Source organism: Pseudomonas sp. BF-R-19 (genome assembly GCF_019956445.1).
Lineage (GTDB): Bacteria > Pseudomonadota > Gammaproteobacteria > Pseudomonadales > Pseudomonadaceae > Aquipseudomonas > Aquipseudomonas fluorescens_BH.
This window is the reverse complement of the sequence record NZ_JAHBDN010000058.1, coordinates 1-51,703: the sequence shown is the minus strand read 5'-3', so window position 1 is coordinate 51,703 and position 51,703 is coordinate 1. Positions and strand designations below refer to the sequence as shown.

48 protein-coding genes are annotated in these 51,703 nt (G+C 61.9%); 30 read left to right on the top strand and 18 right to left on the bottom strand.

The window, feature by feature from the left end; all coding sequences use genetic code 11:
• Positions 1-170 precede the first annotated feature (170 nt).
• Together KGB28_RS16125 and KGB28_RS16120 are read right to left on the bottom strand one after the other, a co-directional pair.
• Complete coding sequence (locus KGB28_RS16125; protein WP_008021538.1) at positions 171-551, bottom strand: RidA family protein; 381 nt, start codon at positions 549-551, stop codon at positions 171-173.
• 76 nt (positions 552-627) lie between these two features.
• Positions 628-1,422, bottom strand: coding sequence for an AraC family transcriptional regulator (locus tag KGB28_RS16120; protein WP_223446558.1), 795 nt, complete (start codon positions 1,420-1,422; stop codon positions 628-630).
• Between the two features lie 187 nt (positions 1,423-1,609).
• Here KGB28_RS16120 and KGB28_RS16115 point away from each other — a divergent pair, with 187 nt between their 5' ends.
• From KGB28_RS16115 to KGB28_RS16095, 5 genes are all read left to right on the top strand, one after another.
• Complete coding sequence (locus KGB28_RS16115; RefSeq protein WP_223446556.1) at positions 1,610-3,256, top strand: APC family permease; 1,647 nt, start codon at positions 1,610-1,612, stop codon at positions 3,254-3,256.
• Positions 3,257-3,301: 45 nt separating this feature from the next.
• Positions 3,302-4,228: a 4-hydroxyproline epimerase gene (locus tag KGB28_RS16110; RefSeq protein ID WP_223446554.1), complete on the top strand. Its 927-nt coding sequence runs from the start codon at positions 3,302-3,304 to the stop codon at positions 4,226-4,228.
• A 57-nt stretch (positions 4,229-4,285) separates the two neighbouring features.
• Complete coding sequence (locus KGB28_RS16105) at positions 4,286-5,233, top strand: dihydrodipicolinate synthase family protein (RefSeq protein ID WP_223446552.1); 948 nt, start codon at positions 4,286-4,288, stop codon at positions 5,231-5,233.
• Positions 5,234-5,340: 107 nt separating this feature from the next.
• Positions 5,341-6,918: an aldehyde dehydrogenase (NADP(+)) gene (locus KGB28_RS16100; RefSeq protein WP_223446550.1), complete on the top strand. Its 1,578-nt coding sequence runs from the start codon at positions 5,341-5,343 to the stop codon at positions 6,916-6,918.
• Between the two features lie 3 nt (positions 6,919-6,921).
• Positions 6,922-8,208 (top strand): NAD(P)/FAD-dependent oxidoreductase, encoded by a 1,287-nt coding sequence (locus KGB28_RS16095; protein WP_223446548.1) that lies wholly within the window; start codon positions 6,922-6,924, stop codon positions 8,206-8,208.
• A 24-nt stretch (positions 8,209-8,232) separates the two neighbouring features.
• Here KGB28_RS16095 and KGB28_RS16090 read toward each other — a convergent pair whose 3' ends face one another.
• The gene (locus tag KGB28_RS16090; RefSeq protein WP_223446546.1) at positions 8,233-8,856 is read right to left on the bottom strand and encodes an NIPSNAP family protein; all 624 of its coding nucleotides are present in this window, start codon (positions 8,854-8,856) and stop codon (positions 8,233-8,235) included.
• Positions 8,857-9,124: 268 nt separating this feature from the next.
• Between KGB28_RS16090 and psrA the strand changes: the two genes are divergently transcribed.
• From psrA to phnX, 4 genes are all read left to right on the top strand, one after another.
• Entirely contained in the window at positions 9,125-10,216 is a 1,092-nt protein-coding gene (psrA, locus tag KGB28_RS16085) for an iron-containing alcohol dehydrogenase PsrA (protein ID WP_223446544.1), read from the top strand.
• A gap of 130 nt (positions 10,217-10,346) precedes the next feature.
• Positions 10,347-11,642, top strand: a complete 1,296-nt coding sequence (locus tag KGB28_RS16080) for an MFS transporter (protein ID WP_223446542.1) — start codon at positions 10,347-10,349, stop codon at positions 11,640-11,642.
• Between the two features lie 54 nt (positions 11,643-11,696).
• Positions 11,697-12,569, top strand: coding sequence for a LysR substrate-binding domain-containing protein (locus KGB28_RS16075; protein ID WP_223446540.1), 873 nt, complete (start codon positions 11,697-11,699; stop codon positions 12,567-12,569).
• An 86-nt stretch (positions 12,570-12,655) separates the two neighbouring features.
• The gene (phnX, locus tag KGB28_RS16070; RefSeq protein WP_223446538.1) at positions 12,656-13,483 is read left to right on the top strand and encodes a phosphonoacetaldehyde hydrolase; all 828 of its coding nucleotides are present in this window, start codon (positions 12,656-12,658) and stop codon (positions 13,481-13,483) included.
• Positions 13,484-13,523: 40 nt separating this feature from the next.
• Here phnX and KGB28_RS16065 read toward each other — a convergent pair whose 3' ends face one another.
• Entirely contained in the window at positions 13,524-14,297 is a 774-nt protein-coding gene (locus tag KGB28_RS16065; protein WP_223446536.1) for an AraC family transcriptional regulator, read from the bottom strand.
• A 134-nt stretch (positions 14,298-14,431) separates the two neighbouring features.
• Here KGB28_RS16065 and KGB28_RS16060 point away from each other — a divergent pair, with 134 nt between their 5' ends.
• From KGB28_RS16060 to KGB28_RS16050, 3 genes are all read left to right on the top strand, one after another.
• Positions 14,432-15,661: an MFS transporter gene (locus tag KGB28_RS16060; protein WP_317853304.1), complete on the top strand. Its 1,230-nt coding sequence runs from the start codon at positions 14,432-14,434 to the stop codon at positions 15,659-15,661.
• Between the two features lie 23 nt (positions 15,662-15,684).
• Entirely contained in the window at positions 15,685-16,080 is a 396-nt protein-coding gene (locus tag KGB28_RS16055) for a VOC family protein (protein ID WP_223446535.1), read from the top strand.
• Between the two features lie 158 nt (positions 16,081-16,238).
• Positions 16,239-17,063: a response regulator transcription factor gene (locus KGB28_RS16050; RefSeq protein WP_223446533.1), complete on the top strand. Its 825-nt coding sequence runs from the start codon at positions 16,239-16,241 to the stop codon at positions 17,061-17,063.
• Positions 17,064-17,397: 334 nt separating this feature from the next.
• Here KGB28_RS16050 and KGB28_RS16045 read toward each other — a convergent pair whose 3' ends face one another.
• Entirely contained in the window at positions 17,398-17,748 is a 351-nt protein-coding gene (locus KGB28_RS16045) for a DUF6124 family protein (RefSeq protein ID WP_223446531.1), read from the bottom strand.
• Positions 17,749-18,307: 559 nt separating this feature from the next.
• Between KGB28_RS16045 and KGB28_RS16040 the strand changes: the two genes are divergently transcribed.
• The 6 genes from KGB28_RS16040 (at position 18,308) to KGB28_RS16015 (ending at position 25,549) form a co-directional block, all read left to right on the top strand.
• Positions 18,308-19,423 carry an ABC transporter ATP-binding protein gene (locus KGB28_RS16040; RefSeq protein WP_223446529.1) on the top strand — a complete coding sequence of 372 codons (1,116 nt, stop codon included), beginning with the start codon at positions 18,308-18,310 and terminating at the stop codon, positions 19,421-19,423.
• A 39-nt stretch (positions 19,424-19,462) separates the two neighbouring features.
• A complete protein-coding gene (locus KGB28_RS16035; RefSeq protein ID WP_223446527.1) occupies positions 19,463-20,605 on the top strand; it encodes a PotD/PotF family extracellular solute-binding protein in 1,143 nt (380 codons plus the stop codon).
• Positions 20,606-20,636: 31 nt separating this feature from the next.
• On the top strand, positions 20,637-21,554 hold the full coding sequence (locus tag KGB28_RS16030; RefSeq protein WP_223446525.1) for an ABC transporter permease: 918 nt from the start codon (positions 20,637-20,639) through the stop codon (positions 21,552-21,554).
• Position 21,555: 1 nt separating this feature from the next.
• The gene (locus KGB28_RS16025) at positions 21,556-22,383 is read left to right on the top strand and encodes an ABC transporter permease (protein ID WP_223446523.1); all 828 of its coding nucleotides are present in this window, start codon (positions 21,556-21,558) and stop codon (positions 22,381-22,383) included.
• A complete protein-coding gene (locus tag KGB28_RS16020) occupies positions 22,376-23,848 on the top strand; it encodes an aldehyde dehydrogenase family protein (protein WP_223446521.1) in 1,473 nt (490 codons plus the stop codon). Before KGB28_RS16025 ends, KGB28_RS16020 begins: the two co-directional genes overlap by 8 nt.
• A gap of 933 nt (positions 23,849-24,781) precedes the next feature.
• The gene (locus KGB28_RS16015; protein ID WP_223446519.1) at positions 24,782-25,549 is read left to right on the top strand and encodes a metallophosphoesterase; all 768 of its coding nucleotides are present in this window, start codon (positions 24,782-24,784) and stop codon (positions 25,547-25,549) included.
• A 13-nt stretch (positions 25,550-25,562) separates the two neighbouring features.
• Here KGB28_RS16015 and KGB28_RS16010 read toward each other — a convergent pair whose 3' ends face one another.
• Entirely contained in the window at positions 25,563-25,763 is a 201-nt protein-coding gene (locus KGB28_RS16010) for a YbdD/YjiX family protein (protein WP_223446517.1), read from the bottom strand.
• Positions 25,764-25,963: 200 nt separating this feature from the next.
• Here KGB28_RS16010 and ahr point away from each other — a divergent pair, with 200 nt between their 5' ends.
• A complete protein-coding gene (gene ahr / locus KGB28_RS16005; protein WP_223446515.1) occupies positions 25,964-26,995 on the top strand; it encodes an NADPH-dependent aldehyde reductase Ahr in 1,032 nt (343 codons plus the stop codon).
• A 54-nt stretch (positions 26,996-27,049) separates the two neighbouring features.
• Here the strand turns inward: ahr and KGB28_RS16000 are convergent, their stop codons facing one another.
• From KGB28_RS16000 to KGB28_RS15980, 5 genes are all read right to left on the bottom strand, one after another.
• A complete protein-coding gene (locus tag KGB28_RS16000) occupies positions 27,050-28,600 on the bottom strand; it encodes an ArnT family glycosyltransferase (RefSeq protein ID WP_223446513.1) in 1,551 nt (516 codons plus the stop codon).
• Positions 28,601-28,603: 3 nt separating this feature from the next.
• The gene (locus tag KGB28_RS15995) at positions 28,604-28,882 is read right to left on the bottom strand and encodes a lipid-A-disaccharide synthase N-terminal domain-containing protein (protein WP_223446511.1); all 279 of its coding nucleotides are present in this window, start codon (positions 28,880-28,882) and stop codon (positions 28,604-28,606) included.
• On the bottom strand, positions 28,879-29,619 hold the full coding sequence (locus KGB28_RS15990; RefSeq protein ID WP_223446509.1) for a glycosyltransferase family 2 protein: 741 nt from the start codon (positions 29,617-29,619) through the stop codon (positions 28,879-28,881). The genes KGB28_RS15995 and KGB28_RS15990 overlap by 4 nt, the downstream gene beginning before the upstream one ends.
• A gap of 48 nt (positions 29,620-29,667) precedes the next feature.
• Positions 29,668-30,645 carry an NAD-dependent epimerase gene (locus tag KGB28_RS15985; RefSeq protein ID WP_223446508.1) on the bottom strand — a complete coding sequence of 326 codons (978 nt, stop codon included), beginning with the start codon at positions 30,643-30,645 and terminating at the stop codon, positions 29,668-29,670.
• 198 nt (positions 30,646-30,843) lie between these two features.
• Complete coding sequence (locus tag KGB28_RS15980; protein ID WP_223446506.1) at positions 30,844-31,464, bottom strand: cell wall hydrolase; 621 nt, start codon at positions 31,462-31,464, stop codon at positions 30,844-30,846.
• A 142-nt stretch (positions 31,465-31,606) separates the two neighbouring features.
• On the opposite strand from KGB28_RS15980, the gene KGB28_RS15975 reads away from it, so the two are divergent.
• Complete coding sequence (locus tag KGB28_RS15975; RefSeq protein ID WP_223446503.1) at positions 31,607-32,458, top strand: CAP domain-containing protein; 852 nt, start codon at positions 31,607-31,609, stop codon at positions 32,456-32,458.
• Positions 32,459-33,327: 869 nt separating this feature from the next.
• Here KGB28_RS15975 and KGB28_RS15970 read toward each other — a convergent pair.
• The 4 genes from KGB28_RS15970 to KGB28_RS15955 form a co-directional block, all read right to left on the bottom strand.
• Positions 33,328-33,483 (bottom strand): DUF2474 domain-containing protein, encoded by a 156-nt coding sequence (locus KGB28_RS15970; RefSeq protein ID WP_223446501.1) that lies wholly within the window; start codon positions 33,481-33,483, stop codon positions 33,328-33,330.
• Positions 33,470-34,486, bottom strand: coding sequence for a cytochrome d ubiquinol oxidase subunit II (gene cydB, locus KGB28_RS15965; RefSeq protein WP_223446499.1), 1,017 nt, complete (start codon positions 34,484-34,486; stop codon positions 33,470-33,472). The genes KGB28_RS15970 and cydB overlap by 14 nt, the downstream gene beginning before the upstream one ends.
• Before the next feature lie 17 nt (positions 34,487-34,503).
• Positions 34,504-35,925, bottom strand: a complete 1,422-nt coding sequence (locus KGB28_RS15960) for a cytochrome ubiquinol oxidase subunit I (RefSeq protein ID WP_223446497.1) — start codon at positions 35,923-35,925, stop codon at positions 34,504-34,506.
• A 121-nt stretch (positions 35,926-36,046) separates the two neighbouring features.
• Entirely contained in the window at positions 36,047-38,371 is a 2,325-nt protein-coding gene (locus tag KGB28_RS15955) for an FdhF/YdeP family oxidoreductase (protein WP_223446495.1), read from the bottom strand.
• Positions 38,372-38,806: 435 nt separating this feature from the next.
• Here KGB28_RS15955 and moaA point away from each other — a divergent pair, with 435 nt between their 5' ends.
• The gene (moaA, locus tag KGB28_RS15950; protein ID WP_223446494.1) at positions 38,807-39,805 is read left to right on the top strand and encodes a GTP 3',8-cyclase MoaA; all 999 of its coding nucleotides are present in this window, start codon (positions 38,807-38,809) and stop codon (positions 39,803-39,805) included.
• Positions 39,806-39,810: 5 nt separating this feature from the next.
• On the top strand, positions 39,811-40,710 hold the full coding sequence (locus KGB28_RS15945) for a bestrophin family protein (RefSeq protein WP_223446492.1): 900 nt from the start codon (positions 39,811-39,813) through the stop codon (positions 40,708-40,710).
• Between the two features lie 585 nt (positions 40,711-41,295).
• Here KGB28_RS15945 and glp read toward each other — a convergent pair.
• Together glp and moaB are read right to left on the bottom strand one after the other, a co-directional pair.
• Positions 41,296-42,501 (bottom strand): gephyrin-like molybdotransferase Glp, encoded by a 1,206-nt coding sequence (gene glp, locus KGB28_RS15940; RefSeq protein WP_223446491.1) that lies wholly within the window; start codon positions 42,499-42,501, stop codon positions 41,296-41,298.
• On the bottom strand, positions 42,498-43,037 hold the full coding sequence (gene moaB / locus KGB28_RS15935; RefSeq protein ID WP_007976036.1) for a molybdenum cofactor biosynthesis protein B: 540 nt from the start codon (positions 43,035-43,037) through the stop codon (positions 42,498-42,500). Before moaB ends, glp begins: the two co-directional genes overlap by 4 nt.
• Before the next feature lie 287 nt (positions 43,038-43,324).
• Between moaB and KGB28_RS15930 the strand changes: the two genes are divergently transcribed.
• The 7 genes from KGB28_RS15930 to KGB28_RS15900 all read left to right on the top strand — a co-directional run bounded on the left by KGB28_RS15930 (position 43,325) and on the right by KGB28_RS15900 (position 49,642).
• The gene (locus KGB28_RS15930) at positions 43,325-44,215 is read left to right on the top strand and encodes a LysR family transcriptional regulator (protein WP_223446489.1); all 891 of its coding nucleotides are present in this window, start codon (positions 43,325-43,327) and stop codon (positions 44,213-44,215) included.
• A 146-nt stretch (positions 44,216-44,361) separates the two neighbouring features.
• A complete protein-coding gene (gene fdhD / locus KGB28_RS15925; protein ID WP_223446488.1) occupies positions 44,362-45,189 on the top strand; it encodes a formate dehydrogenase accessory sulfurtransferase FdhD in 828 nt (275 codons plus the stop codon).
• A gap of 43 nt (positions 45,190-45,232) precedes the next feature.
• Positions 45,233-45,739, top strand: coding sequence for a cyclic pyranopterin monophosphate synthase MoaC (gene moaC, locus KGB28_RS15920; protein WP_223446486.1), 507 nt, complete (start codon positions 45,233-45,235; stop codon positions 45,737-45,739).
• Positions 45,736-45,987, top strand: a complete 252-nt coding sequence (gene moaD / locus KGB28_RS15915; protein WP_046044028.1) for a molybdopterin converting factor subunit 1 — start codon at positions 45,736-45,738, stop codon at positions 45,985-45,987. Before moaC ends, moaD begins: the two co-directional genes overlap by 4 nt.
• Before the next feature lie 3 nt (positions 45,988-45,990).
• Positions 45,991-46,479: a molybdopterin synthase catalytic subunit MoaE gene (gene moaE / locus KGB28_RS15910; RefSeq protein ID WP_223446484.1), complete on the top strand. Its 489-nt coding sequence runs from the start codon at positions 45,991-45,993 to the stop codon at positions 46,477-46,479.
• Between the two features lie 42 nt (positions 46,480-46,521).
• A complete protein-coding gene (chrA, locus tag KGB28_RS15905) occupies positions 46,522-47,880 on the top strand; it encodes a chromate efflux transporter (RefSeq protein ID WP_223446482.1) in 1,359 nt (452 codons plus the stop codon).
• 478 nt (positions 47,881-48,358) lie between these two features.
• Positions 48,359-49,642, top strand: coding sequence for an NAD(P)/FAD-dependent oxidoreductase (locus KGB28_RS15900; RefSeq protein WP_223446480.1), 1,284 nt, complete (start codon positions 48,359-48,361; stop codon positions 49,640-49,642).
• A 176-nt stretch (positions 49,643-49,818) separates the two neighbouring features.
• Here KGB28_RS15900 and KGB28_RS15895 read toward each other — a convergent pair whose 3' ends face one another.
• A complete protein-coding gene (locus KGB28_RS15895; protein ID WP_223446477.1) occupies positions 49,819-50,601 on the bottom strand; it encodes a DeoR/GlpR family DNA-binding transcription regulator in 783 nt (260 codons plus the stop codon).
• Between the two features lie 426 nt (positions 50,602-51,027).
• Here KGB28_RS15895 and KGB28_RS15890 point away from each other — a divergent pair.
• On the top strand, positions 51,028-51,703 hold a 676-nt coding region (locus tag KGB28_RS15890), incomplete at its 3' end, for an Orn/Lys/Arg decarboxylase N-terminal domain-containing protein (protein ID WP_317853303.1).

Sequence of the window (51,703 nt, the reverse complement as noted above, 5' to 3'; positions counted from 1 at the left end):
GCTCCCACAAAGGGTTTTACGTCGTACGCAGAATTTGTGCACAACAACATTCAACTGTGGGAGCGGGCTTGCTCGCGAAAGCGCTGGGTCAGTCAATACCTGTGCAAGCTGACACTCCGTCTTCGCGGGCAAGCCCGCTCCCACAGGGTTGTGTGTATGCCTGGCTGAGATCAGGCCTTGGCCGCCATCGCGGTCACTTCCACGCGCATGCCTTCAACCGCCAACGAGGCAACCCCGACGGCAGCGCGCACCGGCCATGGTTTGGCGAAGTAGCGCTTGTAGACTTCGTTGAACGCGGCGCGGTCGGCCATGTCGGTGAGGTAGATGGTCAGGTGCATCACGCGGTCCATGGAACTGCCGGCACGCTCCAGTGCGACTTTCAGCGCTTGCAGAGTGCATTCGCTTTGCAGGGTGATGTCGCCCAGTTCCAGGCTGCCGTCGGCGCGGGTGGGGATCTGGGTGGAGACCAGCACGCCGCCGAAACCAACGACGTCGGAGGAAATCGAATCCGCATCGGGATCGGGGGTAAAGGTCAGGTCGTGGTTTGCCATGAGGACTCTCTTGCTTGAAGTGATGAGGCTGGCGCCTTTTGCGCGGCCAGTTTACAGGGCCATTGGCGGCGCGTCGCTAATCCAGCCCGGGCGGCTGCTCGTGACCGGTGGCCTGGCGGTACTGGCGCGGGGTGAAACCGGTCGATGCCTTGAACTGCCGGGTGAACGCACTGTGGTCGGTATAACCGCATTGCAGGGCGACCTCGGTGATCGGCAGATCCGTGAGGAGCAGTCGATGGGCGTGCTCCAGGCGCACCTTCTGGATCATTTGCCGTGGCGTCAAATGGAACACGCGCTTGCAGTAGCGTTCCAGTTGCGCCACGGAAATACCGGCGATGCGCGTCAACTCGCCCAGGGTAACGCGCTGGTTGAAATGCGCGCGAATGTGCTCGTCCACTGCCGCCAGGCGCTGGTACGCCGGGTGCGTGTCACTGGCCGATTGCAGGTCGACCGAAATACCCGCCAGACCGATGATTTCATTGCGGCGGTTATACAGTGGTCGCTTATGGGTCAGGCACCAGCCCGGTTCGCGGCTGCCGTACAAATGCAACTCCAGCTGGTCCTCCAGCACCAGACCCTGCTCCAGCACACGCCGGTCCTGCTCGGTGTAACCGGGCCCCAATTGTTCGGGAAACACCTCGGCGCTGGTTTTCCCCAGTAGCGGCTTGAGCTGCTTCAAACCACAGCGCTGCACCAGCGTGCGATTGGCCATGACATAGCGCGCCTGCACATCCTTGATGAAGATCGCCGCATTCGGAATGACGTCGAGCATGGGCAGTAAAAGCGCGACACCGGCCAGCAGTTGCTCGATGGATTCGGGGCGGTTCGAGTCGTCGCCCTGGCACAACAGCGCAAACGCATCCTCAGTCATCAACCGGTCTCTCGCAAAAATCAGACATTGCCCATTGTGCTGATTTCGTCATCGACACCCAAGCAAAACATCAATCGCGAGCAAGCCGCCAAGTTCACTCTATGGCCACCGCCCTCCTCGGCAAAACCGACCGGGGCGTCTTGAAGTGCACACCTGCCTATCCAATAACTCACAAGAAGGCGATGCCATGTCAGGCCAAGGCAAGTTCAAAAAACAACTTTCGTTGATAGACCTTACGTTTATCGGACTGGGGGCCATCTTCGGCTCCGGCTGGCTGTTCGCAGCCAGTCACGTCTCAGCCATCGCGGGGCCGGCGGGGATCTTTTCCTGGCTGCTCGGCGGTTTTGCGGTACTGCTGCTGGGCATCGTCTACTGTGAACTCGGCGCGGCGCTGCCCCGAGCCGGCGGTGTGATTCGCTACCCGGTTTACTCCCACGGCCCGCTGCTGGGCTACCTGATGGGCTTCATCACGCTGATCGCGTTTTCCAGCCTGGTGGCCATCGAGGTGGTCGCCGCGCGCCAGTATGCCGCTGCATGGTTTCCCGCATTGACCCAGGCCGGTTCCAGCAATCCAACAGCGCTTGGCTGGCTGGTGCAGTTCGGCCTGCTGTGCCTGTTCTTCATGCTCAACTACTACAGCGTGAAAACCTTCGCCAAGGCCAACAACCTGATCAGCCTGTTCAAGTTCATCGTGCCGTTGCTGGTGATCGGCGTGCTGTTCACCTTCTTCAAACCGCAGAACTTCCAGTCCCAGGGCTTCATGCCGTTCGGGCTGTCCGGTGTCGAGATGGCGGTGTCCGCCGGCGGCATCATCTTCGCCTACCTGGGGCTGACACCGATCATCTCGGTGGCCAGCGAAGTGAAGAATCCGCAACGCACCATCCCGATTGCACTGATCCTCTCCGTGCTGCTCTCCACTGCCATCTATGTGCTGTTGCAAGTGGCGTTCCTCGGCGGCGTGCCCACCGAAATGCTCGCCAACGGTTGGGCCGGCGTCGCCAAGGAACTGGCCCTGCCCTACCGCGACATCGCCCTGGCATTGGGTGTTGGCTGGCTGGCTTATCTGGTGGTGGCCGACGCGGTGATCTCCCCCAGCGGTTGCGGCAACATCTACATGAACGCCACCCCGCGGGTGATCTACGGCTGGGCGCAAACCGGCACCTTCTTCAAGGTCTTCACCCGTATCGATGAAAAGTCCGGCATCCCGCGTCCGGCGCTGTGGCTGACCTTTGCCCTGTCGGTGTTCTGGACCCTGCCCTTCCCTTCCTGGGAAGCCCTGATCAACGTGGTCTCCGCCGCGCTGGTATTGAGCTACGCCGTGGCCCCGGTGTCGGTGGCTGCCCTGCGCCGCAATGCGCCGGACATGCCGCGCCCGTTCAAGGTCAAGCGCATGGGTGTCCTGGGCCCTGTGTCGTTCATCATCGCCGCGCTGATCGTCTACTGGTCCGGCTGGAGCACCGTGTCCTGGCTGCTCGGCCTGCAGATCCTGATGTTCGTGGTGTACCTGCTGTGCGGACGTTTCGTGCCGACCCAACACCTGAGCCTGGCCCAGCAAGTGCGCTCTTCGGCATGGCTGATCGGCTTCTATGCCGTGACCATCGTGCTGTCCTGGCTCGGCAGCTTCGGCGGCATGGGCGTACTCACCCATCCTTTCGACACCGTGGTCGTGGCGGCCTGCGCGATGGGCATCTACTACTGGGGCGCGGCCACCGGCGTGCCGGCACATCTGGTTCGCCTGGAAGAAGAGGACGGAGAAAGCGAAGCCGATCCTGTTCACAGCGGCACGACCACAGGCCAGCGTCCGATCGGTGTGTCCGCCCAGACCTCTCGCTGAAATTCAGGCCGGCAAAGCCTGCGTGTTCCTCTAATGGAAAGGTTTATGAAAAAAGTACATGTCATTGATTCCCACACCGGCGGCGAACCGACTCGCCTGGTGATGTCGGGCCTGCCCCAGTTGTCCGGCCGGACCATGGCCGAGAAGCGCGATGTCCTGCGCGAGCAGCATGACCAATGGCGTCGCGCCTGCCTGCTGGAGCCCCGTGGCAACGATGTGCTGGTGGGTGCGCTGTACTGCGAGCCGGTGTCGCCGGATGCCACCTGCGGCGTGATTTTCTTCAACAACGCCGGCTACCTCGGTATGTGCGGTCACGGCACCATCGGCCTGGTCAACTCGCTGCATTACCTGGGGCACATCCAGCCCGGCGAGCACAAGATCGATACGCCGGTCGGCCCGGTCAGCGCCACATTGCATGAGGACGGCAACGTCACCCTGCGCAACGTGCCCGCCTACCGCTACCGCCAACAGGTGCCGGTCGAAGTGCCGGGGCATGGCCGCGTGTACGGCGACATCGCCTGGGGCGGCAACTGGTTTTTCCTGGTGTCCGATCACGGTCAGGCGTTGCACATGGACAACGTCGAGTTCCTCACCGAGTACACCTGGGCAATGCTCAAGGCCCTCGAGGCTCAGGGCATCCACGGTGAAGACGGCGCACTGATCGACCACATCGAACTGTTTGCCGACGACGATCACGCCGACAGCCGCAACTTCGTCATGTGCCCCGGCAAGGCCTACGACCGCTCGCCCTGCGGGACTGGCACCAGCGCAAAACTGGCATGCCTGGCAGCCGATGGAAAACTGGCCGCCGGTGAACGCTGGGTCCAGGCCAGCATCACCGCCAGCCAATTCGTCGGCAGCTATGAATGGGCAGGCGAACGCATCATCCCTTTCATCACCGGCCGCGCCTGCATGACCGCCGACAGCACCTTGCTGATCGACGAACAGGACCCCTTTGCGTGGGGCATTTGAGCCCCGCGCCTTTTCCCTAACCCGAGCTGAATGAACGCTTCCAGGAGTGACAACACAATGAGCGACAACATCTTCACTGGCTGCATCCCTGCACTGATGACCCCATGCACCGCCGAGCGCAAGCCGGACTTCGACGCACTGGTGGCCAAGGGTCGCGAGCTGATCGACATCGGCATGAGCGCGGTGGTGTATTGCGGCTCCATGGGTGACTGGCCGCTGCTGACCGAAGCCGAGCGTCAGGAAGGCGTGGCGCGCCTGGTGGCCGCCGGCGTTCCGACCATCGTCGGCACCGGTGCCGTCAACAGCCGCGAAGCGGTGTCCCATGCGGCACACGCGGCCAAAGTCGGCGCCCATGGCTTGATGGTGATTCCTCGCGTGCTGTCTCGCGGCGCTTCGGCCACCGCGCAAAAAGCCCACTTCGCCGCGATCCTCCAGGCCGCCCCAGGCCTGCCGGCGGTGATCTACAACAGCCCTTACTACGGCTTCGCTACCCGCGCCGACCTGTTCTTCGAACTGCGCCGCGAGTACCCGAACCTGATCGGCTTCAAGGAGTTCGGCGGTGCCGCCGACCTGCGCTACGCCGCTGAGCACATCACCTCCAAGGACGATGACGTGACCCTGATGGTCGGTGTCGACACCCAGGTGGTTCATGGCTTCGTCAACTGCAACGCCACCGGCGCCATCACCGGCATCGGCAACGCACTGCCGCGCGAAGTGTTGCGCCTGGTGGCCTTGAGCAAACAAGCAGCCAAGGGCGATGCCAAGGCGCGTCATCAGGCGCGGGAGCTGGAATCGGCACTGGCGGTGCTGTCGTCCTTCGATGAGGGCTGCGATCTGGTGCTCTATTACAAGCACCTGATGGTGCTCAATGGCGACAAGGAATACACCCTGCACTTCAACGAGACCGATGCGCTCAGCGATGCCCAGCGTCGTTATGCCGAGAACCAGTACGCGCTGTTCCGCCAGTGGTACGAGCAGTGGTCGGCCGAGCAGAACTTCGCCTGACATCCAGCCTGTACAGCGGCGTGCCAATGCGCGCCGCCTTTATTTTCGCCCACGGCGGTACGGCGTTTTTTTCACAAGCGCCGCCCCTCTTTTTTTCAGGAAAGACCATGACTCTGACAGGCAACATGTTGATCGGCCAGCAGGCCATCGCCGGTAACCGCGAAGCGATCCGCGGCATCGACCCCACTACTGATCTACCCCTTGAACCGGCCTATCACGGTGGCAGCGGCGAACACGTCGAACAGGCCTGCGCCCTGGCCTGGAGGGCCCTCGACAGCTACCGCGCGACATCCCTGGAGGCCCGCGCCGAATTCCTCGAAACCATCGCCAGCGAAATCGAAGCCCTCGGCGATGAATTGATCGACCGCGCCGTGGCCGAGACTGGCCTGCCGCGCCCGCGTATCCAGGGTGAACGGGGTCGCACTTGCCAGCAGCTGCGCACCTTTGCTCGCACCGTACGTGCAGGCGAATGGCTGGATGTACGGGTCGACTCCGCGCAACCGGAACGCCAGCCCCTGCCCCGCCCGGACCTGCGTCAGCGTCAGGTGCCGCTCGGCCCGGTGGCGGTGTTCGGTGCCAGCAACTTTCCCCTGGCCTTCTCCGTCGCCGGCGGCGACACCGCGTCGGCACTGGCCGCCGGTTGCCCGGTGATCGTCAAGGCCCATGGCGCGCACCCCGGCACCAGTGAACTGGTGGGCCGAGCCGTGGCCCGTGCGGTCAAACTTTGCGGGCTGCACGAAGGCGTGTTTTCGCTGTTGTACGGCTCCGGCCGCGAAGTGGGCATTGCCCTGGTCACCGATCCGCGTATCAAGGCCGTGGGTTTCACCGGCTCGCGCAGCGGCGGCATCGCCTTGTGCAACGCGGCCCAGGCGCGTCCCGAGCCGATCCCGGTGTATGCGGAAATGAGCTCGATCAATCCGGTCTTGCTGTTCCCGGCAGCCCTGCAATCGCGAGCCGAAGACCTGGCGCAAGGCTTCGTCGCTTCCCTCACCCAGGGCGCCGGCCAGTTCTGCACCAACCCGGGTCTGGTGATTGCCCGCCAAGGCCCAGCCCTTGAGCACTTCATCCAGACGGCTGCGCAACTGCTACAGCGCAGCCCGGCGCAGACCATGCTCACCCCCGGCATTTTCAAGGCCTACGAGGCCGGCGTCGGCGCGCTGGCCGAGCATGCCCACGCTGATACAGTGGCCGTCGGCCTGAAGGGCGAAACGCCGAACCAGTGCCAGGCTCACCTGTTCGTCACAAAGGCCAGTGAGTTTCTTGCCGACCCGGCGTTGCAGGCGGAAATGTTCGGTGCCGCGTCACTGATCGTGCAATGTGCCAACGACGAGCAAATCCGCCAGGTCATCGAACACCTCGAAGGCCAGTTGACCGCCACCCTGCACCTGGACGATGCCGACGTGGAGAGCGCCAAAACCTTGCTGCCGATACTGGAGCGCAAGGCCGGGCGCCTGTTGGTCAATGGCTGGCCGACCGGGGTCGAGGTGTGCGATGCCATGGTCCATGGCGGCCCGTTCCCGGCGACGTCCGATGCGCGCACCACTTCGGTCGGCACCGCGGCGATCCTGCGGTTCCTGCGCCCGGTCTGCTATCAGGACTTCCCGGACGCCTTGTTGCCGGCCGCCCTCAAGCACGGCAACCCGTTGCAGTTGCGTCGCCTGCTCGACGGCCAGAGAGAAGCCTAGGCCATGTCCAACGACTCCCTTTTCAACAGCCCACACGCCGAGGCAGACGTTGCGGTGATCGGCGCCGGGATCATCGGCGTCGCCTGCGCCCTGCGCCTGGCGCGCCAAGGCCGGCGGGTCCTGGTCATCGATCAACAGGAGCCCGGCCGTGGCGCCTCCTTCGGCAATGCCGGGCACCTGGCCACCGAGCAGGTGTTTCCCATCGCCGACCTGTCGATCCTCAAACGCCTGCCCGCCATGCTCATGGACCCGATGGGCCCGTTGCGCCTGGACTGGAAATACATGCCCCGGGCCCTGCCCTGGTTCATGCGCCTGTTGCTCAACCTGCGCCCGGCGCCGTTCCAGCGCACCGTGGCCGGCATCCGCGCCCTCAATGAAAGCAGCCTGGGCGCCTGGCAGCGCTTGCTGGAGACCATCGAGCGCCCAGGGCTGCTCAAGGAAGACGGCTCGTTGCTGGTGTTCGAGCGCCCCGACTCGCAACAGGCCATCGAAGCGCTACAGGCACGCATGCGCCAGCAGCAAGTGCCGGTGGATTTCTGGCAGGCCAAGGCGGTACGCGACGCGGCGCCGCAACTCAGCGAGCAGATCCAGGGCGGGTTGTTCTTCCCGCGCACCGGGCATTTCCTCGATCCCTTCCAGGTGGTCGGCGAACTGGTCCACGCGGCCAAAAGCAGCGGCGTACAGTTCCTCAAGCAGCGGGTCGAGGGCGGGCAATTGAATGAACACGGCGTGTCGTTGATCACCGATCAAGGCCACGTCAGCAGTCGACAAGTACTGATTGCCTGCGGCGCCCATTCCGCCAGGCTCACCGCCGCGCTAACCGGCAAAAAAGTGCCACTGGACACCGAGCGCGGCTATCACCTGATGCTGCCCCACGAGCACGAACGCTTGCCGTTTGCCGTCACCTCACTGGAGCGCAAGTTCATCATGACGCCGATGGCTGACGGGCTGCGCCTGGCCGGCACCGTCGAATTCGCCGGTCTCGAATGCCCACCGACCATGGAGCGCGCCTGGCAGTTGCACCGCTTGAGCAAAGGCCTGTTCAAACGCGACCTGAGTGCCGAAGCCGCCACGCCGTGGATGGGTTTCCGCCCGTCCTTGCCCGACTCCCTGCCGATCATCGACCGGGTGTGCGACGGCAAGGTCCTGCTCGCCTTCGGCCATCAGCATCTGGGATTGACCCAGGCGGCGGTCACGGCGGAAATGATTGCGCAGATGGCCTCGCCCCTGACCGACGCCCAGCCTCACGGTCTGCCCGCGACTGCGCCGTACCGGCTGGATCGTTTCTGAGGCTCCGGTCGAGCCGCGCCCTCGTCATTGCAAGGGCGAGAACTTCGCGGGCAGGTAGATCGTCGAGCACATGTCGCGCAGTTGCGGGCCGGAGTTTTCCGGCGGCCAGACGCCGTCGGCGACCGCCTGGGTGCGCACTTGCAGGCGCTGCTCCAGGGTGGTCCAGGGCCAGATATGCAGATAGCGCGGCAGCGCGCCGTCGGTGGCGTAGAACGCCGCGTACACCGGCGAATACTGTTCGGCGGTTCGCGCTTCGATGGCGTTGCTCCAGCCGTCGAGGGTGGGCTGCAACCCACTGCTGACCAGGTCGTAGACGCGCAGTTCGTAGAATGGACCGTGCGGCCCCGCGCTCAAGGGTTCGAGGAAGGGAAACAGCGTGTAGTTTTCGATGCGCAGATCGGTGATGAACTCGTTGATGCCAAACGCCCCGCCCACCAGCAGGAAACGCTCGCGCTCCGCTTGCCTCAGGTGTTCGTCGGCGTAGCCACGCAGCACGGCGATCTGGTTCAACTGACCGATTTCCGAGGCCCAGCACCCCATCAACACCCCGCCGACTTTCGGGTCGTCCAGCGCCGCCTCGATCTGCGCCAACGCTTGCGCAACCGTGCGCACCCGCACAGTGAAAGTAATCAGTTCAAATAAACGCATAACAACTCCGCCCACCGGTTTGCCAAAAGCACACAGCCTAGGGCAGCCCCCGCAGGCGGGATATTGAGGCAATCACCATCACTCATGGTGATTGCCGCAGGGCGGTAGGTAGTTTCTTTACAGCGATTGAAAGCGAAACATCAGCCACGTCCTTCCAATCGGCCGTTATCGGCCCAGCCGATTCAAACCTGCGAATTATCGATTTGTGCAGCAGTCCGTGGACCGCGAGCATGGCGTCACTTCCAACAACAAAAACCAAGGACCCGCCATGACCGCCCGATTTCACAATCCAGTGGATACCCGTTTCGGCTGGGGCAGCCTGCAAGAGCTTGCCGCCATCACCGAACACCAGAACGTTGCCGTCGTGACCTTTCCCGAAGCCCGTGGCCTGGGGCTGGTGGATCGCCTTCAAGCGTTGCTGGGCGAACGGTTGGTCTACGTGATCGAAGATGTCCAGCCCAACCCCGATGTCGCGCAACTTCGCGCGACCTATGAACGTTTCTGGCAAGAGGCCGGCGATTGCCATGTCGTGATTGCCGTCGGTGGCGGCAGTGCCATCGACACCGCCAAGGCGCTGATTGTCGGCACCGAGTCAGGCCGCTTCGATGAGCTGCTGGCCTTGCTGGCAAGCGGCAAACCCTTCGTTCCGGGACGCAGTAAACAGCTGATCGCAGCACCGACCACGGCGGGCACCGGCAGTGAGGTCACGCCTTGGGCGACGATCTGGGACGCCGCCAACCACAAGAAGTACTCGCTGCACCTGGACTGTACCTGGCCTCGCGTCGCCATCATCGATCCGCAACTGATGCTCACGGTGCCGGCCAGCGTCACCGTTTCCACCGGGCTGGATGCACTGTCCCACGCACTGGAGTCGATCTGGAACATCAACGCCAACCCGCTTTCCGACACCTTCGCCATCTCTGCCATCGAGGACATCCTCGAATGCCTGCCCTTGCTGCGGCGGGACCTGTCCAGTCAGGAACTGCGTTCACGGATGGCCCTCGCCGCACTCAAGGCCGGCATGGCGTTCTCCAACACCAAGACCGCGCTGGCCCACTCCATTTCCTATGAGATGACCTTGCACTACGGCTTGCCCCACGGCATTGCCTGCTCCTTCACCCTGCCACTGGTGTTGGGCCTTGCCTGGGGCCACGACGAGACGCGCGACAAGACCCTGCAACGGGTTTTCGGGCCGGACCTGGATAAAGCCCAGGCCCGATTGCGCGCCTTCCTGCACAGCCTGGAGGTGAAAACCGAGTTCGCCGACTACGGCGTGACGGCCGAAGAGGCCCAAACCATGATCGATTTCGCCCTGCAGGGCGCACGCGGCAAGAACTTCATCGGCTCACGAGCGGCCTAGGGCTCGCCAGCCCCCAAAGACACTACACTGCCAGCGGCGTAACGAGCCGCGACGATTTCCTGCTGCACCTGAAAAAGAGTGCACCCTGCGATGCAACTCGCAGGGACCGAACAAGAATAAGGAAAAGATCATGAATCGTGCCCAAACCATGCCAGGTCTCGCCGTACACACTGCATCGTTTCGCGTCGCCCAGTGGCGCATGCTGCTGGCAGCCATGTTTTGCTATCTGTTTTTCTATACCGGGCGACAAACGTTCGGTTTCGCCATCCCCGGTATCCAGGCCGAGTTCGGCTTTACCAAAGAGCACCTTGGCTGGGCATCGGCCGCCATGCTCTGGGCCTACGCGATTGGCCAGGCCATCAACGGCAACCTCGCCGACAAATTCGGTGGCCGACGCATCATGACCATGGGCGCCGTGCTGTCCTGCGGCGCCAACTGGGTGACGAGCTTCGCCAGCAACTTTGCCGCGTTGATTTTGCCTTGGGGCATCAATGGCTACTTCCAGGCATTGGGCTGGGCACCGGGCAGTCGGCTGATCTCCAACTGGTGGAGCGCGGGCGAACGCGGCAAGGTCTACGGTTTCTATGTGTTCGCGGCCGGCTGCGCGTCGGTGCTGTCCTACGTGACTTCGATCGTCGTGCTGGAAGTGATGCATCTGGAGTGGCGCTGGATCTTCCGCCTGCCCGTGTTGCTCATGCTGGCGGGCGGCATCATCTTCTACCTGGTGGCCCGCGAGCGTCCGCAAGACCTGGGTTTCGAACCGCCTGCCGACACCGGTGTGGCCAACACCGAGGACAAAAGCCATGAAGTGGCCCAGGGCGAAGTCGAAACTTCCGCGCAGCGTTATAAAGCCGTTCTGAAAAACTTCCGCCTGATCATCGCCGCCGTGTCCCTGGGCTTCCAGAACGCTGCCCGCTACGGTTTGATCGTCTGGGTGCCGGTGCACTTCCTGGGTGCCAACTGGAAGACCGGCGACAGCATGATCGATCCGAAGTGGATCACCGTGGCCCTTCCCGTCGGCATGGCCATCGGCGCACTGAGCAACGGCTGGATCTCGGACAAGCTGTTCGGCTCCAAACGCTACCTGGCGATCATGCTCTACATGTTCCTCGGCGCGGCGACCAGTATGTGGATGTGGACCCTTGCCCCCCACAGCGCAACTGGTCTTGTGGCGTTGTTCCTCTGCGGTTTCTTCGTGTACGGCCCCGCTTCCAGCTTCTGGGCGCTGTGCCCGGACCTGGTGGGCGCCAAGCGCGCCGGCACCGCGACCGGGGTGATGAACTTTTCGTCCTACCTGTTCGCCGGCCTGGCGGAACCGCTGATCGGCAGTATGCTCGACAGTACCGGCAACACCTCGCTGATCTTCATCGTGGTCACCGCTGCCTGTCTCTGCAGCGCGTCGGTGGCGCTGTTCATCAGGCGTTGATGGCCCGGCTGGACAGATTGAATCAATGGCAGCGGCTCAGGAACAGGATCGTCTATGTACCAGTACCACAAGTGGCTACGTTCATTTCATGCGGTGGCGAAGACCGGCAGCTTCACCCTCGCCGCCGAGTATTTGAGCGTCGGCCAGCCCACGGTCAGTGAGCAGGTCAATGCCCTGGAGAAGAAGTTTTCCGTGGAACTGTTCCATCGCCGCGGCCGCTTTATCGAAATGAGTGCCGCCGGGCACCAGCTCTACGCGATCACCCAGGGCCTGTTCGGCCAGGAGGATGAAGCCGTGCAATTGCTGCAAAGTTTCAAGCAACGCAAGACCGGCATGTTGCGCCTGGGCGCGGTGTCGCCGCCGATTGCCATGAACCTGACCTACGAACTGATGCAACGGCATCCGGACATCGAGCTGGAAACCTCGTTCTCCCCGGAAAAAGAGACCCTGGATCGCCTGTTCAACTTCGATATCGATGTGGCGATCCTGGCCCTGTCCGAATTCGACCAGCGCTTTGACACGCAGCTTTACCGGCGCTACCCGATCATTGCCGTGGTGCGTGACGACCATCCCTGGGCCCGGCAGAAAGAAGTACATGTCGAGCAGATCAGCGAGGAGAAATGGGTGCTGCGGGAAAAAAGCTCCCGTACTCGTCAACTGGTGGAGGAAAGCTGCAAGCAACTGGGCGTCGCGCTGAACTGCGTCATGCAGTTGAACAGCCGCGAGGCCATCGTGCATGCCATCGCCAAGGGCATCGGCATCGGTTTCGTCTCGGCCGTCGAGTACGCCGAAACCCCGGGCACCAAACCAATCACCTTCGTCAATCACCCGTTTTCCATCGACTACCACCTGTGCTGCCTGGGCATTCGCCGAAACCGGCCAATGATCGCGGAGCTGTTCGACTCGAGCCCGATCCCGGCCACCTGATTTCGTCTCACCCTTGAGCAATCCATAGGCCTACTTCCTGGCGACAGGAGGGACGGCCTGCCCACAACAAAAAATGGAGAAATACCATGAACTACCAACAACCGAGCCAACTGCAAGCCGTGGTCCTGGACTGGGCCGGCACCGTTGTCGATTTCGGCTCCTTCGCCCCCACGCAGATTTTCGTCGAAGCCTTTGCCGAATTCGGCGTCGCCGTTTCGCTGGAAGAAGCGCGGGGCCCGATGGGCATGGGCAAGTGGGATCACATCCGCACCCTGTGCAATCAACCGCAGATCGCCGAACGCTACCGTGCGGTGTTTGACCGCCTGCCGACCGATGACGATGTCACCGCACTGTACGAACGGTTCATGCCGCTGCAGATCGAGAAAATCGCCCTGCACTCGGCCCTGATTCCCGGCGCGCTGAACACCATCGATGCCTTGCGCGACAAGGGCCTGAAAATCGGCTCCTGCTCCGGTTACCCGGCCGTGGTCATGGAAAAAGTGGTCGAACTGGCGCGGCACAATGGCTACGTGGCGGACCATGTGGTGGCCACCGACGAGGTGCCGAACGGCCGCCCCTACCCGGCCCAGGCTTTGGCCAACGTGATTGCCCTGGGGATCAGCGACGTCGCCGCCTGCGTCAAGGTCGACGACACCTGGCCCGGCATTCTCGAAGGCCGTGCCGCCGGGATGTGGACGGTAGCGCTGACCTGTTCGGGCAATGCCCTGGGCTTGACCTACGAGCAATACAAGGCCCTGCCCTCCGACAGGCTGGACAGCGAGCGGGCGCGCATCGTCAAGATGTTCGAAGGCTCGCGCCCGCACTACCTGATCGACACCATCGTCGATCTGCCGGCGGTCATCGAGGACATCAATGCCCGGTTGGCGCGCGGTGAAACGCCGCAAGGTTCCTGATTGATTCAGGCGTCAAGCGGCCGTCCCACGGGCGGCCGCCTCACTTGAAAAAATCACTCGGCGTCTTGCCGAACTGCTTCTTGAACATGGTCGTGAACGCGCTGGGGCTGTCGTATCCCAGCCCCCCGGCGATGTCGATGATCTTCTCCCCGACGGCTATGCGTTCCAGCGCCAGCAGCAGTCGCGCTTGCTGGCGCCATTGGCCAAAGGTCATGCCGGTTTCCTTGCGGAACCTGCGCTGGATGGTTTTGGCGTCGAGGCTCAAGCGGGCGCTCCAGTCCGACAGCGTCGAGCCATCCCCGGGATCACGCTGCAACGCGCTACAGATCAGGTTGATACGCTGATCGGCGGGCTGCGGCAGGTTCAGGGGCAAGGTCGGCAGGATCGTCAGTTCATCCAGGATCAGCCGCAGCACCCGGGCTTCCCGCGAGTCCGGCTCACAGGCAAAGTCGAAATCGACCGAGACCTTGATCAGCTCGCTCAGCAACGCGGAAACACTCACCGCCCGGGTTTCGCCGGGCAGATCCAGGCTCGGGTCAGGGCGCACGAAAACGCTGCGCATCTTGATCGCCCCCACACAACGAATCGAGTGCACTTCTCCACTGGGCATCCAGATGCCACGGCTCGGCGGCACCGTCCATTGGCTGGTGGCGGTGTGCACCACCATCACGCCTTCGATGGCATAGATCAGTTGATGCTTTTCATGGGAGTGCGGCGCGATGATCCAGTTTTCCGGGTAGTCGGTCGCACTGCTGCGAACGCTCCAGCCGCCCTGGTCGATCTCCGCAAGAAATGCCTGCAATGGTTTGATCATGACGCCCTTTTTGCGATGGTCCATGCCCGAGTTGCGTGAGACGGGCGCCCTTGAGGCCCCTAGGATAACGCCGAACCCTGAAATTGGCTGCGCCTTGCGTTCGCAGTTCGCGTTATTTATCCGGAAGATCGCCCATGTCGACCACCACCCTCAGTTCACCCTCACCCACCGCTTCGGTGGCCAGCCAGGCCAGCCCCCTGGTCATGCGCGTCATCGGCGCCTGCGCGCTGGCGCACCTGATCAACGACCTGATCCAGGCCGTGCTGCCGTCGATCTACCCGATGCTCAAGGCCAGCTATGGCCTGAGCTTCACCCAGGTCGGCCTGATCACACTGACCTTCCAGCTCACCGCTTCACTGCTGCAACCGTGGATCGGTTTCTACACCGACCGGCATCCCAAGCCGTGGCTGTTGCCGGCGGGCATGGTCTGCACCCTGATCGGTATTCTGATGCTGTCGATGGTCGGCAGCTTCCCGGCGATTCTCGTGGCCTCGGCGCTGGTGGGGGTTGGCTCGTCGACCTTTCACCCTGAGACCTCGCGGGTGGCGCGGCTGGCCTCGGGTGGGCGCTACGGCCTGGCACAGTCGACCTTTCAGGTCGGTGGCAACGCCGGTAGCGCCTTCGGCCCCTTGCTGGCCGCCGCGATCATCATTCCCTACGGCCAGGGCAACGTCGCCTGGTTCGGCCTGTTCGCGGTGTTCGCCATCCTCGTGCAATACGGCCTGAGCCGCTGGTACCGCAATCACCTGAACCTGTTCAAGCTCAAGCAAGGCAGCAAGGCCACCCACGGCCTGTCCAAGCGGCGGGTGACCTTCGCCCTGGTGGTGCTGGCGTTGTTGGTGTTCTCCAAATACTTCTACATGGCCAGCTTCACCAGCTACTTCACCTTCTACCTGATCGAGAAATTCGACCTGTCGGTGGCCAGTTCGCAGCTGTACCTGTTCCTGTTTCTTGGCGCCGTCGCTGCGGGCACCTTTTTTGGTGGCCCGATCGGCGACCGGATCGGCCGCAAGCAGGTGATCTGGTTCTCGATCCTCGGCGCCGCACCCTTCACCCTCGCCCTGCCCTACGTCGACCTGTTCTGGACAGGCGTGCTGAGCATGATCATCGGCTTCATCCTCGCCTCGGCGTTCTCGGCCATCGTGGTCTTCGCCCAGGAACTGGTGCCCGGCAACGTCGGCATGATCGCCGGGGTGTTCTTCGGCCTGATGTTCGGTTTTGGCGGGATCGGTGCCGCGCTGCTGGGGCACCTGGCGGATATTCATGGCATCGAATATGTCTACACCTTGTGTTCGTTCCTGCCGTTGCTGGGAATTCTGACCATACTGTTGCCGTCTACTGGACAACGCTCGTCGGGAGCGTGAATAGGCATCAGGAGGAAACCCCCATGAAAATCGTAGTCACCAGCGTGCTCGTCGATGATCAGGCCAAGGCGCTTGCCTTCTACCGGGATGTGCTCGGTTTTGAACTCAAGCACGATATCCCCATGGGCGAACATCGCTGGCTGACGCTGACCTCTCCCGGCGATCCCGAAGGTGTCGAACTGCTGCTGGAGCCCAATGCCCACGGCGCGGCAAAGACGTTCCAGAGCGCGATCAAGCAGGACGGCATTCCCTGCACCTTTTTCGGCGTCGAAGACGTGCAAGCCGAATATGCCCGGCTCAGCGCCGCCGGCGTTCAATTCACCCGCCCGCCGACGGTGATGGGACCGGTCACCCTCGCGGTACTGGACGACACCTGCGGCAATCTCATCCAGATCGTTCAGCAAAACTCAACCGCCTGATCATTTCTGCTACCAACCCTGTAGCACTCGGTAACACCCGGCCCCAATGCAGTGCGTCTTTTAAACGCCTTGCCGTGCGCCACCCCGCTCCACACGGGGCCACCCGCCATGGCGTACTTTGTGCATCCAATGGCCATCCTCTTCTACCTGTAGCCGCCATGCGCCCCAAGGAACTGAAACTCTGGACCACCGGTGTCGCCCACCTGCTCGACCTGCCTGCCGGGCATGCGCGGCTGTCGGGGTTGAGCCATTGGCTTCGGCAAATCTGCCCGGTCGATCATTTCGTGTTGTTCGTCTACGAGGGCAATCACCGGCCACTGGCGTTGTTCGATACGTTCTCGGCGGACAAGCGGGCGGTGTATGTCGACGACTATCAGTGCGGGCCGTACCTGCTCGATCCGTTCTACCTGGCCTGTACACGCGGGCAGGCGCCGGGGCTGTGGCGTCTGCGCCAGTTCGCCCCCGACCACTTCTACCTCGGCGAGTACTTCCTGACCTATTACCAGCAAACCGGACTGGCCGAGGAAGTGGCGTTTTTCGTCGACCTCGGCGGTGGTGCCACGGCGGTGTTGTCGTTGATGCGCTCCAGCGCCAGCTGTGCATTCAGCCGGGACGAAATGCAACTGGTCGAGTGCGCGCAAGCGGTGGTCGAGCAGGTCATCAATGAGGCCTGGCGTTTGCGTCAGGCTCAAGAGCCGCGACCGGCGCAGGACCTGGACTTCAAGATCCGCGAAGCCTTCGACCAGTTCGGCGCGCACATCCTCACCGGCCGCGAGCAGGAAATCGTTCAATTGTTATTGCGTGGTCACTCCAGTGCTTCGGTGGCTGAGCAACTGAACATCAGCCCCGGCACGGTGAAGATTCACCGCAAGAACATCTACGCCAAGCTGGGCATTGGCAGCCAGTCGGAGTTGTTGGGGTTGTTTATTCGGGAGTTGACGGAGGATCCGTTGCAGGCTCCGGGCCTCAGGCTGCAAGCCTGACACCTATCGGTTAACAGAAAACCCTTGTGGGAGCGGGCTTGCTCGCGAAAGCGGTTTTTCGGCCAACATATAAGTTGCCTGACACACCGCCTTCGCGAGCAAGCCCGCTCCCACAGGTCTGTCGGTGATCCGGAGATTGTGGTCAGCGCGAATCAAGCTGATCCTGCGCCCCTGGGCTCAAGCTGCAAGCCTGATACCTGTCAGTAAGCAGAAAACCCTGTGGGAGCGGGCTTGCCCGCGATAGCGGCAGCACATTCAACATTGATGTGTCTGACATACCGCCATCGCGGGCAAGCCCGCTCCCACAGCTCTACTGGTGATCTGAAGATTGTGGTCAGGGCGGATCAAGCTGATCCAACGCCCTGTTCACCGCCAACTCCCCCAGCATGATCACCTGCGCAATACCCAACAGCGCATTGCGGCTTGTCCCTTCCAGATGTTCCACCAGATCGTTGGCCATGACATTGGCCGACGCCAGCGATTCACACGCGTGCACCAGCAAGGTTTCGGCACTGAGTTCGGGATTGACCATGAACATCGTGCTGGGTGCACGCGGGGTGGCCATGATGGCGGGGCCGGGGTTGAGATCGTGTTTGGCGGCTTCATGGACCTTGTTTGAATCGAGGCTTTCGTACGGGGATGCCGGATCGGTGGTGCCCGGCGGGTTGGGTGTGACCTTGAACATGGAATCAACCTCTAGCGCGAATAGTAAGGAGCCATCACCCTCGCTACCAAACGAAAGGTGGCGGCCACACGCGGGTTGGTAGACCGGTCGCACTAGAACCCGGCGCCCGCAAGGGAGCCCCGCGCATGACCACCATATAAAACACAGTCCCAAAAAATGACTGCATCAAGGTGGCGCAATGCGCCTAGAACGAAGACGGGCTACCAAACCCGATCACTGTTTTCCAGCGACCGGCCAACGATAAAACCCAACCCCAAGGCGCACAAGCCGGCGGATTCTGGCGTACCTGTAGGCAACGACGCAAGGTGGTGTAGCCCTCGCGAAGTAACGCCGGGTGTCTTTAAACACGCATCTGCATTTTGTAGGAGCGAGCCTGCTCGCGATGGACGTTAACGAATACGCGTGATGACTGGCTGAACGCAGCGCTCTTGAGCCCATCGCGAGCAAGCTCGCTCCTACAACAATCCCTCCTATCCCCCAAGGGATATATACACCGCAAAACCCCCATTGCTAGTTTGGCCCCGACGCACTGATTCATCACTGCAAGGGAGCCCGCCTCGTGAACAATACACCGCCAAGCGATATCGAATTCTGCAATGTGGTCAAACGCTATGGCGAGGTGCAGGCCGTCAGTGGTCTGGATTTTGCGGTGCGGCGTGGCTCGTTTCATTCCTTTCTCGGTGGTTCGGGCTGTGGCAAGACCACCACCCTGCGCATGATCGCCGGCTTCGAACAGCCCACCAGCGGCGAGGTGCGCCTGGCCGGTAAAAACGTGGCCGGCGTGCCGGCGTTCGAGCGGCCGGTGAACATGGTGTTCCAGCATTACGCGCTGTTCCCGCATTTGACCGTGGCGCAGAACATTGCCTATGGCCTGCGCTATCGCACGCCGCGCCCGGACAAGAAACAGCAACTGCGCATGGCCGATGAAGCGCTGGAGATGGTGCGCCTGAGCGGCTTCGGCCAGCGCAAGCCGAGTGAATTGTCCGGCGGCCAGCAACAGCGTGTCGCCCTCGCCCGCGCCCTGGTCAACAAGCCGACGGTGTTGCTGCTCGACGAGCCGCTGGCCGCACTGGACCGCAAGCTGCGCAAGGAGATGCAATCGGAGCTGCTGCGCCTGCAACGTGAAGTCGGCATCACTTTCGTGCTGGTCACCCACGACCAGGAGGAAGCCCTGTCGATGAGCGACAGCATCAGCGTGATGCACAACGGTTCGATCATCCAGACCGCCACCCCGGAACAACTCTACGAAGCCCCGGCCAGCCGCTACATGGCCGACTTTATCGGCGAGTCCAACCTGTTCGACGGCACCGTGCGCCAGCTCACCGGCAACTCCGTCGTCCTGCGCACCGAGCAAGGGTTGGAGCTGACCAGCCCGCTGACGCCTACCGGCAAAGGTCTGAGCGCCAATGCCGCCGGTTGCATCGCTGTGCGCCCGGAGTTGATCAGCATCGCCAGCGCCAACGCCGAAATGACCCGGCAAGTGAAGCTGCAAGGCTGCGTCGAGGACCGCATTTACCTGGGCAACTCCACCGAATACCGCGTGCGCACCCAGGCCTTCGGCGTGGTCTGCGTGCGGGTGCCGCGCCAGCAGGACCACGGCGCCAGTGCATTCGAACACGGCGCGCCAGTGCGCGTCGGCTGGGATCACGCCAATGGCCTGGCCATGGCGTTGTAAATCATCGATTCGTTTCATCAACCGGATGTGGAGCGTGCTATGGACCAGAAGACTTTTATAAAAACCCTGCGCAGCTGGCAGAACGGCTCGATCAGCCGCCGCGAGTTCCTTGGCCGCACGGGCCTGGGGATCGCCGCCGCGGTGGTCGCCACCAATATGCCCGGCCTGCTGACTTCCACCGCCGAGGCCGCCGAGCAAGGCAAACTCGGTGATCGCCTGGCGCTGGCGACCTGGCCGAACTACCACAGCCAGGAAAACCTCGACGCGTTCGGCAAGACCACCGGCGCCCGGGTGTCGATGAGCGTGTTCGGTTCCAACGAAGAAATGCTCGCCAAATTGCAGGCCGGTGGCAGTGGCTGGGACGTGCTGGTGCCAACCAACTACACCATCAGCACCTACGTCGGCCTGGGGCTGATCGAGCCGCTGGACCTGTCGCGCATTCCCAACTTCGACGCCTCGGCGTTCCAGCAGAAGTTCATGGCCCAGGGCACGGTGGACGGCAAGGTCTACGCGGTGCCGAAAAACTGGGGCACCACCGGCATGCTCTACGACAGCGGCAAACTGAAAAACGGCCCGACCAGTTGGAAGGAATTCTGGGCCGCCGCCCAAGGCCCGGCCAGCGGCCGGACGATGGTTCACGACTACCAGTTGACCGCCATCGGCAACGCCCTGAAAAGCTTCGGCTACAGCTTCAACTCCCTGGACCCGAAAGAATTGGCCGACGCGGAAAAACTGCTGATCGAGGTCAAGCCGCACCTGTTCGCGATCAACTCCGACATCCAGCCGTCGATGCGCAGCGGCGATGCCTGGCTGGCGATGTCGTGGACCGGCGACGCTTCGCAACTGCACCGCGACAACGCGCAAATGCAGTTCGAGCTGGGCAAGGAAGGTGGCGAGCTGTGGAGCGACTTTTTCGCGATTCCGAAAAGCTCGGAGCACAAGGACGCCGCCTACGCCTTCATCAACTACCTGCTCGACCCGCAGCACAACAAGCTGGAAGTGTTGAGCCATGGCTACCCGAGCGGCGACAAGCGTGTCGACGCGCTGCTGCCGGTGGCAATGCTCGACGATCCGATCATGTACCCGGCCGCCGAGGCCCTGAGCCCGCTGGAGTTCGGTGCCGCCGCGACGCTGACCAGCCCGGCGCGTGCCGAACTGATGGCGCGTTTCAAGTCCGCCTGATCGCTTGACCATGGCCAATGAGGAGTCACCCATGAATGCCGCCGCCCATCCGCAAACGGTGCAGCCGGGCCACGCCCTGTCGGTCGAGGTTCGCCAACGGCGCAGCCTCGGCCGACGCATCACCCTGCTGATGCTCTTGCCTTCGACCCTGTGGTTCCTGCTGCTGTTGTTGATGCCGCTGGTGATCATCCTGGTCTTCAGTTTCGGCGAGCGCAGCGCCGTGGGCGGTTACGCCGGTGGCTTCACCCTGGCCAACTACCTGAACCTCGGTTCTCGCGGCGCGGCGTTCAGTAATACGCTGATGCTGGCGCCGTTGGGCACCCTGGTGTGCCTGGTGGCGGCTTATCCATTGGCGTACTTCCTCGCGGTCAAGGTCACGAGGAGCCGCTCGCTGTTGCTGACCCTGGTGATCGTGCCGTTCTGGACCAGTTTCCTGATCCGCACCTATGCCTGGATTTTCATCCTCAGCGGCAAGGGCATTCCGGCGCTGCTGGCCAGCCTGGGACTTGAGGATGTGCGGCTGATCAACACGCCATGGGCGGTGCTGATCGGCATCGTCTACGGCTACCTGCCGCTGATGGTGTTCCCGATCTACGTCAGCCTGGAAAAACTCGACAAGCGCCTGCTCGAAGCCTCGGCGGACCTGGGCGCCAGTGCCTTCGAAAGCTTCCGCCGGATCACCCTGCCGCTGTCTGCGCCGGGGATCATCACCGGGGTGATGCTGGTGTTCATCCTGTTGATGGGCGAGTTCCTGATCCCGGCCATTCTCGGCGGCGGCAAGGTGTTCTTTGTCGGCAACGCGCTGGTCGACCTGTTCCTGCAATCGCGCAACTGGCCGTTCGGCAGTGCGCTGGCCATGACGCTGGTGGCGATGATGCTGCTGATCATCGGCGTGTATCTGAAACTGGTGGCGCGCTACGGCGGCCGCCCTGCCGACGGAGGCCTGTGACATGTGGCTGCGCAGCTATTCAACCTCGCTGTACCTGTTTCTCTACGCGCCGATTGCCTTGATCGTGCTGTTCAGCTTCAACGCCGGGCGCAGTGGCCTGGCGTTCCAGTGCTGCTCGGTGCAATGGTTCGGCACCGCGTTCGGCAACCCGTTCATCATGGAAGCCCTGGGCAACAGCGCGCTGATCGCCTTCAGTTCAGCAGTGATTGCCACGCTGTTCGGCACCCTGGCGGTGTTCGGCTTGCAGCGTTGCGGCAGTAAAGTGCGCATGCTGTTCGATGCGCTGACCTACTGCGCGATCATCGTGCCGGGCATTGTCATCGGCATCTCGACACTGATCGCCTTCATCAGCCTGTTCGACCTGATCAACCCGCTGCTGGCGAGTTGGTTGCCGACAGTGCCGAAGCTGAATATGGGCTTCTTTACGGTGATCGCCGCGCATTCGTTGTTCACCATGGCCCTGGTGATGGTGATCGTGCGCAGTCGCGTCGATTCACTGGACAAGGCCTTGCTGGAAGCCTCGGCGGACCTGTACGCGCCACCGATGGACACCTTCTGGCGGGTGACCCTGCCGCAGATCAGCCCGGCGATCATGGCTGGGTTCCTGCTGGCCTTCACCTTCAGCTTCGACGATTTCATCATCGCGTTCTTCGTCGCGGGCTCGGAAACGACGCTGCCGATCTACATCTTTTCCTCCATCCGCCGCGGCGTGACGCCAGAGATCAACGCGATTTCCACGGTGATCATCTGCGTGTCGCTGGCCCTGCTGTTCACTTCCCGCCATCTGCAAAACCGCCGTACCGGCGTCAAGGAGTCGCACCATGCGTGATCAGCTCTACATCAACGGCGAATGGGTCAGCCCGGACCTGGGCGGTTATCTGGACGTGATCGATCCGGCCACCGAACAGGTCTTCCACCGCGTGGCGGCAGGCACTGAAGAGGATGTCGACCATGCCGTGCGTGCGGCCCGTCGCGCCTTCGACAATGGCTGGGGCCAGACCAGCGGCGCCGAGCGTACACAGTGGCTGGAAGCCTTGGCCGATGAACTGGAAAGTGGCCAGCGGGCGCTGGCGGAACTTGAAGTGCGCGACAACGGCAAGCCCCTGCCCGAAGCGCAGTGGGACATTGGTGATGCCATAGGTTGCTTCCGTTACTACGCCGGTTTGGCCCGCGAACTGGATCAGCAACAGGATCAGCCGCTGGCCCTGCCGGATGAGCGTTTTCGCTGCCGCATCCGCCACGAGCCGATTGGCGTGGCCGGGCAGATCATTCCCTGGAACTACCCGCTGCTGATGGCCGCGTGGAAAGTCGCGCCAGCCTTGGCCGCCGGGGCCACGGTGGTGTTGAAACCGTCCGAGCTGACGCCGCTGACCGCCCTGGAACTGGCCGCCGCCGCCGACCGCATCGGCTTGCCCGCCGGGGTGTTGAACGTGGTCACCGGCCTCGGCGCCGACGCCGGCAGCCCGCTCACCGAACATCCGGGGGTGGACAAACTGGCCTTCACCGGCAGCGTGCCCACCGGGGCGAAAATCATGTCGGCGGCGGCGCGGGACATCAAGAACATCAGCCTGGAACTGGGGGGCAAGTCTGCCTTCATCGTGTTTGATGACGCCGATGTCGAAGCCGCTGTGGAGTGGATTCTGTTCGGGATATTCTGGAACCAGGGTCAGGTGTGCAGCGCCACGTCACGCCTGCTGGTGCAGGAAAGCATCGCCCCACGCCTGATCGAACGTCTGGTCGAAGAAACCCGCAAGATCAGCATTGGCCCGGGCATGCAGCCCGGTGTACTGCTGGGGCCGCTGGTCAGCCAGGGCCAGTACGACAAGGTACTCGGTTTCATCGACCAGGGCTTGGCCAGCGGCGCCCGTTTGCTCACCGGCGGACGGCGACCGGCGCATCTGGCCGAAGGGTATTTCATCGAGCCGGCGATCTTCGATGAGCCGGGGCACAGCAGCATTCTGTGGCGCGAAGAAGTGTTCGGCCCGGTGCTGTGCATCAAGCGTTTCAAGACCGAAGAGCAAGCGCTGCAAATGGCCAACGCCAGCCGCTTTGGCCTGGCCGCCGCCGTGATGAGCGCGGACTTGCAGCGCACCGCCCGGGTCGCCAACCAGCTGCGCGCCGGGATCGTCTGGGTCAACTGCTCGCAACCGACCTTCGTCGAAGCGCCCTGGGGCGGGATGAAACACAGCGGCATTGGCCGGGAACTGGGGCAATGGGGGCTGCACAATTATCTTGAGGTCAAGCAGGTGACCGAGTACGTCAGCGACCAGCCGTGGGGGTGGTATTTGAAGTAAACGGGTCAACTGTGGGAGCGAGCCTGCTCGCGAAAGCGCTGGGTCGGCCAACATCTCTGTTGAATGTGCCGGCCTCTTCGCGGGCAAGCCCGCTCCCACAGGGATTGTGGCCGGCCGCGGGATTGGCGTTCACAGAAGATCAGAATTGTGGGAGCGGGCTTGCTCCGGGCGGCGATCCGACGAAAGCGGTGGGTCGGCCAATATCTCTGTTGAATGTGCCGGCCTCTTCGCGAGCAAGCCCGCTCCCACAGGGGTTGTGGTCGGCCGCGGGATTGGCGTTCACAGAAGATCAGAATTGTGGGAGCGGGCTTGCTCCGGGCGGCGATCCGACGAAAGCGGTGGGTCTGCCAATATCTCGGTTGGATGTGCCGCCCTCTTCGCGGGCAAGCCCGCTCCCACAGGGATTGTGGCCGGCCGCGGGATTGGCGTTCACAGAAGATCAGAATTGTGGGAGCGGGCTTGCTCGCGAAAGCGGTGGGTCGGCCAATATCTCTGTTGAATGTGCCGGCCTCTACGCGGGCAAGCCCGCTCCCACAGGGATTGTGGCCAGCCGCAGAATTGGTGGTCACTGAAGATCAAAATTGTGGGAGCGAGCTTGCTCGCGATAGCGCTGGGTCAGGCAATATCTCTGTTGAATGTGCCGGCCTCTTCGCGAGCAGGCTCGCTCCCACAGGGATTGTGGCCAGCCGCAGGATTGGTGGTCACTGCAGATCAAATCTGTGGGAGCGAGCTTGCTCGCGATAGCGCTGGGTCAGTCAATACCTCTGTTGGATGTGCCGGCCTCTTCGCGAGCAAGCCCGCTCCCACAGGGTTTGTGGCCAGCCGTAAGATTGGCATTCACTGAAGATCAAACTGTGGGAGCAGGCTTGTGACAACGGGTTATCAACGCGTAACTTGAATGACCTGCCCTTCAAGACACGCCGGAGTTGATCCATGCGCATCGCTTTGCTGTCCGACATGCACCTGTCCGTCAACGCGATCCCTTTTCCCGCTGTGGAGGCCGATATCGTCGTGCTCGCCGGGGACATCGCCCGGCCGGCCAAGGCCATCGAGTGGGCCAGAGCCTGCCCGGCTCCTCTGTTGTATGTGGCGGGCAATCACGAGTTTTATGGCAGTGACCTGGTCTCCACCTACGAGCAATTGAACAGCTTGTCGCAAGGTACACAGATCCACGTACTGGAACGTTCGGAGTACGTCCACGACGGCGTGCGCTTTCTCGGCTGTACCTTGTGGTCCGACTATCGCCTTCTCGACAGCCCGGATGATCGGGCGCTGGGCATCGATCTGGCGACCCAGTTGATCCGTGACTTCAGCCACATCAGGATCGCCCCCGACTTTCCGGACCTGTTCACACCGGCCATTTCCCAGCTGGTGTTTCTGCAGACGGTCGCCTGGCTGGAAGACTGCTTCAGCCGCGACAGCAGCACGCCCACGGTGGTGGTCTCGCATTTCGCCCCGACGCGGTCGAGCATCAGCCCGACCTTTGCCGGTTCGCCGATCAACTCAAGCTTTGTCTCGGACCTCGAAGCGCGGATCAAGGACTGGCAGCCGGCACTGTGGCTGCATGGCCATACCCACGGCAGCTTTGATTATCGGGTGGGCAACACCCGGGTGGTCTGCAACCCCCGGGGCTATGCCAAGAATGGCATCAATGAAAATCCTGATTTCGATGATGCCTTCGTGATCGATCTGGATTTCTGAGGTAACTCTCGGGTCAGCAGCACCGCGTATTGCACTTGCCCCGACCAAAACGCGCTTCCTGGCGTTCACGGAAAAACATCTCATAACTCATGACCGGCTCGCCCGGATGGTTGCGGGCCATTTGCGCCACGTAGTTGTCGTACTCGGGAACACCCACTATCAATCGGGCGCTCTGGCTGAACAATCTGGCGACCTGCTGCAGTTTGCGGAACATGGCTGATCTCTCTGTGAGTGTGGGACCTGGCCCCATGAAACCGCGCTGATGTATCGGCAATGTGTCCACATCGGGTGCTTTTGTATGTTCAAGTATCCGGCGGCGCGCCCAATGGAACGCCCATGACCCGCTACACTTTCCTCGCTCCGCCGCTGCACCAAAGCGGCCAAGACCCCTGACTTCTGATCTGGAGGTATCCCATGAGCGACAGCAGCGAACTCACCACCTTTACCGGCTGGGCCGCCACGGCAGCGGGCGCGCCACTGGAACGCTACAGCTACGATCCCGGTCCGTTGGGCAACGATGAGGTGGAAGTCGCCGTGGAATATTGCGGCGTCTGCCACTCCGACCAGTCGCTGATCGACAACGATTGGGGCATCAGTCGCTACCCGTTCATCCCCGGCCATGAGGTGGTCGGCCGTATCGTGCGGATGGGCGACCAGGTGCGCGGCCTGGAAATGGGGCAACGGGTGGGCATCGGCTGGTACAAGGGCAGTTGCATGCATTGCACCTCGTGCATCGAAGGCTCACATAACCTGTGTCGCACCGTGCAACCGACCATCATCGGCAGCAACGGCGGCTTTGCCGACCGCATTCGCTCGCACTGGGCCTGGGCCCTGCCGATCCCGGCCGGGCTCGATCCGGCGATGGCCGGGCCGTTGTTCTGTGCAGGTTCCACCGTGTTCAACCCGCTGCTGGAGTTCGGCATCAAGCCCACTGACCGGGTCGGCGTGGTGGGCATCGGCGGCCTCGGTCACCTGGCGCTGCGCTTCCTCAACGCATGGGGCTGCGAAGTCACGGCGTTCACCTCATCGCTGAGCAAGCAGGACGAAGCCAAGCGCCTGGGCGCACACAAGGTGGTCGCCTCGACCGATACCGATGCGCTCAATGCCATTGCCGGCACCCTGGATTTTCTCCTGGTCACCGCCAACGCCAACCTCGACTGGAGCGCCATGCTCGCCACCCTGCGCGGCAAGGGTCGCCTGCACTTTGTCGGCGTCGTGCCCGATGCCATCCCCATGCACGTGTTCGAGCTGATTCCCCAGCAAAAAACCATGTCCGCCTCACCGGTCGGCTCGCCCGCCAACACCGCGACCATGCTGGAGTTCTGCGCACGCCACCAGATTGTGCCGCAGGTCGAGATGTTTCCCATGAGCCGGATCAACGAGGCCATCGATCATTTGCGCAGTGGCAAGGCGCGCTATCGCGTGGTGCTGGACGCCAGTCAGTGACAGGCGACGAATGAAGAGAAAGGGCCGCTTGTTCAAGCGGCCCTTTTTTTGCCCTCAGGGATTGGCCACTTGTAGCGGCTCTGCCGGCATATGCGGGTCATTCCAGGTGAACCGATAGGCTTTGCCGACCTCTTGCGGCAGGCATTTGCCGTTGTCGGCATCCGCGCCGACGATCGACCAGTTCGCCCGGGCGTTTTCCCCCAGTTCACGGGCCGCTTCGGGTTTGAAGCACTGGTTGAGTACGTCATCAGGCACCAAAGCGTAGGCCTTGGGATGCTCGCGCAGGTACAGCGCGGCCTTTTCGATGGTCGAATTGTCCATGCCGAAATGCACGATCGGTTGCCGGGCGAACAACCAGTGCCCCTCCTCCCAGTTGACCAGCACCAGATCGGCGCCCTGGGTCAGGGTCGCCGCCTGGGTCATGAGCACCTGATCAACGTTGGTGCCATCCTTGAGCGGTTCGATGAAACCACGGGTGAACCACAACGCGAACCAGGTCGCCACCAGTGCCGGGAACACCCGACGCAAACGCGGGTGGCGTTTGAACCAGCGCTTGAGCAGCCACGGGATCAACGGCGCGGCGACCAGCACCAGCCCAGGCAGCGCCGGGTAGATGTACAACTTGCGCTTGCCCGTGCTGATGCAGAAAAACAGCACCACCAGCAGCACCCAACCGAGCAATACCAACACCCGGCCATCGCGTTTTTGCAACTGACGGCGCCAGGCCGGCACCAGCCATGGCAGTACCAGCACCAACGGCAGCCAGTACTGCGGAATCACCTTGGTGAAGAAATACCAGAACGGTTCGCGGTGATGCCACGCGGCGGCATAGCGGCCGGCGGTCTGGCGCAGGAGGATCTCCCGCGCATAGGCAATTTCGTCTGCGCTGCCATTGAAGAGAATGGACAAGGCCAGGGGCAGCAGCCAGATCGCAATCGCCGCGAGCATCACTGCAAACCCGAGCAGCCACTTGCGCGCCTCGCCGGGCATCGTCACCACACCGGGCCAGCCTTTGCGCACCCCATAGGCGTATGGAATCAGCAACAGCGCCGGCAGGAAACCCACGCCTTTGGTGATCACGCCAATGCCCATGGCCGCGCAACCCGCGTAGAACCAGCGCCACGCAGGTCCCAGCAGCAGGTGCCGCGCCAGACCGTACAGGCCCAGGGAGGTGAACAGGATCAGAAAGCTGTCGATCTGCCCGGTGCGCAGGATGCTGTAGGTCTGGTAGGTCGCCAGGTACAGCAGCGCGGCGTTGCGCCCAGTACGCTGGGTCCACAGGCGCCGGCCCAGGTCATAGACCATCGCCGTGACCGTCACCGCCGAAAACAGTCCCGGGATATAAAGGGCGATGTTGGGTTTGCCGGTCAGCCAGGTGAAAAACGCCACCGTCCACATGAAAATCGGCGGCTTGTCGCCGTAGATCTCGGCGGCCCGATGCGGGATCAGCCAGGAACCGTTCTGCAGCATCTCCAGTGCGACACCGAGGAAACGCTCTTCGTCCACATTCTGCGCCTGACGCAGGCCCATTCCCGCGCCGATCAGCAACAGGGCGAGCAGCATCAGGCCCAGGCACTCGACCCTGGGCGACAACGATCTACGCATTGCTTATTCCTTTACGCTTCTGCTTTTGGCAATCAATTGCAGGTTGCGAAAATAGACGAGGGAGCCAAACGCCTGGCCGACGATGAACACCGGGTCCTGGCGGTAAATGGCGTAGGCGAGCAACAAGATGCTGCCGACGATGCTCAGGTACCAGAAGTTGGTCGGGATCACGCTGCGTTTCTTGTACTCGCTGTACAACCACTGCAAGACAAACCGCCCGGTAAAGGCCGCCTGCCCGGCAAAGCCGACCAGCAACCACAGGGTTTCACGGGTCAGAATCATCCTTCGAGCTCCTGGGCCTGGGTATTCAGGCGCGTGCGTTTGATCAGCCACCAGACACCGATCAGGTCAAGAATGCCGACGAGCGCGCGGTCGAGGTTGCCGTATTTCGACACCCCGGCCGTGCGCGGCCGGTGGTTGACCGGGTGCACGATCATGCGCCCGTTATGACGTTGGATCAGCGCCGGAATGTAGCGATGCATGTGGTCGAAGTACGGCAGGCGCAGGAACGCCGCGCGCTCGATCAGCTTCAGGCCGCAACCGGTGTCCGGGGTGGCGTCCTTGAGCAGGCGGCGGCGCAGGTTGTTGGCGAACCGCGAGGCGTAGCGTTTGCTCGCGGTGTCACGGCGATTGACCCGATGCCCGGCCACCAGTTGCACATCGACCTTGCCCGGTTCGCCGCGCACCAGCGCGAGCATGCCGGGAATGTCCGCCGGATCGTTCTGACCGTCGCCATCGAGGGTCGCCAGCCACTGCCCGCGAGCCTCACGGGCCGCGTGGTACAGCGAGGTGCTCTGCCCCAGCGACCGCTCGTGATGCAGGATGCGCAAGGTGTGCAAGCCGTTTTGGCGAATCTGCCGCAGCTCATGCAGGGTCCCATCGGTGCTGCCGTCGTCGACCACGATGATTTCGTAAGCCTCATCGGCCAGCGCCACGCGGATTTCCTCAAGCAATGGCTTGAGGTTGTTTGATTCGTTCTTGGCGGGAATCAGTACGGATACAAAAATGTCTTGGCTCATGGGGTCTCTCTCGCCCTGTTTGATTTTTCGAGATCAGCGGCGAACGCTTCAAATCCGGTAGAACTGCCGATACCACTTCACAAATGCTCTTACGCCGGTTTCCAGCGTCACCTGCGGGCTGAAACCCACCCACTCGGCCAGTGCCGAGACATCGGCCCAGGTCTTGACCACGTCACCGGCCTGCATCGGCAGGTAGTTGCGCCGGGCCTGCAGGTCCAGGGCTGACTCCAGGCACTCGACGAAATCCAGCAACGCCACCGGCATGCCGCGACCGATGTTGAAGAGCCGGTTGACCCCGGCGACAGAGCCCTCCACCACCGGAGGCCTTGGGCGCAGTCGGGCGATCCCTTCGACAATGTCGTCGACATAGGTGAAGTCGCGGGACATCTGCCCTTGGTTGTAAATGTCGATGGGCAGGCCTTTGAGGATGGCGTCGGTGAACTTGAACAGCGCCATGTCCGGGCGACCCCAGGGGCCATAGACGGTAAAAAAGCGCAGGCCACTGGCTTTCAGGCCATACAAATGGCAGTAACTTTCAGCCAGCAGTTCATTCGCGCGCTTGCTGGCGGCGTACAGCGAGACGGGATGTTCAACAGGGTCCTCGACACTGAACGGCATCTTGCTGTTGGCGCCGTACACCGAGCTGCTCGAGGCGTAGATCAGGTGCTCGGGGCGATGGTGCCGACAGGCTTCCAGCACATTGAGGAAACCCACCAGGTTCGATTGCCCATAGACATCCGGGTTGTCCAGCGAGTAGCGCACCCCGGCCTGGGCAGCCAGGTGCACCACCTCGGTAAAAGCGTGCTCCTGAAACAGGCTCATCAGGGCCGGTTTGTCGACGATGTCCATTTTCCGGAAACGAAAACCCGGCAAAGTCTCCAGCACCTTGAGGCGTGCGTGCTTGAGTTCCACGTCGTAGTAGTCGTTGAGGTTGTCGATACCGACGACCTCCTGACCCTCGCGGCACAAGCGCTGGACCGTATGAAAGCCGATGAAACCGGCCGCACCGGTGACCAGGACGGTCATGGGAAACGCGCCAGCGACTGCGTCGCAATCGACGCGAGGTTACTGATCCGGACCCTCGTCAACTTCATGTGTAGTCCCTGCTTATGGCGTCATTCGCGCACGGTTGCGTTATGAAGCTTATAAAACAGACACATTTCAGTTTGGATAACGCCTCGCGCTACCTCGGAAAAATAAAATATCTGGCCGAAAACACCGCGGCTATCTGGCCGATCCGCCATGGGGTTTGTAAAACCGGAACAAGCCGATATCCACGGTCCAGATGTATTGCCTGGCCCAATCCGGCTTGACGGTACGATCATGGAAATACAGGGCACCCTGGGTACGATCCGGCAGTTCCTTGTTCAGGGCCTTGCGCGCGATTTCCTTGGCCATCGTGTAAGGCACCTCTTCCTGGACCGAATCGGATTTGCCGTCACACCACCAGGAAAACTCGCAGCTCTTGGTCTCAGAACCCTGCTTGACCACTTTGCACACCGTGTCCGGAAAGCCCTCGTGGCCCAGGCGATTCATGACCACATTGGCCACCGCCTCCATGTCGGCGGCGTCCTTGCCCCTGGCTTCCCAGTAAATGGACCGGGCCAGGCACGTGATCGCATCGTCCAGCGGCGCGGCGCCGGCCGGGTCAACGGCCTGGACTTCGGACGGGGTAATGGCTTCGGCCTTGGGCGCCGGTGCGGGGCTTTTATTCTCAGCGGCTTTCTGTTCCAGCACCTCGGCCTTGTTCTCGGCCGCTTGCTGTTTTTGCGCTTGATCCGCAGCGGACACCGGGCCGCCAAGCAACGTCAGGGCGAGGCAAGTGGCGATCCAGTCGAAGCGCATGGTCGGTGTCACTCGGTGAGTGGTTCAATTGAGTCTAGTAGTGAAATGATTTCGCCCACCCCACTACACTCTGGATAAATCCGTTGTCTTAGCTGGGCCAACTTCGCGCATCATGGGCGCAATCTGCTCAAGGGGGATTTTCATGGGTTTCATTTCATCCGCAATGCGTTTGGCCGGTGTGTCACTGGGCCTGGTATTCGCCGCCAACGCCGTGGCAGCCGACGAAGCGCAATTGGTCGAATCGATCAACGTCTATCGCAGCCAACTGCAGCGCTGCGCCGGCCAGGTTTCATCGGAACTTCCGCCGCTGTCGGCCGACCCGCGCCTGGTACTGACCGCCCCGAGCATCGGTAATCTGCAGCAGGCCATGGCCACTGCCGGTTATCCCATGAAGAATGTGCAGGCCATCAGCCTGTCCGGGCCTCGCGATGCGGCCGCGGCGATGAAGGCGATCCAGGAGAGCTTTTGCCAGATCGTCCTCGACCCGCAATTCGTCGATGTCGGCGTCAGCCGCCAGGATAATCAGTGGCGCATCGTCCTGGCGCGACCACTGCTGAGTTCACGCTTGGGCGACTGGCAGACCGAGGGCCAGAAGCTGCTCATCGAACTCAACGCCGCACGGGCCAAGCCGCGTCAATGCGGCACCCAGTCTTTCAATGCGACCGCGCCGCTGGCCTGGAACGCCACGCTGGCCACCGCCGCCGAAACCCACTCGCGCTCCATGGCCAACAACAACTTCTTCGACCACAAGGACCGCGACGGCCGCACTCCGGGTGACCGCGCGGAACTGGCAGGCTACAACTTCCAGCAGATCGGCGAAAACATCGCCGCCGGGCAGGACAGCGTACGCAAGGTGGTCGAAGGCTGGCTGGTCAGCCCCGGCCACTGCGCCAACCTGATGAACCCGCAGTTCCGCGAACTGGGCGCGGCGTATGCGACCGATCCGAAGAGCGATGCGGGGATTTACTGGACGGCGATGTTTGGAGCTCAGTAAAGACAAGACTCTGTGCCCTTTAAGAAAACTTTTGCGGCGAGACTGAAGTCCTTGGCGCACAGAGTGTGTCGTGGGTGGACTGTGCAGCCGATGGTGTACATATCCGTTTCTTTGGTAACGGCCACTAACGGTTCCGCTTTTACAGCGGGTCACTTTGAAAAGCGGAGCGCCGCCCGGCGCAAAGTAACCAAACGCTTTTGCCCCTGACGTACGGTGCCTCGCCTAGGCTCGGCATACCCTCGCTCCGGTCCTGCTCCGTGGGCCCGCCGCGATCGGCCATCCATGGCCGTACGCGGCTAACCCGGCATCCATGCCGGGTTGCCCACTGCGCAGAACCTGCGCTCGGCCTTCCGACGGGGCAGATCAAGATCAAAAGCGAGAGCTACTTCGTACCTGTAGGAGCGATGCTTGCTCGCGAAAAACGCCTGAACAACGCGATCATTCAGACAGCACGCGTTATCGTTGACGTCCATCGCGAGCAAGCTTCGCTCCTACAGGGAAACGAGTTCATCTGCGATCAGGTCGGCTGTAAGGCCGCCTCGCTTTTGCTGTTGCGGTGCACGCCCCCTCGAGAGGCCGAGAGGAGGTTCTGCGCAGTGGGCAACCCGGCATGGATGCCGGGTTAGCCGCCGCCGGCCATGGATGGCCGATGGCGGCGGGCCCACGGAGCAGGACCGGAGCGAGGGCATGCCGAGCCTTGGCGAGGCACCGAACGTAAGGGGCAAGAGCCCTTGGTTACTTGGGGCTCTTCCAAGTGACCCGCCGTAAGGGCGGAACCGTTAGTGGCCATTACCGCAAAAATGGATATTCACCCAATCCAATCCATACATACGCCTCAAAGTGAACTGGAACCCTCTAATGACTTGCCATCAATGGCTACTCATCCCGGCCGCATGCATCAACATCCGCAACGCCCCCGCCACCACACCCAACGCAACCACACTGCCCAGCCAGATCAACACCAGCCATCCAAAGCGCTTGTACCAAGGCGCCGGTGCTGGTTCACGGGAATCAATGGTAGCCATCGCCAATCCTCACTTTGCCGCGGAACACGTAGTAGCTCCAGACCGTGTACATCAGGATGATCGGCAGGATGAACAGCGCGCCGATCAGGATGAACAACTGGCTGGTCGGCGGTGACGCCGCTGCCCACAGGCTGATCGACGGCGGCACGATGTTCGGCCAGATGCTGAACGCCAGGCCGATGTAGCCCAGGAACACCAGCATCAGGGTGAAGGCGAACGGCCAATGGGTGTGGCGCTGGCGCAGGGTCTTGAGCAAGCCGAACATCGCCAGCAAGGCCAACACCGCCAGGCCACCGAACACCGCCAGGTGCGCATGGGCAAACCAGCGGGTGGCGATGTCCGGATGCAGGATCGGCGTCCACACGCAGATCACGCCGATCACCGCCAACAGCAGCCAGGCCAGGGGCCGGGTGAACAGGCGCATGCGCGATTCGAGCATGCCTTCGGTCTTGACCAGCAACCAGGTGCTGCCGAGCAATGCATAAGCGACGATCAGACCGACTCCGCAGAACAGCGGAAACGGTGCCAGCCAGTCCAGCGAACCACCGGCGAACTGGCGGTCGACCACCGGGATGCCGGCGATGTAGGCACCGATCACCACGCCCTGGGAGAAGGTCGCCAGCAGCGAACCGCCGATGAACGCCATGTCCCAGACATGACGTTTTTCAGGGCTGGCCTTGAAGCGAAACTCGAACGCCACACCGCGAAAGATCAAGCCGCACAACATCAGGATCAGCGGCAGGTACAACGCTTCCAGAATCACCGAATAGGCCAGCGGGAACGCGCCATACAGCGCCGCGCCACCCAGCACCAGCCAGGTCTCGTTGCCGTCCCAGACCGGTGCCACGGTGTTCATCATCACATCGCGTTCCTTCGCATCCGGGATCAGCGGAAACAGAATGCCCAACCCCAGGTCGAAGCCGTCCATGATCACGTACATCATCACGCCGAAGGCGATGATCACGCCCCAGATCAGCGATAAATCGATACCTTGAATACCCATGACTCAACTCCCTTCCTTCAATTGACGCGGGCGTCGGTTTCGAGGATTTCAGCGTCGGCGGACAGCGGCCGGCGCGGTGTGATGACCTGATCGGAATGCCCGTCGACGGGGTGTCCGTGATGCGGCTGCGGCCCTTTGCCGACCAGTTTCATCATGTAGCCGATGCCCACGGTGAACACCGAGAAATAGATCACCACGAACAGCGCCAGCGAGATGCTTAGCTGTGCAACGCTGTGATTGGACGCGGCATCGGCGGTACGCAGCAGGCCATACACCACCCACGGCTGACGCCCGACTTCGGTGGTGATCCACCCGGCCAGCATGGCGATCAGGCCACTTGGCCCCATCCACAACATCAGGCGCAGGAACCAGCGATTGCGGTAGATGGCACCGCTGCGGCGCAGGGCCAGGCCAAGCACGCCGGCCAGCACCATCAACATGCCCAGCCCGGCCATGACACGGAAACTCCAGAAGACCACCGTCGCATTCGGCCGGTCCTCTTTCGGGAAGCTCTTGAGCGCCGGGATCTGCTTGTCGAGGCTGTGGGTCAGGATCAGGCTGCCCAGGTACGGAATTTCGATGGCGTATCTGGTTTTCTCGGCCTGCATGTCGGGGATGCCGAACAGCACCAGCGGCGTGGCTTCGCTGCCGTTGTTTTCCCAGTGCCCTTCGATGGCCGCGATCTTCGCCGGTTGGTGTTCCAGGGTGTTCAAGCCGTGGGCGTCACCGACCACTGCCTGGATCGGGCAGACGATCAAGGCCATCCACAATGCCATCGACAGCATCTTGCGCACTTGCTTGGTGTCGTTGCCGCGCAGCAGGTGCCACGCCGCCGACGAGCCGACAAAGAACGCCGTGGCCACGAACGCGGCAATCGCCATGTGCGCCAGGCGGTACGGGAACGACGGGTTGAACACGATGGCCAGCCAGTCCAGCGGCATCACTCGACCGTCGACGATCTCGAAGCCCTGGGGCGTTTGCATCCAGCTGTTGGACGCAAGAATCCAGAAGGTCGAAATCAGCGTGCCGATGGCGACCATGACCGTCGAGAAGAAGTGCAAGCCGCGCCCTACCCGGTTCCAGCCGAACAGCATGACCCCGAGGAAACCGGCCTCGAGGAAGAACGCCGTGAGCACTTCATAGGTCAGCAAGGGCCCGGTGATGCTGCCGGCGAAGTCGGAGAAACGGCTCCAGTTGGTGCCGAACTCGTAGGCCATGACCAGCCCCGAGACCACGCCCATACCGAAGTTGACGGCGAAGATCTTCGACCAGAAATGGTAGAGATCGCGGTAGGTGTCGTTGTGGGTCTTCAGCCAAAGCCCTTCGAGCACTGCCAGGAAACTGGCCAGCCCGATGGTGATGGCGGGAAAGATGATGTGGAACGAAACCGTGAACGCGAATTGCATGCGCGCCAGGTCCAGTGCCTCCAGGTTAAACATGTCGATATCCTCATCGCGGCTGAAAAACGGCGGCACACGGCCGGGCCACCGTCAGGCCGGGGGGCCTGCAGCCAACACAAGTCGAAAGGGTTACGCGAGCGGCATCGGGCCGCCCCCGGTGTCAGGCGGCGGAAGTCGAAATCAGGTTGCTGGCCTTCGCCTGTTCCAGCCGGATGGCGATGAACTTGGAAGTCGGGGTGAAGGTGCGGTCACCGTAACTTTCCAGCGGTACCAGCGGGTTGGTCTCGGGGTAGTACGCCGCTGCCTGACCGGCCGGAATGTCGTAGGCGATCAGGGTGAAACCGCTGACCCGACGCTCGCGCTCGTCGTCCCACAGCGCCACCAGGTCGACCTTCTGCCCCGGCTCAAAGCCCAGCCGGCGAATGTCCTGCTCGTTGGCGAACACCACGTCGCGCATGCCGTACACCCCGCGATAGCGGTCATCCAGGCCGTACAGCGTGGTGTTGTACTGATCGTGGGAGCGCATGGTCTGCAGGATCAGGTGCGGCTTGACCGCCAGGTTGCGCACGCCCTCGCTGATCAGGTGCTCCGGCAGCACGCTCGGGGTGAACTGAGCCTTGCCGCTGGCGGTTTTCCAGATGCGCTTGGCCGCATCATTCGGCATATGGAAGCCGCCCGGATGCAGCAAACGCCGGTTGAAGTCTTCGAAGCCGGGAATGGTGTCGGCAATCATGTTGCGGATGCGGCCGTAGTCGCCGATGGCCCAGTTCCAGTCGATCGGGTGCTTGCCCAGTGTCGCGGCGGCGATGCCGGCAATGATCGCAGGCTCGGAGCGCAGGTGTTTCGACTTCGGTTTCAGTTGACCGTGGGAGATGTGGATCATGCTGAAGGTGTCTTCCACGGTGACGCCTTGCGGCCCTTCGGCCTGGATGTCGATGTCGGTGCGGCCCAGGCACGGCAGGATCAGCGCTTCACGACCGGTGACCAGATGGCTGCGGTTAAGCTTGGTGGCGATGTGCACAGTGAGGTCGCATTTGCGCAACGCGGCGTGGGTGCGCGGCGTGTCGGGGGTGGCCTGGGCGAAGTTGCCGCCCAGGGCGATAAACACTTTCGAACGTCCCTGCTCCATTGCGCCGATCGCCATCACGGTGTTGTGACCATGCTCACGCGACGGCTTGAAGGAGAAGCGTTTTTCCAGGGCATCGAGCAAATCCGCAGGCGCCAGTTCGTTGATGCCCATGGTGCGGTCGCCCTGCACGTTACTGTGACCCCGCACCGGCGACAGCCCCGCGCCCGGACGGCCGACGTTGCCGCGCAGCAGCATCAGGTTGATGACTTCCTGCAGCGTCGGCACCGAGTGCGTGTGCTGGGTCAGGCCCATCGCCCAGCACATGATCACCCGCTTGGACCGGGCGTACATGCGAGCGGCGAGTTCGATGTCAGCCAAAGGCATGCCCGACTGCTGCTCGATGTGCTCCCAACTGGTGGCGTCGACTTCCCCCAGGTAGGTGCCCATTCCCGAGGTGTGTTGGGCGATGAACTCGTGGTCGAACACCGGCTCGCCACCGCTGACCTGTGCTTCGCGCTCCCACTGCAGCAGGAACTTGACCATGCCGCGCATGACCGCCATATCACCGCCCAGTGCCGGGCGGAAGTACGCGGTGTTGGTGGGCTCGGAGCCGTTCAGCAACATTTCGATCGGATGCTGTGGATGCTGGAAGCGCTCCAGTCCGCGCTCCTTGAGCGGGTTGATGCAGATCACCTGTGCGCCGCGCTTGACCGCTTCGCGCAACGGCTCGAGCATCCGCGGGTGGTTGGTGCCGGGGTTCTGGCCGATGACGAAGATCGCGTCGGCATGCTCCAGGTCGTCGAACACCACGGTGCCTTTACCCACGCCGAGGCTTTCGATCATGCTCACCGCGCTGGCTTCGTGGCACATGTTCGAGCAGTCCGGAAAATTGTTGGTGCCGTAGGCCCGGACGAACAGCTGATAGAGAAAGGCGGCCTCGTTGCTGGCCCGGCCCGAGGTGTAGAACTCGGCCTGATCCGGCGATTCCAGCGCATTGAGGTGCCGGGCGATCGTCGCGAACGCTTCGTCCCAGGTGGTTTCCACGTAGCGGTCGGTGGCCGCGTCATAGCGCATCGGGTGGGTCAGGCGGCCCTGATACTCCAGCCAGTAATCGCTCTGCTCGGCCAGCGCCGAGACGCTGTATTTGTTGAAGAAGGCCGGGTCGACCAAACGGCCCGTGGCTTCCCAGTTAACCGCCTTGGCGCCGTTCTCGCAGAACTTGACCATGCCGTTTTCCGGCGACTCGCCCCAGGCGCAACCGGGGCAGTCGAACCCGCCGTTCTGGTTGGTCTTGAGCATGGCGCGAATGTTCTTCAGCGCGTTTTCACTGCCCAGCCAGTTCTTGGTAACAGCGATCAGCGCGCCCCAACCAGCGGCGGCACCTTTATAGGGTTTGTATCGGTCGACTTGAGACATGGTACTTCTCCGTGACAATGCACACAGGCTTCGACCTGATTCAGGTCATTGTTCGATTTGCGGAGAAAGCATATGAATGGCGTTTAATTACTGTCTAATCGCTATTTATGACCGCATTATCGAAACGCTCTATCACGGATTTTTATCCTTGTTTTTCAATTACTTAAAATCACTTAAAGCTCTTTTAATCACAAAATAAAGTTCATCATAGAGCCGGTCGATCACCCGGTCATCAATAGTGATTGGACGCCCGCTGAAGTTGCTCTTAGCCTGCGCTCAACAAATCCGTCATTAACGGAATTCGTACTGTAGGAGCGAGCCTGCTCGCGATGGACCCAAGAGCACCGCGTGTAACCAGAAAGCACGCGTAATCGTTAACGACCATCGCGAGCAGAGCTCGCTCCTACAGGTTTTTCGGTGCCAGGAGAGGAAATCATGTCAGAACGAGTCCTGATCGATGGGTTTGCAAGGCGCGTGGACTATCTACGGATGTCGGTCACCGACCGCTGCGATTTCCGTTGCGTGTACTGCATGGCCGAGGACATGCAGTTTCTGCCCCGGCAACGGGTGCTGACCCTGGAAGAGATTTATCAGCTGGCACAAAGCTTCGTGGCGCTGGGCACCCGCAAGATCCGCCTGACCGGGGGCGAGCCGTTGATCCGTCCGGGCGTGGTGCAACTGTGCGAGAAGATCGCCGCCCTGCCCGGCCTGCGTGAACTGTGCATGACCACCAATGGTTCGCAGCTGCCCAAACTGGCCGGGCCGTTGTTCGACGCCGGGGTCAAGCGCCTCAACATCAGCCTCGACTGCCTGGACCCGCAACGTTTTCGCGAACTGACCCGCTCCGGTGACCTGGCGCAGGTGATCAAGGGCATCGACGCCGCCAACCAGGCCGGTTTTCGCAACACCAAGCTCAATTGCGTGGTGATGAAAGGCCGCAACGATCACGAGATCAATGATCTGGTGAGCTTCGCCATCGACCGTAACCTCGACATCTCCTTCATCGAGGAAATGCCGTTGGGCACCATCGACGAGCACAGCCGCGCCGAATCGTTTTTCGCAAGCAGCCAGGTCCGCGAACGCATCGCCGAACGCTACACTTTGATTGATTCCGCCGAGTCGACCCAGGGTCCATCGCGCTACTGGCGCCTGGCCGAGGCGCCGCAGATTCGCCTGGGGTTCATCTCGCCCCACAGCCACAACTTTTGCGGCACCTGCAATCGGGTGCGGCTGACCGTGGAAGGACGTCTGCTGCTGTGCCTGGGCAATGAGCACTCGGTGGATCTCAAGGCTGTCTTGCGCAGCCACCCCGGACAGCCCGAGCGCCTGGAAAAGGCCATTATCGAGGCGATGAAACTCAAGCCTTATCGACACAACTTCGAAGTGAACGACGACGTTCAGGTTGTTCGATTCATGAACATGACGGGCGGCTGAAACCCATGATCGTGAGACCCAAACCCAACCTGATCGGCGTGCTGACGTCGCTCAAGGGTTCGATTGCCAAGCGCATCGCCTGGCGCAGTCTGATGGTGACGCTGCTCGCCTCGGCCATCGTGCTCATCGAAACCTTGCACCCCAGCTACTTTTCCAAAGTCAGCGCCACGCCCTTCACGCTGCTGGGTTTGTCGCTGTCGATCTTCATGAGCTTTCGCAACAACGCCTGCTACGACCGCTGGTATGAAGCGCGCAAGGCCTGGGGCGATGTGATCGTGGAGATCCGCTCGATGATTCGTGAAACCCTGGTGATCAAGGACACGGCTGAACGCCACAGGATCCTCAGCAACCTTTGCGGCTTCGTCCATGCCCTCAACGCGCGCCTGCGCCAGGAAAACGAAATGGCCGCCAGTGGCGACTGGCTGCACCCGATGCCCAAGGGCAACACCACGGACATCAGCGGGCAGATACTGATGCAGGTCGGTCAACAGTGCTCGGCACTCAACGAGTCCGGGGCGATCAACGACTGGCGCTACACGCTCATGGCCAACCATCTGACCAGCCTGACCCACGCCCAGGCTGTCTGTGAACGGATCAAGAACACCCCTCTGCCGTTCCCCTACACCCTGTTGCTGCACCGCACCATCTACCTGTTCTGCATCCTTTTGCCGTTTGCCATGGCCGAACCCCTGGGCTGGCTGACACCGATATTCACCGCGATTGTCAGCTACACCTTTTTTGGCCTGGATGCGATTGCCGATGAACTGGAAGACCCCTTCGGCCGCGATGAAAACGACCTGCCCACCGACGCCATCGTGCGCAACATCGAGCGCGATGTGCTGGCTGCGCTGGGTGTGACGGAGTTGCCGCCACAACTGGAACCGGTGGATTTTGTGTTGAACTGAGACTCAGTAAACACACAAAACCTGTGGGAGCGGGCTTGCTCGCGAAGGCGTCAGGTCAGGCGACATCTCTATTGGATATGCCGGCCTCTTCGCGGGCAAGCCCGCTCCCACAGGGTACTGCGGGTGGTCGCAGGACTCGGGTTCACTGAAGATCAAAACTGTGGGAGCGGGCTTGCTCGCGAAGGCGTCAGGTCAGGCGACATCTCTGTTGGATGTGCCGGCCTCTTCGCGGGCAAGCCCGCTCCCACAGGGTACTGCGGGTGGTCGCAGGACTCGGGTTCACTGAAGAGCAAAACTGTAGGAGCGAGCCTGCTCGCGATGGCGGTGGGTCTGCCAACATCTCTGTTGAATGTGCCGGCCTCTTCGCGGGCAAGCCCGCTCCCACAGGTATTGTGGCCCACCGCAGAATTTGCATTCATTGAAGATCAAAACTGTGGGAGCGGGCTGTGGCCGGCCGTGGGATTAGCGTTCACTGAAGATCAAAAACTGTGGGAGCGGGCTTGCTCGCGAAAGCGGTGGGTCAGGCAATATCTGTGTTGGATGTACCGGCTTTTCGCGAGCAGGCTCGCTCCCACAGGGGCAGTGTCAGAACAGTTCGCTGAAGGGTATGAACCGCGCCGTGTCGCCCATTTCCAGTGCGCAGCCTTCCGGCACTTCCACCAGCCCATCGGCCCAGGATGCCCCCAACAAAACGCCTGAGCTCTGGTTCGGATAGAGCACCGCGCGACCGGCTTCGAGTTTCGCCCGCAGGTACTCGCGGCGGCTTCCGGGTTTGGGCCAGGCAAAGCCGACACTGACCGGGAAGCTCAAGGGCTCGACGTCTTCGACCCCCTGAATGCGCAACAGATAAACCCGAGCCAACAGGCCGAAAGTCACCAACGCCGATGTCGGATTGCCCGGCAGGCCAATCACCGGCACGCGGCCGAAGTGGCCCACGGTCAATGGCTTGCCGGGTTTGATCGAGAGTTTCCACAGCAACGGCTTGCCGCACTCGCGCAGCACCTGGCCGAGGCAGTCGGCGTCGCCGGCGGACACCCCGCCCGTGCTGAGCATCAGGTCCGCCGTGTGTTGCAGCTGTTCGAGCTTGAGCCGCGTCTGGCGTGGCTCGTCGGGGAGAATGCCGGCATCGATGACCTCGCAACCCAACGCACTCAACCAATGACTCAACAAGGTGCGGTTGCTGTTGTAGAGGCTGCCGGGCTTGAGAGGCGTGCCCGGCTCGACCAGTTCATCGCCGGTGGACAGCAACGCCACCCGTGGTCGCCGCACGACCTGCACATGGGTGCAGCCCTGCGCTGCCGCGACCGCCAGTTCGAATGGGCCGAGGCGCTTGCCGGCGCGCAGCAGCACATCGCCGACGCGGTTCTCCTGGCCTTGCGGGCGGATGTTGCTGGCGGCGCTCAGGGGCTGCTTGAAACGGATACGTCCGTCATCCAGTACCTGCGTGTTCTCCTGCATCTCCACGCAGTTGGCGCCCGGCGGAACCGGGGCGCCGGTGAAGATGCGCGCGCAGGTTCCCGGTGCCAGGGCTTTGGGGGCGTGACCGGCAAACACCTGCTGCGACACGGTCAGCGGCTCCCCGCCCCAACCGTCGAGATTCAGGGCATAGCCGTCCATGGCACTGTTCGGCCACGGCGGCAGATCGAGGGTCGCCACCAGGTCATTGGCCAACACCCGTTGCCTGGCGGCGTTTAGGGGTACCGCCTCACTGTCTTCAATCCGCTGCGCCTCGGCCATTGTCAGCAGCCGGTCGATGGCTTGCTCCACCGACATCAGCGGTGAAGTGCTCATCCCCGCGTCCCGCAGGCTTGCACCGGTTTGAGGTGCGGTACGAAATTGCACGGCCGGTGGCGCGCGTCGAGTTGCTCGGCGAGGATGCCTTCCCAGGCGGTGCGGCAGGCACCCGTGGAACCAGGCAGGCAGCAGACCAGCGTGCCATTGGCCAACCCGGCCAGCGCCCGGCTCTGCACCGTGGAGGTGCCGATGTCGAGGATCGAAATCGCCCGGAACAGCTCACCGAAGCCATCGATCTGCTTATCCAGCAAACAGGCCACGGCCTCGGGTGTGCTGTCGCGGCCGGTGAACCCGGTGCCGCCCGTGATCAGCACCACCTGGATGCCGTCGTCGGCAATCCAGTTCGCCACCTGCGCGCGGATCTTGTACAGGTCGTCCTTGAGCAGGTTGCGCTCGCTGAGGGTATGGCCGGCTTCCAGCAAGCGACTGACGAGTAATTGGCCGGAGGTGTCATTGGCATATTCACGGGTATCGCTGACGGTCAGCACGGCAATATTCAGGGGTATAAACAATGCATCCGGTTTGACGCTCATGGGGTTCTCCGGCAGATATTTATTAAATGACTTCCGGAGACTAATTCGATAAATCAAACCGTGTCTAATCACTCTAACCAACCAGACTATCGAGCCTATCTATCAATATAAAAAGACCAGAAAAACCATCGACGATAGAGCGCATCGATAACATCTTAAATACCAGTGATTGGACGCACACCAAAGACAATGAGATCGTCCGCACCTCACGATTCCTGCCTCGCCTTGTGTCTTGCGCACCTGAGTCAATACTTACCCCTTCACTCCCCCCGCCAGCAGGTGCCGTCATGGACATCAAACAACTCAAGTTCCTGATCGCCCTGGAGCAGACCCGCCACTTCGGCCAGGCGGCCGCGCGCTGCCACATCACCCAGCCGACGCTGTCGATGCGCCTGCGCAACCTGGAGGATGAACTGGACCTGGTGCTGGTCACCCGGGGTCAGCGCTTCGAAGGTTTTACCGAGGCCGGCGAACGCGTACTGGCGTGGGCCAGGACCCTGCTGGCCGCCCACGACGGGCTCTTCGCCGAGGCCGCCGCGTGCCGGGGCCAGCTCGTCGGCAACTTGCGCCTGGGGCTGGTGCCGCTGAGCAGCTTCAACCCCGTGACCTACATCCAGGGCCTGTCCCGCAGCTTTCCCGAGCTCAAGTACAGCCTGTCGTCCTTGAGTTCCGACCAGATCATCGAGGGCCTTGGCAACAATCAGCTGGACCTGGGCGTGTGCTACCTCGATCACGTCAACCCGAGCTATTTCGAGTTTTTCGAGATCGGCGAGACCCGCGTCGGCCTGCTGTACGACAACCGCCACTTCCATTTCGACGGCACGCAAATGAGCTGGGAGGACGCCGCCGAACTGCCACTGGGAATGCTCAGCAACGGCATGCACTACCGCAAATCCATCGACCTGAGCTTTCGCAGCCGCGGACTGGACCCACAGCCGATCCTCGAAAGCGATTCGACCTACCAGTTGCTGCAGGCGATCCACGAAGGTTTCTGCTGCGCGATCATGCCGCTGGACAGCGGCCTGGAAGAGCCCATCGAACACCTGTCGTTCATCGAATTGCCGGATGCCAGCGTGCTCGCGCCCCTGGGCCTGGTGATGCGCAAGACCGAACCGCGCTCGGCGATTGCCGAGAAGTGTTTCGCCGAAGCACGAACGTTATTCAGCCGGACCCACTGATCAAGTTGCGGTTTTATATAAACCCGAACCGGACATGTTTGCCCAGCTTGATAGACATCACCAATCAGCACATCGGAACAAGCGATTGGACGCATTAAAAAGTTACCCGTAGCCTGAACTTAATTCAGCGCTTCGAGGTTCTTTTCATGTTGTGCAAAGTTGAACAAACCGATGTTCGAAGCGACACTAACGCCCCCGCGCCCAAACCGCTGAATGTGAACTTTCGCGAGTACGACAATGCCGCGTCAGTTTGTCAGGCGGCGCTGGCATCAGAGATTGCCCTGGCAATCACCTACAACGGTTTGAGCCAGGCCGTGATGATGGTATCGCCGGGCAACCTCGAAGATTTCATCCGTGGTTTCAGTGTCAGCAACGACATCGTTGCGGATCAGAGCGAAATCTACGACCTGCGCCTCACCCATTTCGACCAGGCCGTTCAAGCAGACGTGCAGATCTCCAGCCGCGCGTTCTGGGCGTTGAAGAACCATCGCCGGCAAATGGCCGGCACCAGTGGATGCGGGCTGTGCGGTGTGGAAGCGCTGGAGCAGGCCCTGCCGAAACTGGAGATTCTCGACCCGGTTGCGCTGCCGCCCGCCGAGCATTTCATCGACATCCGCAATCGCATCGAACAGGCCCAACAAATGGCCCGCAGCAGCGGCGCACTGCACGCAGCGCTGTACTTCGACAGCGAAGGCAATGCACAGATCTGCCGCGAAGACATCGGCCGCCACAACGCGCTGGACAAGTTGATCGGGGCCCTGCAACACGCCGGCATCGACAGCCTTAGCGGCTTCACCGTGGTCACCAGCCGTTGCAGCCTGGAACTGATTCACAAGGCCGTCAGGGCCAGGCTCGGCACGCTGGTCAGCCTGTCGGCGCCCACCGCCCTGACCGTGCAGTGGGCAATCAAGCATCGCCTCAACCTGATTCACGTCCCCCACCGCAACGCACCACGCATTTACAGCCCGGCATGATGCCTTCACCCGATCACCGAGCTGGCAAGCGCAGGAACCTCCCATGACAGACATTGCAGATGCATCGCCCGATGGCCTGACCCACCTCGACCGCCAGGGTCGCGCCAACATGGTCGATGTCAGCGAAAAAGCCCCGACGCAGCGCGAAGCCCAGGCCCAGGCCTGGGTGCGGATGCGCCCGGAAACCCTGAAGCTGATTCAAAGCGACGGCCACCCCAAGGGCGATGTATTTGCCGTGGCGCGGATCGCCGGAATCATGGCGGCGAAGAAAACCCATGAGCTGATCCCGCTGTGCCACACCCTGCTGCTCAGTTCGATCCACGTCGAACTCAAGGCCTGCACACCGGACAGCGTGAAAATCCTCGGCACCTGCCGCGTCGAGGGCCAGACCGGGGTCGAACTCGAAGCCCTGACCGCCGTCAGCGTGGCGGCGCTGACCCTCTACGACATGTGCAAGGCGGTGGACCGCGGCATGGTCATCGATGACATTCGGCTGTTGAGTAAACAAGGTGGCCGCTCCGGTCATTTCAAGTTCGAGGACGCACAATGATCCTGATCAATTACTTCGCCCGTTACCGCGAGCAGCTCAACCTGGGCGGCGAAAAACTACCCCTGACCGACAGCCTCAAGACCATCGAGGACGTGCGCCGACTGCTGATGGCTCGCGGTGAGCTATGGAGCCATGTGCTCGGTGAAAACAACCTGATGTGCGCGCTGAACCAGGAGCTGTGCCATCCAGACCGGGTGATCGAGGACTATGACGAGATCGCCTTCTTTCCACCGGTTACCGGGGGTTGAGGCATGACGGTTCGGGTCCAGCGTGAAGTATTCGACATCGGCCGGCTGATCGACAGCCTGCAGGCGAATGATCCAGGGGTGGGTGCCGTGGTCAACTTCGTCGGCTACGTGCGCGACATCAATCAGGGCGAGGCGGTCGCCGGGTTGTTTCTGGAGCACTACCCGGGCATGACCGAACGCTCGCTGCAAACAATCATCGACAACGCCAGGGCCCGATGGCCACTCCGGGCCGTGGAGGTCGTGCACCGGATCGGCCCGTTGTCGATCAGCGAGCCGATTGTGTTTGTCGGCGTCAGCAGCCCCCATCGTCAAGCCGCTTTCGAAGCCTGTGCGTTCATCATGGACTACCTGAAAACCGACGCGCCGTTCTGGAAACGCGAAGACGTAGAGAGCGGCGCACGCTGGGTCGATGCCCGTGACAGCGACCGCTCAGCCCTCGAGCGCTGGGCAGATACGCAGCATCAGGCGGCTATGCAACGCGCCCCGGCGTAGCTACAGTCTTGGCTCAAAGCTTTCTGCACAAGGAGTTTCCGCTTGAGCCCCACGCCCTCCCCGATCACCCAACAGGATGTGCAGCAGCCCCGGTCCATCAGCCTGCGCGAAGCCTTCCTGTTCTGGCTCAAGCTTGGCTTCATCAGTTTCGGCGGGCCGGCAGGGCAGATTTCGATCATGCATCAGGAGCTGGTCGAGCGCCGGCGCTGGATCTCCGAGCGGCGCTTTCTGCATGCCCTCAACTATTGCATGTTGCTGCCCGGGCCCGAGGCCCAGCAGTTGGCGACCTACATCGGCTGGCTGATGCACCGGACCTGGGGCGGTGTGATCGCTGGCGTGCTGTTTGTGTTGCCATCGTTGTTCATCCTGATTGCGCTGTCCTGGGTGTACATCGCCTTTGGCGAAGTGCCCGTGGTCGCCGGACTGTTCTACGGGATCAAGCCCGCGGTCACAGCAATCGTGGTGCAGGCGGCTCACCGGATCGGCTCGCGGGCGCTGAAGAACGGCTGGTTATGGGGCATCGCCGCCGCGTCCTTCGTGGCCATCTTCGTGCTCAATATGCCGTTTCCGCTGATCGTGCTCGGCGCGGCGGTCATCGGCTTTTTCGGCGGACGCCTGGCACCGGAAAAATTCAGGACCGGTGGCCACAGCGCGGCGAAAAAGTCCTTCGGTCCGGCCGTGATCGACGATGACACCCCAACCCCCGGACACGCCCGCTTCAGCGGCTGGAAACTGGCGCGCCTGGCCGTGATCGGTGCGATCTTGTGGACGTTGCCCATGGCCATGCTCACCGCACTGTTCGGCTGGGAAGGCACGCTGACCCAGATGGCCTGGTTCTTCACCAAGGCCGCGTTGCTGACCTTCGGCGGCGCCTACGCGGTACTGCCGTATGTCTACCAGGGCGCGGTCGGTCACTACGCATGGCTGACGCCGACGCAGATGATCGACGGCCTGGCGCTCGGTGAAACCACGCCCGGTCCGTTGATCATGGTCGTCGCCTTCGTCGGCTTTATCGGCGCCTACGTGCTTCAGGTCTTCGGGCCGGATCAAGCGTTTGTCGCCGGTGCCGTGGCCGCCACGCTGGTGACCTGGTTCACCTTCCTGCCTTCGTTCCTGTTCATCCTCGCCGGCGGGCCGCTGGTGGAATCGACGCACAACGAACTCAAGTTCACCGCTCCACTGACAGCCATTACGGCCGCCGTGGTCGGCGTGATTCTCAATCTGGCCTGTTTCTTTGGCTACCACGTACTGTGGCCCAAAGGCTTCGAAGGAGCACTGGACTGGCCTTCGCTGCTGATCGCGATTGTGGCGGGCGTTGCATTGCTTCGTTTCAAGCGCGGAGTGATCGAGGTTTTGATCGGCTGCGGGTTGATCGGCCTTGTCGTGCACCTGATGTTCTGAATCAAACATTTACACGCGGCCCAATCCTCCCTAGTATCCAGCCATCCCCGGATGGCTTGTTCCACTCGCCACCGACGATTTCCGCCGCCGGAAACCTGCGCCATGCGTACTTTGCCGTCAGAACAGCACCTGCTGAACATTTCGAACCTGGCCACCTCGCTGCTGGCCGTGGACGGCATTGCATGAAGCGCATCGTCAACCTGCCCATGGCCCTGCGCCGCTCCAAACTGCGTCACTCCGCACGTCCGCCGGATAGCACCCTGCCCGCCTGATCGGCGAGCCCCCCTCCTTCGCTATCCCGGTCCGCGTGAAGCTCAGCCATACACAGAACCTGTGGGAGCGGGCTTGCTCGCGAAAGCGGTGTGTCATTCAGCACTGATATCGGCTGAAAGTACGCCTTCGCGAGCAAGCCCGCTCCCACAATGACTGCGCTCACCTGACCGGCATTGGTTTCTCCCAATTCTGCCTGGACACCGACATGACTCAACGTTGCAATTCCTATTACACCGCCACCCTCAACCAGGACACCGATTACCCGACTCTGCAAGGCCGGCACCGGGTTGACGTGGTGATCATCGGCGGCGGTTTCACCGGCGTGGCCACCGCAGTCGAGCTGGCCGAAAAAGGCCTGAAGGTGGCCATCGTCGAAAGCCACAAGATCGGCTGGGGCGCCACCGGGCGCAACGGCGGCCAGGTCACCGGCAGCCTGTCGGGTGACGAGGCCATGCGCAAACAGATGCGCCGCACCATCGGTGATGAAGTCGACGATTTCATCTGGAACCTGCGCTGGCGCGGGCACCAGATCATCCAGCAGCGCGTGGAAAAGTACGGCATCGCCTGCGACCTCAAGCACGGCCACCTGCATGCGGCGTACAAACCCGCGCACATGGTCGGCTTGCGCAAGGATTACGAAGAGGCGGTGCACCGTGGCATGGGCGATGAAGTCAGCCTGCTCGACCGCAGCCAGGTGCGCGACCTGCTGCAAAGCGACCTCTACCACGGCGCGATCAAGAACACCCGCAACATGCACCTGCATCCATTGAACCTGTGCATCGGTGAAGCGCGCGCAGCCGAGAGCCTGGGTGCATTGATCTTCGAGAACAGCGAAGTACTGGAGATCATCCACGGCGACACGCCTGGGATACGCACCGCCCACGGGCAGATCGACGCCAACCAGGTGCTGCTGGCCGGCGACGTCTACCACAAGCTGGAACCGGGCAAGCTCAAGGGCAAGATTTTCCCGGCCATGGGCGGCATCGTCACCACCGCGCCGCTGGGCGATCTGGCCAGGCAGATCAACCCTGAGGACCTGGCGGTCTACGACTGCCGTTTTGTACTCGACTACTACCGCCTCACCGCCGACGGTCGCCTGTTGTTCGGTGGCGGCGCCAACTACAGCGGCAAGGATTCACGTGACATCGCCGCCGAGCTGCGCCCGTGCATCGAGCAGACCTTCCCGGCGCTCAAGGGCGTGGCCATCGACTACCAGTGGAGCTGCGCGATGGGCATCGTGATCAACCGCATCCCGCAACTGGGCAAGCTGTCGGACAACGTCTGGTATTGCCAGGGCTACTCCGGCCACGGCATCGCCACCACTCACATCATGGGCGAAATCATGGGCCGGGCGATCACAGGAAAACTGGAACAGTACGACACCTTCGCCGCCTGCCAGCACATACGCGTACCCATGGGCGACCTGCTCGGCAACCCGATGCTCGCCGCCGGCATGTGGTACTACCAGATGCTTGAGCGATTGCGTTGAGCCATTGGCTGCACATCCGGCATTGATGTTGTTTGTGCTGGCCTCTTCGCGAGCAAGCCCGCTCCCACATTTTGATTTTCAGTGACCGCAAAAATGTGGTCACCCAAGATCCCTGTGGGAGCGGGCTTGCTCGCGAAGAGGCCAGTACATTCAATACATCTGCCAGCAAAAAATGCTCAAGCCTGCACCACCTCGATCCCCAGCGCCCGATAGTCCTCGACATTGCCTGACGCCACATGCCGTTCGGTGATCAGCGTGTGCACGCGGTTGCAAGGCGCGACGACAAAGGGCTCCACCGCGCCGAGCTTGTCCGCTGTGGTGACGGCAATCACGTGGGAGGCACAGTCGAGCATCGCCTGTTTCACCGGCACTTCGTCAAAATGCAGTGAGCTCAAGCCCACCTGCGGGTGAAGCGCGCAAACCCCGGTAAACAACAGATCGGCCTTGATCCCCGCCAGCAGCCGCAGGGTTTCGTGGCCGCTGGCCGACATCGTCGCCGGGTTGAGCTGGCCGCCCGCCAGAATCACCTTGATGCCTTTGTATTCGGACAAGGTAATGGCCGTCATCGGCGACGCGGTGATCGCGGTAATGGCGATCTCCACCGGCAGCGAACGCGCGATCTGCAAGGTGGTGGTGCCGGAATCGAACACCACGATCTGGCCGTCCTGCACCCGTTGCGCGGCCAGTTGCGCCAGATGGGTTTTCACCTCGTCGGTTTCGCTGATCCGGGTGAAATAGTCCTTGCCGGTGTCTTTGGGCCGCGGCAACGCCCCGCCGTGTACTCGCTGCACCAGGCCGACACTGGCCAGTTCCGCCAGATCCCGGCGGATGGTGTCTTCGGACACCACGAAATGCTGGCTCAACTCCGAGGCCATGACCTTGCCGTCACGTTCGAGGATCAACAGGATTTTTTGCCGGCGCACCGATGGAAGTTCGCCAGCGGAATGGTTGTCGTGCATGTTTTTGCTCGTTTATGCATGTAATAGCGTGTTACACGAGAGTATCCGCAACCCGGAGCAAAAACAACGAACCGGCCAAGTATCATTTTTTTCGATCTTTCAAATCATTACGCCGAATTTTTCATTTTCCTGTGACCTGTTCAAGATGACGCCGTCACTCATGTTTCGGATGGAAACTTCATGAATATCAATTTTGCTTTTGCCTGCATGATCGTGGTCTCGTTCACGATTGCGCTGGTTCACGCCTGACCGACAGGTCGCGGGGCGTCAAGATGTGCAAGGTCGCGGTAAAAGCCTGACAGATCAGGAATATGCTCTATAAACAGTGGTGACACGATTTCCGATCAGGGGAACTGGAAGGCTCCCCCGGAAGTTGATCTCTAAAAAAGCTGCGGACAATTGAATGCCCGCCAGGAGACACCACCGATGAAAGCCCTGAAAATCGCCGCCAGTGAAGGCGCATCCGCCTGTTTCCTGAACGCCCGGGAGGTGGTCCCGCTCGGTCACACCGACTTCACCGACGTCGCCGTGGCCGTGGTGTCGGTCAATGATGTGCTGGCCGGATCCCTCGACGCCATTCAGCGCACCGGTTTTGATATTCCGATTTTCCTGGTGGCGTCCCCCGGCACCAGTACCCACCCCCGGGAAGTCTACAAACACCTCAATGACGTGCTGCTGCAAGTGAACGGCATCTTCGACCTGTCCCCCAGCAACGTCGAATACCACGGCAACCAACTGGAAACCGCCGCCAAGGCCTATGAAGCAAGCCTGCTGCCGCCGTTCTTCGATTCGCTCAAGCACTACACCGAGGCGGCCAACGCGACCTTTGCCTGCCCCGGCCACCAGGGCGGCCAGTTCTTTCGCAAACATCCGGCCGGTCGGCAGTTTTTCGACTTCTTCGGCGAGACGCTGTTTCGCGCCGACATGTGCAACGCCGACGTCAAGCTCGGTGACCTGCTGATCCACGAAGGCCCTGCGCTGCTGGCGCAGAAGCACGCCGCGCAGGTGTTCAACGCGGACAAGACCTACTTCGTGCTCAACGGCACCTCGGCGTCGAACAAGGTGGTGACCAACGCCCTGTTGACCCCCGGCGACCTGGTGC

Bases quoted from the DNA above. Each gene is read 5' to 3' on its own strand.
- KGB28_RS15975 (WP_223446503.1), top strand. From the start codon at position 31,607: ATGGGTTTCATTTCATCCGCAATGCGTTTGGCCGGTGTGTCACTGGGC.
- KGB28_RS15955 (WP_223446495.1), bottom strand. From the start codon at position 38,371: ATGTCTCAAGTCGACCGATACAAACCCTATAAAGGTGCCGCCGCTGGT.
- KGB28_RS15990 (WP_223446509.1), bottom strand. From the start codon at position 29,619: ATGAGCCAAGACATTTTTGTATCCGTACTGATTCCCGCCAAGAACGAA.
- KGB28_RS16095 (WP_223446548.1), top strand. From the start codon at position 6,922: ATGTCCAACGACTCCCTTTTCAACAGCCCACACGCCGAGGCAGACGTT.
- KGB28_RS16080 (WP_223446542.1), top strand. From the start codon at position 10,347: ATGAATCGTGCCCAAACCATGCCAGGTCTCGCCGTACACACTGCATCG.
- KGB28_RS16020 (WP_223446521.1), top strand. From the start codon at position 22,376: ATGCGTGATCAGCTCTACATCAACGGCGAATGGGTCAGCCCGGACCTG.
- KGB28_RS16125 (WP_008021538.1), bottom strand. From the start codon at position 551: ATGGCAAACCACGACCTGACCTTTACCCCCGATCCCGATGCGGATTCG.
- KGB28_RS16115 (WP_223446556.1), top strand. From the start codon at position 1,610: ATGTCAGGCCAAGGCAAGTTCAAAAAACAACTTTCGTTGATAGACCTT.
- KGB28_RS16035 (WP_223446527.1), top strand. From the start codon at position 19,463: ATGGACCAGAAGACTTTTATAAAAACCCTGCGCAGCTGGCAGAACGGC.
- KGB28_RS16120 (WP_223446558.1), bottom strand. From the start codon at position 1,422: ATGACTGAGGATGCGTTTGCGCTGTTGTGCCAGGGCGACGACTCGAAC.
- psrA (WP_223446544.1), top strand. From the start codon at position 9,125: ATGACCGCCCGATTTCACAATCCAGTGGATACCCGTTTCGGCTGGGGC.
- KGB28_RS16000 (WP_223446513.1), bottom strand. From the start codon at position 28,600: ATGCGTAGATCGTTGTCGCCCAGGGTCGAGTGCCTGGGCCTGATGCTG.
- moaE (WP_223446484.1), top strand. From the start codon at position 45,991: ATGACGGTTCGGGTCCAGCGTGAAGTATTCGACATCGGCCGGCTGATC.
- KGB28_RS15995 (WP_223446511.1), bottom strand. From the start codon at position 28,882: ATGATTCTGACCCGTGAAACCCTGTGGTTGCTGGTCGGCTTTGCCGGG.
- KGB28_RS15945 (WP_223446492.1), top strand. From the start codon at position 39,811: ATGATCGTGAGACCCAAACCCAACCTGATCGGCGTGCTGACGTCGCTC.
- moaD (WP_046044028.1), top strand. From the start codon at position 45,736: ATGATCCTGATCAATTACTTCGCCCGTTACCGCGAGCAGCTCAACCTG.
- KGB28_RS16090 (WP_223446546.1), bottom strand. From the start codon at position 8,856: ATGCGTTTATTTGAACTGATTACTTTCACTGTGCGGGTGCGCACGGTT.
- ahr (WP_223446515.1), top strand. From the start codon at position 25,964: ATGAGCGACAGCAGCGAACTCACCACCTTTACCGGCTGGGCCGCCACG.
- KGB28_RS15900 (WP_223446480.1), top strand. From the start codon at position 48,359: ATGACTCAACGTTGCAATTCCTATTACACCGCCACCCTCAACCAGGAC.
- moaA (WP_223446494.1), top strand. From the start codon at position 38,807: ATGTCAGAACGAGTCCTGATCGATGGGTTTGCAAGGCGCGTGGACTAT.
- KGB28_RS16010 (WP_223446517.1), bottom strand. From the start codon at position 25,763: ATGTTCCGCAAACTGCAGCAGGTCGCCAGATTGTTCAGCCAGAGCGCC.
- KGB28_RS15985 (WP_223446508.1), bottom strand. From the start codon at position 30,645: ATGACCGTCCTGGTCACCGGTGCGGCCGGTTTCATCGGCTTTCATACG.
- KGB28_RS16050 (WP_223446533.1), top strand. From the start codon at position 16,239: ATGCGCCCCAAGGAACTGAAACTCTGGACCACCGGTGTCGCCCACCTG.
- moaC (WP_223446486.1), top strand. From the start codon at position 45,233: ATGACAGACATTGCAGATGCATCGCCCGATGGCCTGACCCACCTCGAC.
- KGB28_RS15895 (WP_223446477.1), bottom strand. From the start codon at position 50,601: ATGCACGACAACCATTCCGCTGGCGAACTTCCATCGGTGCGCCGGCAA.
- KGB28_RS16030 (WP_223446525.1), top strand. From the start codon at position 20,637: ATGAATGCCGCCGCCCATCCGCAAACGGTGCAGCCGGGCCACGCCCTG.
- moaB (WP_007976036.1), bottom strand. From the start codon at position 43,037: ATGAGCGTCAAACCGGATGCATTGTTTATACCCCTGAATATTGCCGTG.
- KGB28_RS16045 (WP_223446531.1), bottom strand. From the start codon at position 17,748: ATGTTCAAGGTCACACCCAACCCGCCGGGCACCACCGATCCGGCATCC.
- KGB28_RS15980 (WP_223446506.1), bottom strand. From the start codon at position 31,464: ATGCGCTTCGACTGGATCGCCACTTGCCTCGCCCTGACGTTGCTTGGC.
- KGB28_RS16105 (WP_223446552.1), top strand. From the start codon at position 4,286: ATGAGCGACAACATCTTCACTGGCTGCATCCCTGCACTGATGACCCCA.
- KGB28_RS16100 (WP_223446550.1), top strand. From the start codon at position 5,341: ATGACTCTGACAGGCAACATGTTGATCGGCCAGCAGGCCATCGCCGGT.
- KGB28_RS15970 (WP_223446501.1), bottom strand. From the start codon at position 33,483: ATGGCTACCATTGATTCCCGTGAACCAGCACCGGCGCCTTGGTACAAG.
- KGB28_RS15930 (WP_223446489.1), top strand. From the start codon at position 43,325: ATGGACATCAAACAACTCAAGTTCCTGATCGCCCTGGAGCAGACCCGC.
- KGB28_RS16065 (WP_223446536.1), bottom strand. From the start codon at position 14,297: ATGATCAAACCATTGCAGGCATTTCTTGCGGAGATCGACCAGGGCGGC.
- KGB28_RS15960 (WP_223446497.1), bottom strand. From the start codon at position 35,925: ATGTTTAACCTGGAGGCACTGGACCTGGCGCGCATGCAATTCGCGTTC.
- KGB28_RS16110 (WP_223446554.1), top strand. From the start codon at position 3,302: ATGAAAAAAGTACATGTCATTGATTCCCACACCGGCGGCGAACCGACT.
- KGB28_RS16075 (WP_223446540.1), top strand. From the start codon at position 11,697: ATGTACCAGTACCACAAGTGGCTACGTTCATTTCATGCGGTGGCGAAG.
- phnX (WP_223446538.1), top strand. From the start codon at position 12,656: ATGAACTACCAACAACCGAGCCAACTGCAAGCCGTGGTCCTGGACTGG.
- cydB (WP_223446499.1), bottom strand. From the start codon at position 34,486: ATGGGTATTCAAGGTATCGATTTATCGCTGATCTGGGGCGTGATCATC.
- KGB28_RS16015 (WP_223446519.1), top strand. From the start codon at position 24,782: ATGCGCATCGCTTTGCTGTCCGACATGCACCTGTCCGTCAACGCGATC.
- glp (WP_223446491.1), bottom strand. From the start codon at position 42,501: ATGAGCACTTCACCGCTGATGTCGGTGGAGCAAGCCATCGACCGGCTG.
- KGB28_RS16055 (WP_223446535.1), top strand. From the start codon at position 15,685: ATGAAAATCGTAGTCACCAGCGTGCTCGTCGATGATCAGGCCAAGGCG.
- KGB28_RS16060 (WP_317853304.1), top strand. From the start codon at position 14,432: ATGTCGACCACCACCCTCAGTTCACCCTCACCCACCGCTTCGGTGGCC.
- KGB28_RS16025 (WP_223446523.1), top strand. From the start codon at position 21,556: ATGTGGCTGCGCAGCTATTCAACCTCGCTGTACCTGTTTCTCTACGCG.
- fdhD (WP_223446488.1), top strand. From the start codon at position 44,362: ATGTTGTGCAAAGTTGAACAAACCGATGTTCGAAGCGACACTAACGCC.